At 60.6% G+C, this 56447-nt stretch carries 58 protein-coding genes, 1 tRNA gene and 1 pseudogene (2 of these 60 running past the window's edge); 37 read left to right on the top strand and 23 right to left on the bottom strand.

The genetic code is table 11. From position 1 onward, the window contains the following. Positions 1-158, top strand: the 3' end of a protein-coding gene (locus HU806_RS12720; RefSeq protein ID WP_186611696.1) for an Ig-like domain-containing protein. It extends 532 nt beyond the left edge of the window; the window shows 158 of its 690 coding nt (coding positions 533-690); its start codon lies beyond the left edge, outside the window; the stop codon is at positions 156-158. Between the two features lie 69 nt (positions 159-227). Here HU806_RS12720 and HU806_RS12715 read toward each other — a convergent pair whose 3' ends face one another. The 7 genes from HU806_RS12715 to HU806_RS12685 form a co-directional block, all read right to left on the bottom strand. Further along, entirely contained in the window at positions 228-1559 is a 1332-nt protein-coding gene (locus tag HU806_RS12715; protein WP_186611695.1) for a DUF58 domain-containing protein, read from the bottom strand. Between the two features lie 163 nt (positions 1560-1722). Further along, positions 1723-2730, bottom strand: coding sequence for an AAA family ATPase (locus HU806_RS12710; RefSeq protein WP_186611694.1), 1008 nt, complete (start codon positions 2728-2730; stop codon positions 1723-1725). Positions 2731-2825: 95 nt separating this feature from the next. Continuing rightward, positions 2826-4013: a Fic family protein gene (locus tag HU806_RS12705; protein ID WP_186611693.1), complete on the bottom strand. Its 1188-nt coding sequence runs from the start codon at positions 4011-4013 to the stop codon at positions 2826-2828. A 158-nt stretch (positions 4014-4171) separates the two neighbouring features. Beyond that, positions 4172-5335, bottom strand: coding sequence for a DUF4350 domain-containing protein (locus HU806_RS12700; RefSeq protein WP_186611692.1), 1164 nt, complete (start codon positions 5333-5335; stop codon positions 4172-4174). Beyond that, the gene (locus tag HU806_RS12695) at positions 5332-6870 is read right to left on the bottom strand and encodes a DUF4129 domain-containing protein (protein WP_186611691.1); all 1539 of its coding nucleotides are present in this window, start codon (positions 6868-6870) and stop codon (positions 5332-5334) included. Before HU806_RS12695 ends, HU806_RS12700 begins: the two co-directional genes overlap by 4 nt. After that, entirely contained in the window at positions 6857-7831 is a 975-nt protein-coding gene (locus HU806_RS12690; protein WP_186611690.1) for a stage II sporulation protein M, read from the bottom strand. The genes HU806_RS12695 and HU806_RS12690 overlap by 14 nt, the downstream gene beginning before the upstream one ends. Then, positions 7828-8553, bottom strand: a complete 726-nt coding sequence (locus tag HU806_RS12685; RefSeq protein ID WP_186611689.1) for an RDD family protein — start codon at positions 8551-8553, stop codon at positions 7828-7830. Before HU806_RS12685 ends, HU806_RS12690 begins: the two co-directional genes overlap by 4 nt. Positions 8554-8738: 185 nt before the next feature. Here HU806_RS12685 and sbcB point away from each other — a divergent pair, with 185 nt between their 5' ends. Then, positions 8739-10166, top strand: coding sequence for an exodeoxyribonuclease I (gene sbcB / locus HU806_RS12680; protein ID WP_186611688.1), 1428 nt, complete (start codon positions 8739-8741; stop codon positions 10164-10166). 121 nt (positions 10167-10287) lie between these two features. On the opposite strand, the gene mvaT is transcribed toward sbcB, so the two are convergent. Next, positions 10288-10665 carry a histone-like nucleoid-structuring protein MvaT gene (gene mvaT, locus HU806_RS12675; protein ID WP_186611687.1) on the bottom strand — a complete coding sequence of 126 codons (378 nt, stop codon included), beginning with the start codon at positions 10663-10665 and terminating at the stop codon, positions 10288-10290. A 300-nt stretch (positions 10666-10965) separates the two neighbouring features. On the opposite strand from mvaT, the gene purU reads away from it, so the two are divergent. After that, positions 10966-11814 (top strand): formyltetrahydrofolate deformylase, encoded by an 849-nt coding sequence (gene purU, locus HU806_RS12670; RefSeq protein WP_039591673.1) that lies wholly within the window; start codon positions 10966-10968, stop codon positions 11812-11814. A 78-nt stretch (positions 11815-11892) separates the two neighbouring features. Next, complete coding sequence (locus tag HU806_RS12665; protein WP_186611686.1) at positions 11893-12075, top strand: hypothetical protein; 183 nt, start codon at positions 11893-11895, stop codon at positions 12073-12075. Positions 12076-12079: 4 nt separating this feature from the next. Here HU806_RS12665 and gpgF read toward each other — a convergent pair whose 3' ends face one another. The 3 genes from gpgF to gpgS are packed head-to-tail and all read right to left on the bottom strand — an operon-like array spanning position 12080 to position 14968. Further along, positions 12080-13075: a glucosaminyl phosphatidylglycerol flippase gene (gpgF, locus tag HU806_RS12660; protein ID WP_186611685.1), complete on the bottom strand. Its 996-nt coding sequence runs from the start codon at positions 13073-13075 to the stop codon at positions 12080-12082. Then, on the bottom strand, positions 13072-13845 hold the full coding sequence (gene gpgD, locus HU806_RS12655) for an N-acetylglucosaminyl phosphatidylglycerol deacetylase (protein ID WP_527251148.1): 774 nt from the start codon (positions 13843-13845) through the stop codon (positions 13072-13074). Before gpgD ends, gpgF begins: the two co-directional genes overlap by 4 nt. A 10-nt stretch (positions 13846-13855) precedes the next feature. Next, on the bottom strand, positions 13856-14968 hold the full coding sequence (gene gpgS / locus HU806_RS12650; RefSeq protein WP_496197670.1) for an N-acetylglucosaminyl phosphatidylglycerol synthase: 1113 nt from the start codon (positions 14966-14968) through the stop codon (positions 13856-13858). Between the two features lie 199 nt (positions 14969-15167). Between gpgS and HU806_RS12645 the strand changes: the two genes are divergently transcribed. Continuing rightward, positions 15168-16655: a helicase HerA-like domain-containing protein gene (locus HU806_RS12645; RefSeq protein WP_186611683.1), complete on the top strand. Its 1488-nt coding sequence runs from the start codon at positions 15168-15170 to the stop codon at positions 16653-16655. Between the two features lie 36 nt (positions 16656-16691). On the opposite strand, the gene HU806_RS12640 is transcribed toward HU806_RS12645, so the two are convergent. Continuing rightward, positions 16692-17147 carry a DUF721 domain-containing protein gene (locus HU806_RS12640; RefSeq protein ID WP_186611682.1) on the bottom strand — a complete coding sequence of 152 codons (456 nt, stop codon included), beginning with the start codon at positions 17145-17147 and terminating at the stop codon, positions 16692-16694. 309 nt (positions 17148-17456) lie between these two features. On the opposite strand from HU806_RS12640, the gene secA reads away from it, so the two are divergent. The 4 genes and pseudogenes from secA to HU806_RS12620 all read left to right on the top strand — a co-directional run bounded on the left by secA (position 17457) and on the right by HU806_RS12620 (position 22689). Beyond that, positions 17457-20198, top strand: coding sequence for a preprotein translocase subunit SecA (gene secA, locus HU806_RS12635; protein ID WP_186611681.1), 2742 nt, complete (start codon positions 17457-17459; stop codon positions 20196-20198). A 124-nt stretch (positions 20199-20322) separates the two neighbouring features. Then, entirely contained in the window at positions 20323-21540 is a 1218-nt protein-coding gene (gene argJ, locus HU806_RS12630) for a bifunctional glutamate N-acetyltransferase/amino-acid acetyltransferase ArgJ (RefSeq protein ID WP_186611680.1), read from the top strand. 91 nt (positions 21541-21631) lie between these two features. Next, positions 21632-21748, top strand: a pseudogene (locus HU806_RS12625) (glutathione S-transferase); the annotation flags it as partial. After that, entirely contained in the window at positions 21745-22689 is a 945-nt protein-coding gene (locus HU806_RS12620) for a Nudix family hydrolase (protein ID WP_186611679.1), read from the top strand. The pseudogene HU806_RS12625 and the gene HU806_RS12620, both read left to right, overlap by 4 nt. A 4-nt stretch (positions 22690-22693) precedes the next feature. On the opposite strand, the gene HU806_RS12615 is transcribed toward HU806_RS12620, so the two are convergent. The 3 genes from HU806_RS12615 to HU806_RS12605 are packed head-to-tail and all read right to left on the bottom strand — an operon-like array spanning position 22694 to position 26278. Continuing rightward, positions 22694-23275: a cob(I)yrinic acid a,c-diamide adenosyltransferase gene (locus HU806_RS12615; RefSeq protein WP_186611678.1), complete on the bottom strand. Its 582-nt coding sequence runs from the start codon at positions 23273-23275 to the stop codon at positions 22694-22696. A 2-nt stretch (positions 23276-23277) separates the two neighbouring features. Beyond that, positions 23278-25314: a sensor histidine kinase gene (locus HU806_RS12610; RefSeq protein WP_186611677.1), complete on the bottom strand. Its 2037-nt coding sequence runs from the start codon at positions 25312-25314 to the stop codon at positions 23278-23280. A gap of 46 nt (positions 25315-25360) precedes the next feature. Further along, positions 25361-26278, bottom strand: coding sequence for a putative 2-dehydropantoate 2-reductase (locus HU806_RS12605; RefSeq protein ID WP_186611676.1), 918 nt, complete (start codon positions 26276-26278; stop codon positions 25361-25363). 143 nt (positions 26279-26421) lie between these two features. Between HU806_RS12605 and HU806_RS12600 the strand changes: the two genes are divergently transcribed. After that, positions 26422-26907: a YajQ family cyclic di-GMP-binding protein gene (locus tag HU806_RS12600; RefSeq protein ID WP_186611675.1), complete on the top strand. Its 486-nt coding sequence runs from the start codon at positions 26422-26424 to the stop codon at positions 26905-26907. A 140-nt stretch (positions 26908-27047) separates the two neighbouring features. Then, entirely contained in the window at positions 27048-27890 is an 843-nt protein-coding gene (locus HU806_RS12595) for a mechanosensitive ion channel family protein (RefSeq protein WP_186611674.1), read from the top strand. 93 nt (positions 27891-27983) lie between these two features. Here the strand turns inward: HU806_RS12595 and HU806_RS12590 are convergent, their stop codons facing one another. After that, positions 27984-29315, bottom strand: a complete 1332-nt coding sequence (locus HU806_RS12590; RefSeq protein WP_186611673.1) for an OprD family porin — start codon at positions 29313-29315, stop codon at positions 27984-27986. A gap of 803 nt (positions 29316-30118) precedes the next feature. Here HU806_RS12590 and HU806_RS12585 point away from each other — a divergent pair. Both HU806_RS12585 and HU806_RS12580 read left to right on the top strand, forming a co-directional pair. Further along, positions 30119-30544 carry an HIT domain-containing protein gene (locus tag HU806_RS12585; RefSeq protein ID WP_186611672.1) on the top strand — a complete coding sequence of 142 codons (426 nt, stop codon included), beginning with the start codon at positions 30119-30121 and terminating at the stop codon, positions 30542-30544. 4 nt (positions 30545-30548) lie between these two features. After that, on the top strand, positions 30549-30755 hold the full coding sequence (locus HU806_RS12580) for a SlyX family protein (protein ID WP_186611671.1): 207 nt from the start codon (positions 30549-30551) through the stop codon (positions 30753-30755). 69 nt (positions 30756-30824) lie between these two features. On the opposite strand, the gene HU806_RS26660 is transcribed toward HU806_RS12580, so the two are convergent. Beyond that, positions 30825-31430 carry a cold-shock protein gene (locus HU806_RS26660; RefSeq protein ID WP_186611670.1) on the bottom strand — a complete coding sequence of 202 codons (606 nt, stop codon included), beginning with the start codon at positions 31428-31430 and terminating at the stop codon, positions 30825-30827. 398 nt (positions 31431-31828) lie between these two features. Here HU806_RS26660 and HU806_RS12570 point away from each other — a divergent pair, with 398 nt between their 5' ends. From HU806_RS12570 to HU806_RS12485, 18 genes are all read left to right on the top strand, one after another. Beyond that, complete coding sequence (locus tag HU806_RS12570; protein WP_186611669.1) at positions 31829-32302, top strand: Dps family protein; 474 nt, start codon at positions 31829-31831, stop codon at positions 32300-32302. 203 nt (positions 32303-32505) lie between these two features. Next, positions 32506-32847, top strand: coding sequence for a ribbon-helix-helix domain-containing protein (locus HU806_RS12565; RefSeq protein WP_186611668.1), 342 nt, complete (start codon positions 32506-32508; stop codon positions 32845-32847). A gap of 159 nt (positions 32848-33006) precedes the next feature. Then, the gene (locus HU806_RS12560; protein WP_003178589.1) at positions 33007-33228 is read left to right on the top strand and encodes an FmdB family zinc ribbon protein; all 222 of its coding nucleotides are present in this window, start codon (positions 33007-33009) and stop codon (positions 33226-33228) included. Between the two features lie 75 nt (positions 33229-33303). Then, entirely contained in the window at positions 33304-35079 is a 1776-nt protein-coding gene (aspS, locus tag HU806_RS12555; protein WP_186611667.1) for an aspartate--tRNA ligase, read from the top strand. 120 nt (positions 35080-35199) lie between these two features. Then, positions 35200-35946, top strand: coding sequence for a YebC/PmpR family DNA-binding transcriptional regulator (locus HU806_RS12550; protein WP_186611666.1), 747 nt, complete (start codon positions 35200-35202; stop codon positions 35944-35946). Between the two features lie 186 nt (positions 35947-36132). Then, positions 36133-36657 carry a crossover junction endodeoxyribonuclease RuvC gene (gene ruvC / locus HU806_RS12545; protein ID WP_014339919.1) on the top strand — a complete coding sequence of 175 codons (525 nt, stop codon included), beginning with the start codon at positions 36133-36135 and terminating at the stop codon, positions 36655-36657. 114 nt (positions 36658-36771) lie between these two features. Next, positions 36772-37380: a Holliday junction branch migration protein RuvA gene (gene ruvA, locus HU806_RS12540; RefSeq protein ID WP_058542614.1), complete on the top strand. Its 609-nt coding sequence runs from the start codon at positions 36772-36774 to the stop codon at positions 37378-37380. Beyond that, positions 37381-38442 (top strand): Holliday junction branch migration DNA helicase RuvB, encoded by a 1062-nt coding sequence (gene ruvB, locus HU806_RS12535; protein WP_003178599.1) that lies wholly within the window; start codon positions 37381-37383, stop codon positions 38440-38442. 128 nt (positions 38443-38570) lie between these two features. After that, entirely contained in the window at positions 38571-39038 is a 468-nt protein-coding gene (gene ybgC, locus HU806_RS12530; RefSeq protein WP_186611665.1) for a tol-pal system-associated acyl-CoA thioesterase, read from the top strand. After that, positions 39028-39723, top strand: a complete 696-nt coding sequence (gene tolQ / locus HU806_RS12525) for a protein TolQ (RefSeq protein ID WP_039591698.1) — start codon at positions 39028-39030, stop codon at positions 39721-39723. Before ybgC ends, tolQ begins: the two co-directional genes overlap by 11 nt. Before the next feature lie 23 nt (positions 39724-39746). Continuing rightward, on the top strand, positions 39747-40199 hold the full coding sequence (tolR, locus tag HU806_RS12520) for a protein TolR (RefSeq protein WP_162277330.1): 453 nt from the start codon (positions 39747-39749) through the stop codon (positions 40197-40199). Beyond that, positions 40199-41278 (top strand): cell envelope integrity protein TolA, encoded by a 1080-nt coding sequence (tolA, locus tag HU806_RS12515; protein ID WP_186611664.1) that lies wholly within the window; start codon positions 40199-40201, stop codon positions 41276-41278. The genes tolR and tolA overlap by 1 nt, the downstream gene beginning before the upstream one ends. Further along, positions 41275-42576, top strand: coding sequence for a Tol-Pal system beta propeller repeat protein TolB (tolB, locus tag HU806_RS12510; RefSeq protein ID WP_527251147.1), 1302 nt, complete (start codon positions 41275-41277; stop codon positions 42574-42576). The genes tolA and tolB overlap by 4 nt, the downstream gene beginning before the upstream one ends. 52 nt (positions 42577-42628) lie before the next feature. Next, complete coding sequence (gene pal / locus HU806_RS12505) at positions 42629-43126, top strand: peptidoglycan-associated lipoprotein Pal (RefSeq protein ID WP_003178634.1); 498 nt, start codon at positions 42629-42631, stop codon at positions 43124-43126. Positions 43127-43132: 6 nt separating this feature from the next. After that, positions 43133-43966 carry a tol-pal system protein YbgF gene (gene ybgF / locus HU806_RS12500; RefSeq protein ID WP_186611662.1) on the top strand — a complete coding sequence of 278 codons (834 nt, stop codon included), beginning with the start codon at positions 43133-43135 and terminating at the stop codon, positions 43964-43966. Between the two features lie 166 nt (positions 43967-44132). Further along, complete coding sequence (gene queE, locus HU806_RS12495; RefSeq protein ID WP_186611661.1) at positions 44133-44780, top strand: 7-carboxy-7-deazaguanine synthase QueE; 648 nt, start codon at positions 44133-44135, stop codon at positions 44778-44780. Between the two features lie 19 nt (positions 44781-44799). After that, positions 44800-45474, top strand: coding sequence for a 7-cyano-7-deazaguanine synthase QueC (gene queC, locus HU806_RS12490; RefSeq protein ID WP_186611740.1), 675 nt, complete (start codon positions 44800-44802; stop codon positions 45472-45474). 63 nt (positions 45475-45537) lie between these two features. After that, positions 45538-45613 (top strand) — tRNA-Lys (locus HU806_RS12485). Between the two features lie 116 nt (positions 45614-45729). On the opposite strand, the gene HU806_RS12480 is transcribed toward HU806_RS12485, so the two are convergent. After that, the gene (locus tag HU806_RS12480) at positions 45730-46665 is read right to left on the bottom strand and encodes a LysR family transcriptional regulator (protein WP_186611739.1); all 936 of its coding nucleotides are present in this window, start codon (positions 46663-46665) and stop codon (positions 45730-45732) included. Positions 46666-46835: 170 nt separating this feature from the next. On the opposite strand from HU806_RS12480, the gene HU806_RS12475 reads away from it, so the two are divergent. The 6 genes from HU806_RS12475 to HU806_RS12450 are packed head-to-tail and all read left to right on the top strand — an operon-like array spanning position 46836 to position 52489. Further along, positions 46836-47453: a thermostable hemolysin gene (locus HU806_RS12475; RefSeq protein WP_186611660.1), complete on the top strand. Its 618-nt coding sequence runs from the start codon at positions 46836-46838 to the stop codon at positions 47451-47453. Beyond that, complete coding sequence (locus HU806_RS12470; protein WP_186611659.1) at positions 47450-49015, top strand: AMP-binding protein; 1566 nt, start codon at positions 47450-47452, stop codon at positions 49013-49015. Before HU806_RS12475 ends, HU806_RS12470 begins: the two co-directional genes overlap by 4 nt. Then, positions 48990-49871 (top strand): TauD/TfdA family dioxygenase, encoded by an 882-nt coding sequence (locus tag HU806_RS12465; RefSeq protein WP_186611658.1) that lies wholly within the window; start codon positions 48990-48992, stop codon positions 49869-49871. The genes HU806_RS12470 and HU806_RS12465 overlap by 26 nt, the downstream gene beginning before the upstream one ends. 8 nt (positions 49872-49879) lie before the next feature. Beyond that, positions 49880-51004: an aminotransferase class III-fold pyridoxal phosphate-dependent enzyme gene (locus tag HU806_RS12460; protein WP_186611657.1), complete on the top strand. Its 1125-nt coding sequence runs from the start codon at positions 49880-49882 to the stop codon at positions 51002-51004. Continuing rightward, positions 50982-52322: an aspartate aminotransferase family protein gene (locus tag HU806_RS12455; RefSeq protein WP_186611656.1), complete on the top strand. Its 1341-nt coding sequence runs from the start codon at positions 50982-50984 to the stop codon at positions 52320-52322. The genes HU806_RS12460 and HU806_RS12455 overlap by 23 nt, the downstream gene beginning before the upstream one ends. After that, the gene (locus HU806_RS12450; protein ID WP_238350160.1) at positions 52319-52489 is read left to right on the top strand and encodes a hypothetical protein; all 171 of its coding nucleotides are present in this window, start codon (positions 52319-52321) and stop codon (positions 52487-52489) included. The genes HU806_RS12455 and HU806_RS12450 overlap by 4 nt, the downstream gene beginning before the upstream one ends. Here the strand turns inward: HU806_RS12450 and HU806_RS12445 are convergent. From HU806_RS12445 to HU806_RS12425, 5 genes are all read right to left on the bottom strand, one after another. Continuing rightward, complete coding sequence (locus HU806_RS12445; protein WP_186611738.1) at positions 52479-53390, bottom strand: DMT family transporter; 912 nt, start codon at positions 53388-53390, stop codon at positions 52479-52481. The genes HU806_RS12450 and HU806_RS12445 overlap by 11 nt on opposite strands. 123 nt (positions 53391-53513) lie before the next feature. After that, positions 53514-54701, bottom strand: a complete 1188-nt coding sequence (locus tag HU806_RS12440) for a cyanate transporter (RefSeq protein WP_186611655.1) — start codon at positions 54699-54701, stop codon at positions 53514-53516. Positions 54702-54964: 263 nt separating this feature from the next. Then, complete coding sequence (gene copD, locus HU806_RS12435) at positions 54965-55876, bottom strand: copper homeostasis membrane protein CopD (RefSeq protein ID WP_186611654.1); 912 nt, start codon at positions 55874-55876, stop codon at positions 54965-54967. 4 nt (positions 55877-55880) lie between these two features. Then, positions 55881-56258, bottom strand: coding sequence for a copper homeostasis periplasmic binding protein CopC (gene copC, locus HU806_RS12430; RefSeq protein WP_186611653.1), 378 nt, complete (start codon positions 56256-56258; stop codon positions 55881-55883). A gap of 51 nt (positions 56259-56309) precedes the next feature. Next, positions 56310-56447: the 3' end of a copper resistance protein B gene (locus HU806_RS12425; RefSeq protein ID WP_186611652.1), read on the bottom strand. It continues 765 nt past the right edge of the window; only the last 138 of its 903 coding nucleotides appear in the window; its start codon lies off the right edge, out of view; its stop codon occupies positions 56310-56312.

Raw genomic sequence — 56447 nt, 5'->3', positions numbered from 1 at the left:
TTCCTACCAATGGCGAGCTAAGGTGGGATTTCAGCTATACCGGCTCGAAGGGCGGCGCCTATGGATTGAAATTGGCGTCTCCGTTGATACTCAAACACTCACCCATGAACGTAATGTCGCTAGCACCTGAAGGGAGTCGAATCGAGGGCGAAGAGTGAGGCGCCAATGAATGTCATTGGAGCAGACCTGGGTCAGCGGCCGAGCGATACGACCTGTTATCTGATCGCTTACAAATCCCCCGCCTTCTTCCACCCCAGATACAACGTCACCAGCTCGGCCCCCAACTCCCCGGGCCGGGCTTGCAATACCACGATCCCATGGGCGCTCAGCCGTTCATGCAGCGTGGCCCGCGCATTCAAATAATCCACTGTTCCACAATACGCCAACGCTTCCGGCAAGGTCTGCACCGGCGCCTGGCGCAACCGGTCCAGCGCCTCTTCCCGCAGGCTGGCGACCAGCACGCGATGGCGCTGGCCCAGTCGTTTGACCGCGGTCAGCAGTTCTTCGTCGTCTTCATCCCGCAGGTTGGTCACCAACACCACCAAGGCCCGGCGTTTCTGCCGGGCCAGCAGTTGCGTGACGGCGGCCTGGTAGTCGGCGGGGTGTTGGCTGCTGTCGAGGTCGTAGACGGTGTTGAGCAATACATTGAGTTGGCCGGTGCCTTTGACCGGCGCGAGATAGCGCGGCTGTTCGCTGGCAAAGGTGCTCAGGCCCACGGCATCGCCCTGGCGCAGCGCGGTGTAGCTGAGCAGCAGGCAGGCGTTGAGGGCGTGATCGAAATGCGCCAGCTCGCCGTCCTGGCTGCGCATGCGCCGGCCGCAGTCGAGCATGAATATGATCTGCTGGTCGCGTTCGTCTTCGTACTCTCGGGCAATGGGCGTGCGGTGGCGTGCGGTGGCTTTCCAGTCGATCTGGCGCAGGCTGTCGCCTTCACGAAATTCCCGTAGCTGATGGAATTCCTGGCCCTGTCCGCGACGTTGGCGCTGGCGGATGCCGAGTTGGCTGAGCCAGTTGTCCACGGCCAATAGTTGGCCGTCGTAGAGCCGGGCGAAATCCGGGTAGACGCGGGTGTCGTCAAGCGCTTCGATCAGGCGTTTGTCGCTCCACAGGCCCAGCGGGCTGGGGAGGTTGATTTCGCAGTGCTCGAAGGCGAAGTGACCGCGCTTGAGCGGACGCACGCGGTAGCCGAGTTGGGTGAGCTGGCCCGGTTGTAGCTCAGCTGACAGCGGCAGGTGTTCGAAGCTGAGGCCGTCGGGCACGTGATCGAAAATCACCGTTTGCAGCGGCTGGGTAAAGTCGTGGCTGATCGCCAGGCGCACTTCGCTCCAGCGGCCCAGCGCCAGGCTGCCAGGCATCTGCCGTTGTACGCGTGGCGAGGGCAAGCGTCGCAGCCGCACCGCGTCGAGTATCGCCAAGGCCAGCAACGCCAGCAACAAGCCCCAATTGATCGACAGCAGGGTGACGGGCAGCGCGACGCCCAACGCCCGTAGGGTGCCCAGCACGATGCCGACGGCCAGCAAAACAGCGAGCCAGGTCAGCAGCAGGCGCGAGGGTTTCATCGCAATATCTCGGTTGCGCAAATCCCCGTGGCGAGGGAGCTTGCTCCCGCTGGAGGCGTAGCCTCCCCTTGCGGTGTGTCAGTCAAACCCAGGGGGCTGCTGCACAGCCCAGCGGGAGCAAGCTCCCTCGCCACAAAAGGCGCGTTGGTCAGGGTAAGCCTCATCACAACCGTGGCGCCGGCACTTGGTCGAGCAGTTGCCCCAGCACCTGGTCCACCGTCAGCCCTTCGATGTCCAGCTCCGGCGCCAGCCGAACGCGGTGACGCAGCACGGCCAGGGCGCAGCCCTTGATGTCGTCTGGCACCACGAATTCACCCCCACGCAACAACGCCCGGGCGCGGGCGCAACGCACCAGTGCGATCGAGGCGCGAGGCCCTGCGCCGAGCGTCAGGCCTGGCCAGGTGCGGGTGGCGCGGGCCAGGCGCACGGCGTAGTCGAGCACTTGGTCGTCCATCGGCAGGTCGCTGGCGATGCGTTGCAGCGCTTGCACGTCCTTGGCCTGCAACACCGTGCGCAACGGTTGCACGTCGAGCATGTCGGCGCGGGTCGAGCGACTGACCTGGCGCACCATGTTCAATTCCTGGTCGGCGTCGGGGTAATCCATGCGCACCTTGAGCATGAAGCGGTCGAGCTCCGCCTCCGGCAGCGGGTAGGTGCCTTCCTGTTCGATGGGGTTCTGGGTGGCGAGCACCATGAACGGCTGGCTGATGGGCAGGGCCCGGCCTTCGAGGGTGACCTGGCGTTCCTGCATGGCTTCGAGCAGCGCGGCCTGGGTCTTGGCCGGCGCGCGGTTGATCTCATCGGCCAGCAACAGGTTGGTGAACACCGGCCCCTTGCGCAACTTGAACTGCTCGGTCTGCAAGTCATACACCGCGTGGCCGGTGACGTCGCTGGGCATCAGGTCCGGGGTGAACTGGATGCGCGCGAACTCGCCGCCAAAACAGCGAGCCAGGGCCCGCACCAGCAAGGTCTTGCCCAGGCCGGGAACGCCTTCGAGCAGGACATGACCTCCGGCGATCAGCGCCGTGAGCACATCGTCGATCACCGCGGCCTGGCCGACCACCGCCTTGTGCAATTCGGTGCGGATGGCCTGGGCCAACTGACTGGCACGCTGGCGCTGTTGGGCGGCGTGGGTCTGGCCGCCGGCAGGTTCGTTCTGTTCAGTCGTCAATTCTTACGTTCTCCTAACGGTTAAACCCTATTACCCATGATCTAACGCTTTCATCCTTCGGTGCCGGACGGTGACAACTGCATCGCCGGCACACCTTAGCCCATTTGCAAATGCAGGTTTGGAAAGATCAACCCGGCGAAGCGTGCCGGCAAGCCCGCTTCCACCGTGCGGGATCTGGGGGTGCCGCTGACCACGATCCCCGCTTCGATCAGGCGCCCCAGTTCTTCCGTTGCCAGCCGGTCCTTCAAGCCTGTGAACACCTTGAACTCCGCACGCGGCATCGCCCCTTGGGTGAGTAGCGCCAGCACGGCAGCAGCACTGGTGGGCCGGATGCCGGCACGGCGAAGCTCGGGATCCGTTGAGAACACATGAACAACCTGCTCGCGCAACCTGGCTGGGTTTAGCGAGGTGGTCATGTATTCAATCTGGTCGTGGCAGACATCGAGCATGAACTCGATGAAATTGAAGTAATGACGCTGTGAAAGTTGGCCGCGCCCGTCGTAATCACCTTCACGAGGGCGATCAGCCAAGGCCAGGAAGCGATAGTAGTCTCCTTGCCTGCGAGCCAGTCCGCGAGACAGTGACCAGAGGAAAGGTTTTAGCCCGAGGTGAACCAGTTGCAGGTGGGTGAGCATCCGAATCACTCGCCCATTGCCGTCCAGGAAGGGGTGAACAAGCGCCACCCGGTGATGGCCGGCCAGGGCTGCGATCAATTGGCGCCGCGGATCCCTGATTTGTCCGTAGTGCAACTGCAGATGCTCGAGCATGGGCAATACAACGGCCGCCGCTGGAGCGACATGCGCGCCGACCTGGACCTGTTCATTCTCTTCGGCCCGCAGCCTGCCGGGCTCCATCATGCGCCCATCGCCCAGGGTCAGTTCCTGCGCGCAAGCGTCCTTGAACAGTCGACGATGGATGGCCGCGATCAACTTGGGATCGAACACGGCAGAGAAACTGTCCGTTGGCCGCATGCGAAGCAGTCGCTCCATCACCTCCTGCTGCGTCATGTGTTGCACGGCCAGCTCTTTGAGTTCCTTTCTTTGCCGTTTCGGAGTCGTGCGAGCAGCCTGCAGGTCGGCAATCTCGGTGCGATGCCCTTCGATCAGGTTCGAATAGTAGGTATTGGTGATGCGCAACAGGCCCGCCAATTGCCTGGATGTCTCATCGGCCAGCCGTCCGGCAAGAAATTCTGCCTTGCGTGGCAACTGATCTGCGGCCCGAATGATCGAGTCGGGCAGATTTTCTGGCAGTACGGGGTCAAGGTACGTTTTCGAGGTGATCATCGTTTTGTTTCCAGCGAACACAAACGGCTATTTTTTGGGTAATGCCTGCGGAAATTTTTGCGGAAAATAAAACGGCCTTAATGCCTGTTATTACTGCCTGTAGCGATACCGTACGATAGGTTATCTCCAGTGTTTTTGCGGATTTTTCTGCGGAAAATCTATAACGCATTCCTAAGGGTTTGCAAAAGGGCGACCTGGCGGCAGAACTCGGCGCTGGACAGGCGCTGTTTCGGCCGGGGGCTAAGGGCCTGGCTGATGGTTCGGGTGGGTTGCCGGGTCAGGCGTGCGAGCACTTGCCACTGATCGGACACGACCAGTTGCTCGAAGCCCGGATGAAGCTGGCGAGCCCGACGCAGCACGTCCTGCTGCAAGGTCTGCAGCAGCTGTTGTTGACCGTTATGACGCAGATGGAACGCGGCGCTGGCTTGCAGGTGTTCTTGCAGTTGGCGGCGCGCCTTGGGCGCCGGTTGTTGCAGCGGACCATGGCGCACCGCCGAACGCCAGAACCACAGGGCAACCAGGGCCAGCAGCGCCACCAAGGCCTGGGGGAAATAGCGCAGCAGCAAGGTCAGCAGATTGTCATGGTCGGTATTGAACAGCAGCGTGACGTCCGTGTCGGCGCTCAGGTACCAGAGCAGCCAGGCGTTGTCGTATTGGTCGATCTGGTCGTTCTTCCACAGCTCGGCGTCGGTGAGCACGGTGATCGTGCCTTGGCCGTGGTTCAGTTGCATCAAGTGGGTCGCCTGCGCACTGTTGGCCCAGGCCTGGACAAGGTTCAGCGGGTCTTCAAGGTGGAAGTCGGTGTCGAAGCCGAGATAGGCCGGCGCCTCTTCGTCCTCCAGGTACAGCTTGGTCAGTTTCGGATAGGGGTCCTTGATGAGCTCGGGATCGGGCTCCTTGAGGTCCTTGCTCAGCAACTGGCGCAGGCGCACGCGGTCCAGCAGTAGATCGCCGCTGCTGCCGGTGCTGTCATCCCATATCGCTTCGGCTACAAACAGCAAACGCCCTCCGGCGCGGGTCCAATTCATCAACTGGTCGACGTCCCGTGGGGTCATGTTGCTGCGTTCGCCCAGCAGCAACAGGCTGCGCTGGTGCGGCTCCAGGGTCGGCAGGACGTCCAGGCTGTTGGCATGCTCGACGTTGATGCCCTGCTTGCGCAAGAAGTGTTCGGCGGCCAGGTAGGGATTGGCCTGAGCCTCGGGGGAGGGGCCATGCTCGATGACTTCCTGATAAGGCACGGCCTTGAGGTACAGGTAAATGGCCAAGGCACCGGTCAACGCGGCGACCCCGACCCCGATCAGCAACCCTGTGCGCCGGCTCATCGGGACGCCCCCGGGCCGAACAGCTGACGCCATCCATCGCACAGTTCCTGTTGCAGATGGGGCGGCGGGGCACGGTGTCCATAGGCAATGTCCTGCCAGTGCAGCGTCAGGTTCTTGCTGAAGGCCAACAGGTGCTCGTGCTGGAGCTGTTCGACACGTTGCAACACTTGGCCTTCGGTATCGGCGGGTTTCAGAGGAACGTCGAATTCATGATGCAAACGGCTGAGCAATGCTCGATACAGCAAGCCCAGCGCCTCTCGGGGAGCACCGGACCATAGCTGCTCGGCACTGGCCGCGACATCGTCCGGCAGGCTTTCCTCACGAATATCCAGGCCGAACATTCGGGCGGGCGTGGGCCGCTCTGCGCCCAGGCGCTTCGTCGGGCGCAGGTTCACCAGGGCCTTGAGTCGCTCGCGGTAATGCCAGCCCAGCCAGGCGACCGCGCCCACCAGCGCGGCCCAGAGCACTACTTGGATCAGCGTGGCGATGGTGTCGAAGCGTTTGGCGCTCCATTCGAACATCGACCTGAGCCAGCCCGGGGCTTCGCCAGCCTCGGCTGATTCGCTGGTTTGCTCTTCACCGAAACGATAACGGGTGACTGTTTCCGGATTCTTGAAAGGCGGGGCTTCGAGGATCGTCTTGATGCTGTCCCGGGAGGCCTCGCTGGTAAGCGGTTGGTTGAGCAGTCGGGGACTGTCGGGCGCGTTGCGGTCTTCGGCGGCCCAGGCTGGTGGCGCCAGCGGCAGCAGGGTCAATGCCAGCAGTATCAGCATCGGCGCTACGGCGCTCAGGCGCTGGCGCAGTCGGCGGAATACCAATTCGATGTCCCAGGCCTCGAGCATGGTGCGCCGGTTCAGGTAGAGGCTGAAGCCGCAGGCGACGTACACCGGCTCCCAGAGAATCAGCAGCAGCGGATAGAGCAAGTTGATCAGGTGTTCGAGCCATAACCAGTCGTGCTCGGCGACGGCGATCAGCGTCTGCCAATCCCATTCCAGCTCGACCTGCTGCGGTATGAACAAATAGAACAACGCCATCAGGCCGAACCACAGGGCCATTTCCAGGTGCACGCCAATGATGGTCAGCCATTGCGCCGCACCGCCGTTGCGTTGAAGCAACACCCGCAAACGCTGCTCCCGCGCCTCGCCGGCAAGCCCTTCGAGTTGCACGACGGGCATCAGGAAGCTGCGGCTCGGGCTCAGCCGGCGCCAGGTCAGGCTGGCCAGCAATTGGGGCTTGAGCAAGGTCGGCCATTGGCGCAAGGCCTGTTTCAAGGTGGGCGTCTCGCCAAACAGCGCCTTGGACAAGATGTACAAGGGCAGCCGGTCGAAGGCTGGTTTCAGCCACCAGAATATGAACATTACCAGGGACGGCGAATCCCACAGCAACAGTGCCAGCAGCGCATAAACCGGCAGCGTGACAAGCGCCCAACTGGTCATCAATAGCCACCGATGCCGCTGGCTCATCAGCACACCCAGGTCCATGGCTTCCCAAGTGGTGCGTGGACGGATGACGACGGTGGCGTCACTCAGGCGCATGCTGGCCTCGTCCGGCAAACAGCAGGTAACCGGGCACCAGCAGCCACAACAATGCGCCGACGGTGTATTTGGTGGCGGGCGTCACCGCGCTGGAGGACCAGTAGGCCTCGACGAATGCGGCGATCAGCAACAGCAGTATCACGCCGCCGATCATCAGCACGCTTTTGCCCGCGGCGAGCCGCAAGGCTTCACTGCGGGTGAGGCGCCCCGGCGCGATCAACGCCCAGCCCAAATGCAGGCCCGCGGCGCCGGCCAGCACGATGGCGGTGAGTTCGAAGGCGCCGTGGCCGATCACGAAGGACCAGAACGTTGCGCCGGAGCCGATCTGGGTGAGGTGCCCGGCCACCGCCCCGATTGTCAGGCCGTTGAAGAACAGGAAAAACGCGCTGCCCAGGCCAAACAGCAAGCCACTGGCAAAGGTCTGAAAGGCGATGCCGATGTTGTGCATGATGTAATAACCGAACATGGCCCAATCCTCGCTGGCGGCTCGCTCGATCGAGCGTCCCAGGTGCCCCGCCGCCGGATCGTACATGGCGCGCATCCCGCTGATTTCCTCGACGCTCAGGAGGCTATAGACCAGTTCGGGAAACAGATAGACCAGTATCCCGATGCCGATCAGGCTACCCAGGAACATCAGGCCAGCCGCCAGGACGAACCGCCATTGTTCGCGCACCAGTTGGGGGAAACCGGCCAGGATAAAGGCCGACAGGCTGGTCGAGGGGCGGCTGCGATCCCGATAGAGTTGCTGGTGGCCGCGCAGCGCCAGTTGCTGTAACGCATCCACCAGCAGGCTGCTATAACCGCGCGCCTGCGCCAGCGCCAGATGATGGCAGAGCCGACGATAAACGTGGGGGAAGTCGCTGCTCTGGGCGACGCTACGGCTGCGTTCCAACTGGTCGAGCAGCCGGGACAACTGGTCCCATTGCGCCTGGTGGCGACTTTCGAACAGGCTTTGCTTCATATTGGCCCCAGCAGGCCGCGGGCAATGCCGTTGAGTTCGGCCACGGCGCCTGTCGGATGCACGTTGAGCGGCGTGGCGAGGATCGTTGCCAGTTCGGTGACTCGTGCCTCGGACAGTTCTGCCTGGCGCTCGGCGAAACCCAGCACGGCGCGTTGTTCAGCCAGGCCCAGGGCAAAAGGCGACCGTATCGATCGGGCGCAAGGCAGTACGGGGCGTTTGACCGGTTGCTCGCGATAGACCACCAAAGTGCCGGCCGCCAAGTCCCCCAGGCGTTTGAAGGTAGGGTTTTGCAGGCAACAGATTGCCCCGAAGGTGTAGCCCAAGGGCAGCATGTCGACGAAGCGCAGCAGGTTGCGAATCAGCGATGCGGACCAGCCGATCGGCCTGCCGTCGTCCTGCACAACGCGCAACCCCATTATTTGCTTGCCGGGAGAACGGCCTTGGTTCAGTACTTCGAACAGCACCATGTACCACCAGCTGACGACAAACAGCAGGATCGAACCCAGGCCGATCCCCAGTTCACCGAAGAACGCCAGGACGATAAAGAAAAGGCCCAGCACCAGCGCGCGTATGCCCAGGTCGATGGCGAAGGCCAGCGCGCGAGGCATCAGCCCCGCCGGGCGCAGCGGCAGGTCAATGCCTTCGGGCGTTTCTACCTGGTAGCGCGTGTCCAGTGGCGGCGGCAGCGGCGCGTTCCTTTGCAGTGCTGGTGTCTCGGGCATGGGCTACCTGTGATGGACCGGTTCGGACGTTCGATCTCGGCCCAGATGCTAGCAGTCTTCTGGCGGGCACACGATACAGTGTGTGGGTCATTTAATGGCCTGCAACATGATTCAACGACGGCAATGCTGGCGGGCGCCGGGTTCGAACGCCTAGACTTCGCCAGTCCTCAGCTCAGGAACCCGCCGTGACTTCCATCTTCTGGTACGACTACGAAACCACCGGCATCAATCCGCGTTGCGACCGACCCTTGCAGGTGGCGGGGATCCGTACCGATTTCGAACTCAATGAAATCGACGAACCGGTAAACCTCTATTGCCGGCCCAGCGACGACATCCTGCCTCATCCGGCGGCCTGCGCGATTACCGGCATCACCCCGGCATGCCTGGCGGAAAAGGGCTTGAGCGAAGCCGATTTCATGACCCGTGTCCACGCGCAACTGGCTGCTCCCGGAACCTGTGGCGCCGGCTACAACACCTTGCGCTTCGACGATGAGATGACGCGCTACAGCCTGTATCGGAATTTTTTCGACCCGTATGCGCGGGAGTGGCAGGGCGGCAACAGTCGCTGGGACTTGATCGACCTGGTGCGCGCTGCCTACGCGTTGCGACCCGATGGCATTATCTGGCCGCAGGAGGAGGGTCGCGTCACCCTCAAGCTGGAACGCCTGACCGCCGCCAACGGCATCGACCATGGCCAGGCGCATGACGCGCTGTCGGACGTGCGCGCGACGATTGCCCTGGCCCGGTTGATCCGCCAGAAGCAACCACGGCTTTATGACTGGCTGTTCCAGTTGCGCAGTAAACAGAAGGTGCTGGACCAGATCCGCCTGTTGCAGCCGATGGTGCATATATCCGGGCGTTTCTCGGCGGCGCGCAACTACATCGGTGTGGTGCTGCCGCTGGCCTGGCATCCGAAGAACCGCAACGCCTTGATCGTCTGCGACCTGCACCTCGATCCCCAGGGGTTGCTGGACCATGATGCGCAGCTACTGCGTCAACGCCTGTATACCCGTCGCGAAGAACTGCTCGATGGGGAACTCCCGGTACCGCTCAAGCTGATTCATATCAACAAGTGCCCGGTCATCGCACCGTTGACCGTCTTGCGCGCCGAAGACCAGCATCGGTTGCAGCTGGACATGGACGGCTTTCAGGAGCGGGCGCTGCGGCTAAGTGACGCACAGCAGGTCTGGCAAGATAAACTCCAGCACATTTATGGGCAGGAAGACTTCGCTGCCAGCGAAGATCCCGAGCAGCAGTTATACGCAGGCTTCCTGGGTGATCGTGATCGTCGATTATGTGAACAAGTACGCATGGCCGATCCCGCTCAACTGGCGCAAGAGCATTGGCCGTTCGACGACGAACGCCTGCCGGAATTATTGTTTCGATACCGTGCGCGCAACTTCCCGGACACCTTGGATCCGAACGAACAGGAACGCTGGAAACTATTTTGCCAGCAACGTCTGTCGTCCCCTGAATGGGGGGCGCCTAATACCCTGGAAAGTTTTGATGAAGCAATGGCTGAGTGGATGGGGCTCTCCACGCCGTTGCAGCAAGAGATACTCATGCAATGGCAGGGTTATAGCCAACAATTGCGTAAACGTTTAAGCCTTTGAGCGGCCCTGCAGCGCTTGAAGTCAGGACTTGAAAAACGAGGGCATAAAAAAACGCCAGTAATGACTGGCGTTTTCGGGTACGTAAGCGTCGCCCGCAAAGAGCAGCGCTGATCGGCGAGGCTTAGCCCAGCAGGGTTGCCCAGCCTTCAACGACGTCACCGCCCCACTTGGCTTTCCACTCTTTCAGAGTCTTGTGGTTGCCGCCTTTGGTTTCGATGACTTCGCCGTTGTGCGGGTTTTTGTACTGCTTAACTTTGCGAGCGCGTTTGGTGCCGGTGGTTTTTACCGCGCCACGGGGTGCTTTGCTCGACTTGGCTTCTGGGTCCAGCAGGGCAATGATGTCGCGCAGGGACTTGGAGTACTCGCCCATCAGCGTGCGCAGCTTGCCTTCGAATTCCAGTTCTTTTTGCAGTTTGTCGTCTTTAGACAGGTCGGCCAGACGTTGTTGCAGTTCTTCAATTGCTTGTTTTGTGGCGTTGTATTCGGTGATCAGGGACATTTGGACTACCTTATGTAGGACGCTGGTGACAAGGAGACAGTGAGGCAATAGTAATCAGACAGTTTCATCAAGTAAACATTTAAGCCGTGTTTATTTAATTAAATAGTGCAATGCCACAAAAACGAGCATTGCGAATTAATATGTGAGGCGGTCTGTGCATCTGTTCACACAAATAGCCTTCGGCGATGGGGCAGGCTGCACGCCGTTGGCGTCAAGAACGGCTCGGCGCCTCATGGGTACTGCAGTTTTGCGGCGCAATGGCTAGAATGGCCGCCTTTTGCGAAGTTCTGGAGTTTCCTCATGCGCACTTTTCGGCTGGTGATCGCTTGCCCGGACCGCGTCGGCATCGTTGCTAAAGTCAGTAACTTTCTGGCGTCCCATAACGGCTGGATCACTGAAGCAAGCCACCATTCGGACAATCAAAGTGGCTGGTTCTTCATGCGCCACGAGATCCGCGCCGACTCGCTGCCCTTCGGCATCGAAGCGTTTCGCGAGGCGTTTGCCCCGATTGCCGAAGAGTTTTCGATGGACTGGCGTATCACCGATACCGCGCAGAAAAAACGCGTGGTGCTGATGGCCAGCCGTGAGTCCCATTGCCTGGCTGACCTGTTGCACCGCTGGCACAGCGATGAGCTTGATTGCGACATCGCCTGTGTGATTTCCAACCATGACGACTTGCGCAGCATGGTGGAGTGGCACGGCATTCCTTATTACCACGTACCGGTCAATCCGCAGGATAAGCAGCCGGCGTTCGCCGAAGTCTCGCGGCTGGTCAAGCAGCATGATGCCGAGGTGGTGGTGCTGGCGCGCTACATGCAAATCCTGCCGCCGTCGCTGTGCAGCGAATACGCCCATAAGGTCATCAATATCCACCACAGTTTCCTGCCGTCATTCGTCGGTGCCAAGCCCTACCACCAGGCTTCGATGCGCGGTGTGAAGCTGATCGGCGCGACGTGCCACTATGTGACCGAAGAGCTCGACGCCGGCCCGATCATCGAGCAGGACGTGGTGCGTGTCAGCCATAGCGACAGCATCGAAGACATGGTTCGATTCGGTCGTGACGTGGAAAAAATGGTGCTGGCGCGTGGCTTGCGTTATCACTTGGAAGACCGCGTGTTGGTTCACGGCAACAAGACCGTCGTATTCTGATTCAATGCAGAACCCAGTGGCGAGGGAGCTTGCTCCCTCGCCACAATGGTCCATGAGGACTTCGAGGGAGCCATAGCCATGACCGATCCCTTGGACAAAGCCACCGCCAAGGCCCCGCCTACGGTGGGCGAGGGCTGCTTGAGTCGCTACGATCCCGAAGCGTTGGGGCCGGAGGACGGCACGGAGTTTCCCAACGCTGCCCAGCTGTGGGAAACACTGCAAAAGCAGTCGCCGCCAGACGATCCCGAACGCAAGCGTTGAGCGCTCAGGCTTGCCGGGCCCTGATCAGCTTCTTGATCAAGGGGCGTCCGACCATCAGAAAGAACACCGGACCGCCGGCCACCAGATAAAAGTAATAGGTCACTGCTCGCCAGATCAGGATCGCCGCCGCCGCGGTGGATTTGCCCACCATGGGCGCCAGCAACGCCGCTGAGGTCAGCTCTGCCGCCCCGGCGCCGCCTGGTAGCAGGCTGAACTGTCCGGCGCTGAGGGAGAGCATCTGGATGAGAAAACTCCAGGCCCACTGCAAGTCCGCTCCCAGCCCTCTCAATGCCAGGTACAACACGCTGTAGCGCAAGGCCCAGTGCAGGCAAGTCAGGCCGAACACCTGGAAAAGCGTCTGCCGGGGCAATTTCAGGGTGTCGGTAAAAGCCGCCAGGAAATTCAGGATCTTGCGAGCCCAGCGCCGACGGGTCGTGGATTTCACCCTTAAGTGACGCAGCAACCGCGCGCCCAGCAGAATCAGCCGGCGATGATAGCGGGCTACCAGCACGCAGCAGAGAAGCCCGCCGAACAATGAAATCGCGCTCAGGGCGAGCATCCATTCCATGCGCTGGCTGAGATTCTGGAAGAGGGCGTAGAACAGAATGCCCAGCAAGGCGCAGAGGAAGAACAGCAAGTCGCTCAACTGATCCATCGCAAACACCGCGCTGCCATGGGCCGGACGCACGCCGTTGCGCGCCAGCAGCGCCATCAGCGTCAACGGGCCGCCACTGCCACCGGGTGTCGCGCACATGGCGAATTCGGTGGACATCACCACGCCAATGCTCTTGAGCCCACCAATGCGTCCTCGATGTTCACCCAGCAATAAGCGCAGGCGCACCGAGTTCAGGCCCCAGCAGAGCACGATCATGCCGAGCATGATCAGCAACAACGACAGCGGAAAGCGCTGCACGCGTGACCACATCTCGCCGCCGCCCAACAACATCGGAACCAGCAACGCCGTGAGCAGGGCGGCGCCCAGCCATAACAAGCGTTTCATGCGGCGCTGCTGACCCGCAGGCGCTGGGTTGCCAGCCAGCCGGCCTTGGTCATCGGCACGCGGCCATCCTCAAGCAGACGCTCCAGGGTCTGCAGCCAATAGTCGCGGGAAAAGTCGTGGCGCATATCCACCGGGTGCAGCCCCAGCCGAATTACCGGTGCCTGGCGCCAACGCTGTTGGCGCTGATCGCTGATGATTTTCGACAGGCCCCGGCGCCAGGCACTTCGGGCGCTCCAGACCAGGCCGGGGGCATCGACCTTGGTGAAGTCCGGCAAGTGGTAAAGGTGCTGGGTGTCGCTGGTATAACTCAGGGGCAATTGGCGCAAGGCTCGGCGGGTGCCCTCGCTCATCAACCAGGCCGGCGCGACAAAGCCTTCCAGCGGCCATCGATAGCGCTGGAAGAGTTCAACGCCTGCGTGCAGGCGGGTGAGGGCGGCTTCCTCGGACAAGTGGTAGAACTCGCCTTCATGGGTATAGACCCGGCGCATGAACCAGTCCTTGGGATGAACGGCGGGCGGGCCGTCGTCGCAATGGTAGTAACCATGCAGGACCAGTTCGTCGCCGCGTTCGACACGGCTGTCGAGCAAGCGCCTGAAGTCCGGATGATTGTCCAGAGCGCTGGCATGGTGAAAATCCGGCACCACCAGCCAGGTCATCGGCACTTGGCCGAGGGCGTCGACGGCTGCGACGAAGGGCTGGTAGTCGGGCCAGGTCTGCGGCGCGACGTCATGAAGCACCACCAGCAGGCTGGGTGAAGGGTTCATCGCCATGGGGTTCGCCTCAACCATTGGCCAGCAGCGGCATCTCTGCGCCCAGCACGCTGTAATAGTGGCCCAACAGGCTGTTGACCACCGAATCCCAGGCGTAATGACGTTCCACGTGGCGGCGTGCCCTTGCGCCGCGCTGCTGACAGCCCTCGGCGAACAGTTGGCGCACCGCATTGGCCATGGCCTGCGGGTTGTTGGGCGTGCATAACAGGCCGCACTCTTCCTGGACGATTTCGCTGAACGCGCCCGCTGCGACCGCCACCACCGGAATGCCGCTGGCCATGGCTTCGAGGATGACCAGGCCGAACGTCTCCTGGTCGCCGGCATGCAGCAGCGCGTCAGCGCTGGCCATCAGCCGGGCGACTTGCGGCGCCGGGCAGAACTCGTCGATCACGGTGACATTGTCCGGCACCAGGGCTGGCATCGAAGAGCCCACCAGCAACAGGTGATAGCGCTCGCCCAGGCGTTGCATGCACTTGAGCAGCACCGGCAGGTTCTTTTCCTTGGAGCCGCGACCGGCGAAAATCAACAGTCGCGCGTCTTCGGCGATGCCCAGCTCGGCCCGCAGCTCCGGGTCTCGAGCGGCGGGGTTGAAGGTTTGCAGGTCCACACCCAGAGGCTGCACATGGACATTCCTGACGCCCAGCCCGGTCAACTTATCGGCCATGACCTGGCTCGGCGCCAATACCCGGTCGAAGTTGCCGTACAACTTGCTGACATAGGCTTCGATGTTGGGCGTGAACCAGTTCCCCATGCGGTTGCTCACCAGCAGGGGCAGGTCGGAGTGATAGAAACCGATCACGGGGACGTCAAGCTGCCGCCGGGCATCCAGGGCAGCCCAGGCGGTGAGATAGGGGTCGCCGACTTCAATCAGATCCGGTTGCAGATCGCGCAGGACATTACGCCAGGGGGCCAGGCGAAGCGGGAAGCGGTAGCCCTTGCCGAACGGCAGGGGAGGCGCTGGAACCTTGTAGATGCCGTCCTGCTCGCTCAAATGCGCGCCGGGAATCAAGAGGCTGTGGCGTATGCCGGGCCGATTGCCCAGGCGCCGGTGCTTGGCATCCAGATAAGTGCGCACGCCGCCGCTGGCGGGGGCGTAGAACATGGTGATGTCCGCTATATGCACGATGAACGTCCCTCCGGTCTGTGTTCTCCCTTGTTGACCTTTAGTAAGAATAGATGTTCGGTTGGGTTGTGGTGACGTAGCGATACGGCATGAGACCTGGCGAAGTTTTTGTTTCCAGCGCCAGGGTCGTAATGTCCCAGGCATGCTTTTATATAAGCGTGCAATATGGCGTCATATCGCAAACATCACGGGTGACCAAATGCCTGACTCATCGCAACTCATCATCGGGGCCGACCTCGCCGGCCAACCAGTGGCCCAGGCCATGCGTCTGGCGAACCGACATGGCTTGGTGGCGGGTGCCACCGGCACGGGCAAGACCGTCACCTTGCAACGCCTGGCCGAGATGTTCAGCGATGCCGGCGTGGCGGTATTCGCGGCGGACATCAAGGGCGATCTATGTGGCCTTGGTGCCGCCGGCAATCCCCAGGGCAAGATCGCCGAGCGCATCGCTGGCATGCCCTGGCTTGGCCACACGCCCCAGGCCTACCCGGTTACCTTGTGGGATATTCACGGCCAATCCGGTCATCCGTTGCGCACGACCTTGAGTGAAATGGGGCCGTTGCTGCTCGGTAGCCTGCTGGAGCTGACGGACAGCCAGCAATCGGCGTTGTACGCGGCGTTCAAGGTGGCCGACCGTGAGGGGCTATTGCTGCTGGACCTCAAGGATTTGAAGGCGCTGCTCAACCACCTCAAGGACAATCCCGAGTTGCTGGGGGACGATGCGGCCTTGATGACCACCGGCTCCAGCCAGGCCTTGATGCGACGCTTGTCGACACTGGAGCAGCAAGGCGCAGATGCGCTGTTCGGCGAGCCGGCGTTGCAACTCGAAGACATCCTGCAACCGGCCAGTGATGGCCGCGGCCGGATTCATCTGCTGGACGCCAGTCGCCTGGTCCATGAGGCACCCAAGGTCTACGCGACGTTCCTGTTGTGGCTGTTGGCCGAGCTGTTCGAGCAACTGCCCGAGCGCGGCGACGCGGATAAACCCCTGCTGGCGCTGTTTTTCGACGAGGCGCATTTGTTATTTGCCGGTACGCCCAAGGCGTTGCAGGAGCGGCTGGAGCAAGTGGTGCGGCTGATTCGCTCCAAGGGTGTCGGGGTGTATTTCGTGACCCAGTCGCCGGGCGACTTGCCAGACGATGTGCTGGCGCAGTTGGGGTTGCGCATCCAGCACGGCTTGCGGGCGTTTACCGCCAAGGAGCAGAAATCCCTGCGGGCGGTCGCGGACGGTTTTCGACCGAACCCGCAATTCGATGCCTTGTCGGTGCTGACCGAGCTGGGCATCGGCGAGGCCCTGGTGGGCACCTTGCAAGAAAAAGGCACGCCGGAAATGGTCCAGCGCGTGCTGGTGGCGCCGCCGCAGTCGCGCATCGGGCCGCTGACCGAGGCCGAGCGCGCCGCACTGATCGCCGGCTCGGCGTTGCAGGGGCGCTATGACAAACCCATCGACCGCGAGTCTGCCTATGAAGTGCTGATGGGGCGCAAGGGGTTGGAGCCGCAGGCCGAAGCAGCGCCGGGAAAACCGACCGCGCAAGAGCCGAGCTTTACTGAAAAGGCCGGTGAGTTCCTCGGCACCGCGGCCGGCCAGGCGTTGAAATCGGCGATGCGCCAGGCGGCCAACCAACTGGGGCGGCAATTGGTACGTGGGTTGATGGGGTCGTTGCTGGGAGGCAGCAAGCGCCGCTAATCGCGGCGCAAGCTGAGGGACAGGCGCCCAAAGTACTTAGTCCTTGGGTTTGGCGTGCGCCGCCAATCGCTCCAGCGCCGCCCGCAGCTTGGGATCGCTGATGCCTTCGGCCGTGGCCTGGATAGTCGCGGCCGCATCGGTGGACAGGTCCAGCGTATGGCCCTTGACGGCGGCCTGTACGGTGGGCGGCTGAACCTTGAACAGGATCCGCGTCAGGTTGGCGAACTCATCGAAAACCTGCAATTGACGCAGCAGGCGCTTTTGCTGGTAGCGCAAGCGCGTGGCCCAATGGCCGTCGGTGACAATCAGCAGCAAACTGCCTTCGCGCCATGACGCCACGTGGCAATGCTCGCGTGCGGCCGGCTGCAACTGACTGTCCAGCAGCCGTTGCAAGTGGCCCAGGCGCTTGGCGTGGCCGAAGATCGCTTTCAGCGGTTTGGCTTCGCGCAGAAGCACGGCAGGCGCCTTGGCTGGAAGAGGGCGGAAGGCCATGAATGAATACCGCAAGTGACAGAGGCGCCATGGTAGCAGAAAGCATCCGATGCGCTCTTTGCACAGCTGCCAAGCGGCATTTTACCTGCACAATCAATCAGTAACTTCTGCGTTTTGTGGGTTGAAGTTCGCGCAAAAGCCCTTATTTTAGGGAAGCCCCGTCACAGCGCTGTGCCAGCATCGTGGAATAACGCCACTTTCCTCACCATCGTTTCCGGGTAGAATGCTCGTTCGCATGCGGCCATGAGGGCTGCACGGGCGACTCATGGGGCCGCCCTCCATCCCTTTAGTGTGGAAGATCCTGCCGATATGTTTGCGCCTTTGTTAAAGAAACTTTTTGGAAGCAAGAACGAGCGTGAAGTCAAACGCATGCTCAAGACGGTACAGACTGTCAATGCCTTCGAAGAGCAAATGGTGGCCCTTTCGGACGATCAGTTACGCGCCAAGACTGCCGAATTCAAGGACCGCTTCGCCAAGGGCGAGACCCTTGACCAACTCCTGCCCGAAGCCTTTGCGGTCTGCCGCGAAGCCGGCAAGCGGGTCATGGGCATGCGTCACTTCGACGTCCAGTTGATCGGCGGCATGACCTTGCACGAAGGCAAGATCGCCGAAATGCGCACCGGTGAAGGCAAGACCCTCGTGGCCACCTTGGCGGTGTACCTCAACGCATTGTCCGGCAAGGGCGTGCACGTGGTGACGGTCAACGACTACCTGGCCCGCCGCGACGCCAACTGGATGCGCCCGCTCTACGAATTCCTCGGCCTGACCGTTGGCGTGGTCACACCGTTCCAGCCGCCAGAAGAGAAGCGTGCCGCCTACGCCTCGGACATCACCTACGGCACCAACAACGAATTCGGTTTCGACTACCTGCGCGACAACATGGCGTTCAGCATGGATGAAAAATTCCAGCGTGAACTCAACTTTGCCGTGATCGATGAAGTCGACTCCATCCTCATCGACGAAGCCCGTACCCCGCTGATCATTTCCGGTCAGGCCGAGGACAGCTCGAAGCTGTACATCGAGATCAACAAGCTGATCCCGCAGCTCACCTTGCACGTCGAGGAAGTCGAAGGCGAAGTGACCAAGGCCGGGCACTACACCGTCGACGAGAAGACCCGTCAGGTCGAGCTCAACGAAGCCGGTCACCAGTTCGTCGAGGAAATGCTGACCCGCGTCGGCCTGCTGGCCGAAGGCGAGAGCCTGTATTCGGCACACAACCTGGGCCTGCTGACCCACGTCTACGCCGGCCTGCGTGCCCACAAGCTGTTCAATCGCAATGTCGAGTACATCGTGCAGGACGGCCAGGTCGTGCTGGTGGATGAACACACCGGTCGCACCATGCCGGGCCGTCGCTTGTCCGAAGGCTTGCACCAGGCCATCGAAGCCAAGGAAGGCCTGAACATCCAGGCTGAAAGCCAGACCCTGGCCTCGACCACCTTCCAGAACTACTTCCGCCTGTACAACAAGCTGTCCGGCATGACCGGTACCGCTGACACCGAAGCGTTCGAATTCCATCAGATCTACGGCCTGCAAGTGGTGGTGATTCCGCCGAACAAGCCGCTGGCGCGTAAAGACTACAACGACCTGGTGTTCCTGACCGCCGAAGAGAAATACGCGGCGATCATCAATGACATCAAGGAAGGCATGGCCCAGGGCCGTCCGATCCTGGTGGGTACCGCCACCATCGAGACCTCCGAGCACATGTCTGCCCTGCTCGACAAGGAAGGCATCGAGCACAAGGTCCTCAACGCCAAGTTCCACGAGAAGGAAGCCGAGATCATCGCCCAGGCCGGTCGCCCGGGTGCGTTGACCATCGCTACCAACATGGCCGGCCGTGGTACCGACATCCTGCTGGGCGGCAACTGGGAAGTGGAAGTGGCTTCCCTGGAAAACCCGACCCCCGAGCAAATCGCGCAAATCAAGGCCGACTGGCAGAAGCGCCACCAACAGGTGCTCGAATCCGGCGGTTTGCAGGTGATTGCTTCCGAGCGCCACGAATCGCGCCGTATCGACAACCAGTTGCGTGGTCGTGCCGGTCGCCAGGGTGACGCCGGCTCCAGCCGTTTCTACCTGTCGCTGGAAGACAGCCTGATGCGCATATTCGCCTCTGACCGGGTGAAGAATTTCATGAAGGCCTTGGGCATGCAGCCGGGCGAGGCGATCGAACACCGCATGGTGACCAACGCCATCGAGAAGGCGCAGCGCAAGGTTGAAGGCCGTAACTTCGATATCCGCAAGCAATTGCTGGAGTTCGACGACGTCAACAACGAGCAGCGCAAAGTGATCTATCACATGCGCAATAGCCTGCTGGCCGCCGACGACATTGGCGAAACCATCGCCGATTTCCGCCGCGAAGTGCTCGACGCTACCGTCAGTGCGCACATTCCACCGCAATCGTTGCCGGAACAGTGGGACGTCGCGGGCCTGGAAGCCTCCTTGCGCAGCGATTTTGGCGTGTCGTTGCCGATCCAGCAGTGGCTCGATGAAGACGACAAGCTGTACGAAGAAACCCTGCGCGAGAAGTTGCTTGCCGAGCTGATCGTTGCGTACAACGAAAAAGAAGACCAGGCCGGCGCCGAGGCACTGCGTTCCTTCGAGAAGCAGATTGTGCTGCGCGTCCTCGACGACCTGTGGAAAGACCACCTGTCGACCATGGACCACCTGCGTCACGGTATTCACTTGCGCGGCTACGCCCAGAAGAATCCGAAGCAGGAGTACAAGCGCGAGTCCTTCACGCTGTTCTCCGAGCTGCTGGATTCGATCAAGCGCGACTCGATCCGGGTCCTGTCCCACGTCCAGGTTCGTCGCGAAGACCCGGTCGAAGAAGAAGCCCGCCTGCGCCAGGAAGCCGAAGCCCTGGCCGCGCGCATGCAGTTCGAACACGCCGAAGCCCCAGGCCTGGAAGTCGTCCAGGCGATGGAAGAGGGTGTCGATGTGGATGTCGCCTTGGCAACCACGCCGGTACGCAACGAACAGAAGTTGGGCCGCAACGAACTGTGCTATTGCGGTTCGGGCAAGAAATACAAGCATTGCCACGGGCAGATCCAGTAACCCCGTTCCAACGCTGAACGACCCCGCGCCGCGACCGGACTCTATCCGTCGCGGCGTTTTGCCATTTTGAATCGCCGTCTCGATGAAGACGGCGTCGATAGACATCTCATTTAGGAGCGCATTCATGGCTGTTGGTCTTGGTCCGTTGCCAACGTTGCACCCGGTTGCCGGTTTTGAACTCGGCATTGCCTCGGCGGGCATCAAGCGCCCCGGGCGCAAGGATGTCGTGGTCATGCGTTGTGCCGAAGGCTCGACGGTGGCTGGCGTGTTCACGCTCAATGCCTTTTGCGCCGCGCCGGTCATCCTGGCCAAGCAGCGCGTGCAAGGATCGGTGCGTTATCTGCTGACCAACACCGGCAACGCCAACGCCGGCACGGGCGCGCCAGGCCTGGCCGCCGCCGAGCGCACCTGCGCCAGGCTGGCGGAACTGACCGGCGTCGACGCCAGCCAGGTGCTGCCGTATTCCACCGGCGTGATTGGCGAGCCGCTGCCAGTCGAGAAGATCGAAGGCGCGTTGCAGGCTGCCCTCGATGATCTCTCGGAAAACAATTGGGCTGCGGCCGCCACCGGCATCATGACCACCGACACCCTGCCCAAGGGTGCGAGCCGCCAGTTCCAGCACGACGGCGTGACCGTTACCGTGACTGGCATCAGCAAAGGCGCGGGCATGATCCGCCCGAACATGGCGACCATGCTCGGCTACATCGCCACCGACGCCAAGGTCTCCCGCCAAGTGCTGCAAGACCTGATGCTCGACGGCGCGAACAAGTCGTTCAACCGCATCACCATCGACGGCGACACCTCCACCAATGACTGCTGCATGCTGATTGCCACGGGCAAGGCCAACCTGCCGGAGATCACCGAAGCCAGCGGTTCGCTGTTCGCCGCTCTCAAGCAGGCCGTGTTCGAGGTGTGCATGGAAGTGGCCCAGGCCATCGTCCGTGACGGCGAAGGCGCGACCAAATTCGTGACCGTGCAGGTCAACGGCGGTGGCAATCACCAGGAATGCCTGGACGTCGGCTACACCGTCGCGCACTCGCCGCTGATCAAGACCGCATTGTTCGCCTCCGACCCGAACTGGGGCCGGATCCTTGCCGCCGTCGGCCGGGCCGGCGTGCCGGACTTGGACGTGAGCAAGATCGACGTGTTCCTCGGCGACGTCTGCATCGCCAGCCAAGGCGCCCGCGCTGCGACCTATACCGAAGCCCAAGGCGCGGCGGTAATGCAGCAGGAAGAAATCACCATCCGCATCGAACTGGGACGGGGTGATTGCAGCGAAACGATCTGGACCACCGACCTGTCCCACGAGTACGTGAAGATCAACGCTGAGTATCGGACTTGAACCGCTCGGGACCGAACTGCTCCCATCGCGATTAAGGAATCACATGAGCCTGCACCTGATCATTGGCGACAAGCGCACCTCCTCCTGGTCCCTGCGCACGTATCAAGTGCAGTTGCCGGAAGTCGACGCGGCCTATGTCGAAACCCTTTATCAATGGCCGGCGTTCAAGGCCTGGCAACAGGCTGGCCTGGAGGAAATTTCGCGGTGAAACGAGTACACGTAGCGGCGGCGGTCATTCGTGACGCCACCGGCAAGATCCTCATCGCCCGACGGGCCGATTCCCAGCATCAAGGTGGCCTGTGGGAATTTCCTGGCGGCAAGGTCGAGGCGGATGAATCCGTTGAAACTGCCCTGGCCCGCGAACTGCATGAAGAACTGGGCATTGTCGTAGGCACTGCCCGACCGCTGATCAAGGTGCGCCACGATTATCCTGACAAACAGGTGTTGCTGGATGTCTGGGAAGTCTCGACCTTCACCGGCGAGCCCCATGGTGCCGAAGGACAACCGCTGGCCTGGGTGACCACTCGGGAGCTTGCGAACTACGAGTTTCCGGCGGCCAATCAGCCAATCGTCGCGGCGGCCCGATTGCCCGGCGAGTACCTGATTACCCCTGAAGGCCTGGAAACCCCGGCTCTGCTGCGGGGGATGCAGAAAGCTATCGCCGGCGGGATCAAGCTGATCCAGCTGCGCGCCCCTAACGGCTATGACCCGAAATACCGCGATCTGGCGGTGGATGCCGCCGGGCTTTGTGCGGGCAAGGCCCAGTTGATGCTCAAGGGGCCGTTTGAATGGTTGGGCGATTTCCCTTCCGCGGGCTGGCACATCACCGCCGCGCAACTGCGCAAGCACGCAGCGGCCGGCCGACCGTTCGGCAAGGATCGCTGGCTGGCGGCTTCTTGTCACAACGCCGAGGAATTGTCCCTGGCGCAGCAGATGGACGTGGACTTCGTGACACTGTCGCCCGTACAGCCGACCCAGACCCATCCGGATGCACAGCCGTTGGGGTGGGAAGAAGCGGCGCGGTTGATCGACGGCTTCGATAAGCCCGTTTATTTGCTGGGCGGGGTCGGGCCTGGCGAGCAGCAGAAAGCCTGGGCGGCCGGGGCCCAGGGCGTGGCGGGGATTAGGGCGTTCTGGCCTGAGGCTTGAGTGATCACTGCGCAGGCTTGGCTGCCGCCTGCCAAAGCACTTCTGCAATTGCCTGGCGACGGGCAATGATCCGCGCCGCTACGAACAGCAGGTCCGATAACCGATTGATATAGGCAAGCCCCGGCCCTGCCAACGGCTCCACGGCGTTCAACTGTTGGCAACGGCGCTCGGCGCCGCGGGCCAGGCTCCGGCACACATGGGCCTGGGCTATCAAGGTCGAGCCACCGGGCAGGATGAAATTCTCCAACGGCCCCAGTTCTTCGTTCCATACGTCGATGGCCGCTTCCAGGCGTTCGACTTCCGCCATGTTCAGTGCCTGATAAGCCGGCATCGCCAGCTCGCCACCCAGGTCGAACAACCGGTGCTGACAGGGCGCCAGCACCTCGACGACTTCCTCCAGTGCCGGATACTGGCCCATTTCATTGGCCAGCCCGGCCAGCAGCAATCCCAACTGGCTGTTCAACGTATCCACTTCGCCGATCGCCTCGACCCGTGGATGGTCCTTCGCTACGCGGCGGCCATCACCCAAGCCGGTTTCACCTTTGTCACCGGTGCGGGTGTAAATCTTCGACAGGCGAAAACCCATGTTCAGCGCTCCACTTGCTTATGTTCTTGCGCCACCATCGAAGTGCCCGCCAGGGGCAGGCGCAAGGTGAAGCAAGTGCCTTGGCCCGGCGCTGATTGCACTTCCATCTGGCCCTTGTGGTTGTTGGTAATGATGAAATACGACACCGACAGCCCGAGCCCCGTACCCTGGCCGATTTCCTTGGTGGTGAAGAACGGTTCGAAGGTGCGCTTGCGCACGTTTTCGCTCATGCCGATGCCATTGTCCTCGACCTGGATTTCCGCCCACGGCGGGTTCAGCCGGGTACGCAAGATGATGCGGCCGGGCTCGCCGTCGTCCTGGCGCTGGTGAATGGCCTGGGCGGCGTTCTTCAACAGATTCAGCAGAACCTGTTCCAATTCGTTGGCCGTGCCGGGGACCGGGCCCAGGTTCGGGTCGAATTGGCGAATGATCGCCTGGCCCTTGAAGTCGAAACCAATCGCCAGGTCGAAGTCGTTGCCGGCGATCTCCACCGCCTGGTCGATCAGCGCCGGCAGGTCGCAGGGCGCCATCTGCCGGGTACTGCGTCGGCTGAAGCTGAGCATGTGGGTGACGATTTTGGCGGCGCGAGCGCCGGCCTGCTGGATGCCGTCGAGTAATTGCGGGATCTCCCGGCTTTCCAGGTAGCGATTGACCACCGGCAACTCGATCCCCAATTGCTCGGCCTGATCGAGGTTCTTGGGCAGTTCCGCTGACAGGCGCCGGCGAATGTTCTGCACGTTGTGCAGGATCGCCCCCAGCGGGTTGTTGATCTCATGGGCCATGCCCGCTGCGAGGCCACCCACCGAGAGCATTTTTTCCGACTGCACCATCATTTCCTCCAGCGACAGGCGCTGGGTGATGTCGTCGATGCGGATCACCACGCCCCGTCCGGCGCCGCCCATCAACGGATAGAAAGTCAGGGCGTAGTGCTTGGCTTCATCGTCCTTGGTCCAGGTGACGCGTTCGATCTTGGCGACCGTGTGTTGTTCGACCGTCTGCTTGAGCTGTGGCAGATAGGGCTTGAGCGGTTCGAAGGCGAGGAAGATCGGCTGGTTCAACGCCTCATCCAGCCGAGTGCCGGAAAGGGCGCTGGCTTCCTGGTTCCATTGGGTGACATAGAGTTGTTCGTCGAGGGCGATCAGCGCCGACGGCATGGAGTCGATGATGCTGTTGAGGTAGTTCTGGAAGCCCGTGAGCTTTTTCTCGATCTTGCTGCGCACCTGGACTTCCAGCTCCAGCTTGCGGTTGGTGTGGCGGGTTTCTTCCGCCAGGCCCTGGGCCTGGTCGTAGGCCGCCTGGGAATCGTCCCGCGCGCGCTTGAGCTGCTGCTCCCGCGCTTCGATCCGCGACAGCATGGTGTTGAACGCCTCGGCCAGGCTGCCGATCTCGTCATGGTTGCCTCGGCCGGCACGCAGGGAATAGTTTTCCTCGCGGGTAACCTGGCGCGACAGTTCTTCGAGTTGGTGAATCGGCTGGGTAATCAGTCGCTTGATCTGCTGGGCAATGATCAACCACAGCAGCACGCTGAAAATCAGTATGCCGAGGCTGGCAGTCAGCGTGCCGGTGTAGAAGGCGGTGGGCAATTCGCTGCTGGCGACCAGCAACAAATGGCCGGGTTGGGTACCGGGACGGGGCAGGGTGATGACTTGGTTGCTGCGAAACTCCCCGGCCTGCCAGGTTTGCATATGGCGAAAGTGCTCCGGCAACCTGAGCTTTTCACCCTGTTGCAACTCGGCCAGGCGTTCACCGCGACCGTCATACAGCGCCGCTGCCCGCAGGGGCGCATAGCTGTTGAGTTCATCGAGCAGGCGCTGGGCGCTTTGCGGCGACTGCAGCGCGTCGGAGATCAGGCTCGGGTTGGCCACCAGCCGGCCGATGGTCTGCAAGGCCTGCGGGGCCATGCTTTCCTGGGAAATGTAGTAGGCCGCGCTGATGAAGGTCAGGTTCGCCACCAGCAAAACGGTGGTCAACAATACCAACAGGGCCGCCAGCAGTTTCTGGCCGACCGGGAGGTTTTCAAGGCGCTGGCGCAATGGCATCTGACTCGTCGCTAAAAAGGAACACGTGGGCCAGCGTAGCCGCTGCTCAGTCGCTGGGCAATCCGAGGTTGTCCAAGTGGACAATCAGGCGTTGGCGCATTTGTTCAAGATGCGGCACGGCCACGCCATGACGTTGTGCGACCGCGCAGGCATGGCCGAGCAAATAGCTGATTTCGGTGCGGCGCAGCTTGGCGACATCCTGGTACATCGACGAATAGTTGTGAGCGGTGGCCTGGATGACCCGTTCGACTTCGGCCGGTAAGTCTTCGGCTGCCGCGGGCTGGCCGCAGCGCTCAAGCAGGTCGCTGAGTTCCGCGCACAAGGTCGCCACTTCGCAGCGGTGCTCCTGCAAGCCGCCGTTCTTGCAATGGTGCAGCACGGTGAGGGGATTGATCGCACAGTTGAGGGCCAGTTTGCGCCACAGGCGAGTGAGAATATCGGCGCTCCATTCGTGTGGGATGCCGGCAGCGCTCAGGTCATCCAGCCAGACTGGCGCCACCGGGTGCGCGGGGTCGCCCAGCCAAGTGTAGCCATGGCCGGCGAACACCACGCGCCAATCACCGTCGCGGAACGCGCCTTCGGTGCTGGAGGCGCAGATGCAGCGGGCCAGGGGGACGCGGTTCGCCACCGCATCCTGGCTGCCGAGGCCGTTCTGCAGCAGGATCAGTTCCGTCTCGGCACTCAGTCGATGGGCGACCGAAGCCACCGCCGCTTCCGCGTCATAGGCCTTGCAAGCCAGCAGCAAGCGCTGGATGGGTTCGGGGCTTTGCGCGGTTTCGCCGGGCACCGGGTAACACTGCGCCTGGCCCTGTTCCACCAGCGTCAGGCCACCACTTGCCCGGTAAGCCTGCAACCGCTGCTCATTGCGCAGCACCAGTCGCACCGGCAGGCCGGCCCGGGCCAGGCGCGTCGCCCACAGCGTGCCGAGGCTGCCGGCTCCCAGGACATGCCAGGTGGTGGACATCAGTTTTTTACTCGCTTTGACGCTGGCATCTGAGGGGCTCGCGGTAACGACGGGAAAAGACCCGTTATAATGAGCCCGATTTTAACCACAAGCCAAGTGCGCGCCTTTGTCATGAGCGCGCCTTTTTATTTGGAGAACACTACATGCCGTCATTCGACGTGGTATCCGAACTGGACAAACACGAAGTCACCAACGCCGTTGAAAACGCCGTCAAGGAACTCGACCGTCGGTATGACCTCAAGGGCAAGGGCAGTTTCGAGTTCAAGGAAAAGGACTTGACCGTCAACCTGACCGCCGAGGCCGAGTTCCAGCTCGAGGCGATGATCGAGATCCTCAAGCTGGCGCTGGTCAAGCGCAAGATCGATGTGCAATGCCTCGAGGTCAAGGAAGCCTACGCCTCGGGCAAGCTGATGAAGCAGGAAGCCGTGCTCAAGGAAGGCATCGACAAGGAACTGGCGAAGAAGATCGTCGCCCACATCAAGGACGCCAAGCTCAAGGTCCAGGCCGCCATCCAGGGTGAGCAGGTGCGTGTGACCGGCAAGAAGCGTGACGACTTGCAGGAAGCCATTGCCGCGCTGCGCGGCAAGGAGTTTGGTATGCCGCTACAGTTCAATAACTTCCGCGACTGACACTCGGTTGTGTAGAAACACTGTGGCGAGGGAGCTTGCTCCCGCTGGCTGCGCAGCAGCCCCTCTGTTGGGCGCTACGCAGCCCAGTGGGAGCAAGCGCCCTCGCCACAATTGCGTGTAACGGGAACAAGGAGAACACGATGGACTTGAACGCTGAAGTGGACCACCTGGTCAAGGCTTCCCAGGCCTGGATACCGATGATCATGGAGTACGGCAGCCGCGTGCTGCTGGCGATCATTACCCTGGCGATCGGCTGGTGGCTGATCAACAAGGTGACGCAAAAGCTCGGGGCGCTGCTGGCCCTGCGTAACGCCGACCTGGCACTGCAAGGGTTCATCAGCACCCTGGCCAACATCATCCTGAAGGTATTACTGATCGTCAGCGTCGCCTCGATGATCGGCGTGGAAACCACGTCGTTCGTTGCGGCCATCGGCGCGGCCGGCCTGGCGATCGGCCTGGCATTGCAGGGCAGCCTGGCGAATTTCGCCGGCGGCGTGCTCATCCTGCTGTTCCGTCCGTTTCGCATCGGTGACTGGATCGAAGCCCAAGGCGTGGCGGGTACGGTCGACAGCATCCAGATCTTCCACACAGTCCTGCGCACCGGCGACAACAAGACGGTCATCGTGCCCAACGGCAATCTGTCGAACGGCATCATCACCAACACCAATCGCCAGCCGACCCGCAAAGTGGTATTTGATGTGGGCGTGGATTACCAGGCCGACCTGCAAAAAGCCCGGGAAGTATTACTGGAGTTGGCCAAGGATGAACGCGTATTGGCCGATCCTGCACCAGAAGCGGTGATTTCCACCTTGGGCGACAGCTCGATCACGGTGTCGCTGCGTATCTGGGTGAAGACCGCAGACTACTGGAACGTGATGTTCATGCTCAACGAGCAGGCGCGGGACCGCTTGAAGGATGCGGGCATTGATATTCCGTTTCCGCAACGGGTCATTCGGGTTGTTCAGGAGTCACCTGCCGCCTGAGGTGTTTGATCTTCGGATCAAGCTTCAGCGTAATAAAAAAGGCCCATCCGAAGATGGGCCTTTTTTTGATTACTGTGTACTGACTTTCGGCAATTACAGAACCGAAATCGGGTAGTCGACGATCAGGCGGAACTCTTTGACGTCGCCTTCAGTCTCGTCGGCGTTAGCGTAGTGCCAAGCTTGACGAATGCGGAAGGAAAGATCTTTGGCCGGGCCAGACTGAACAACGTACTTGGCTTCGAAGTTGGTTTCGTTATGTTTGCCATTGTCGCCATAACCCAAAGCGGCGTATGGGCTGGTGGCGTCCACTTTGGAACCGTCGATGTCCCAACCTTTGACGTAGCGGGTCATGAAGCTCAGACCAGGAACGCCGTACTCAGCCATCTTCAGGTCATAACGGATCTGGGCAGATTTCTCGTTAGGCGCGTTGAAGTCGGAGTACTGGATGGAGTTGGCCAGGAAGATCGAGTCGCCGCCGCGGTTGTTCTTGCCCACGCCGATGTAGTCGAACGGCGTATCACCGTTGATTTTCTGGAAGGCGAGGGTGACGGTGTGCGCTTTCAGGAACGAGAACGCCGCTGCCAGGGAGTACGCGGTGTTGCTGATGTCACCAGCCTTGGCGCTGCCGGTGTCGGTGGTGCGGTAGATGTTACCGTCCAGGTTCAGCGACTGATCGCCACCCATTGGGATGGTGTAGTTCAGGTTGCCGTAGTACTGGTTCCAGATGTCTTCCAGCTGGGCGCCGTATACCGATGCGCTCAGGTTGTCGGTGAAGGAGTACTTACCGCCGGCGTAGTCGATGGAGTTGGCTTCTACGCCAGCGTAGGTTGCGAACAGGCCGCCGTCACGGGCGTTGCGGTCTTGGCTGGTGGCCGAGTAGAAGTGACCGGCTTCGAGGTCAAGGTCTTTGATCTCGCTGCTCTGCAGTTGGAAACCGCTGGCAGTTTGAGGCAGGACGCGGGAACCACCGACAGCGAACACTGGAGCAGTGCTTGGCTGTTGGTCGCCGATTTTCAGCTCGGTCTTGGAGACGCGGAATTTGACCGCTGCGCCAGCTTTGCCTTGGCTGTCGTTGACGTCGCCATCGCCATCGACGCTCATGTTGCCGGTGCCGCGAGTGCCGTCACCGCCGTCCAGTTTCACGGCCAGGTAACCGAATGCATCAATGCCGACGCCTACGGTGCCTTGGGTGTAACCGGAGTTGAAGTTGCCCCAGATGCCCTGAGTCCAGTCTTTCTGGTCAGTAGAGCCATCTTTGCGGTCACGGTTGAAGTAGTAGTTGCGCAGCAGCAGTTTGGCGCTGGCGTCTTCAACGAAGCCTTTGGCTTCAGCCTGGTCACTTACGAAAGGTGCGGCCGAGGCCATTTGAGTACTGGCTGCTGCAGCAACGGCCAGTGCGATCATGCTCCACTTCATCACGCGCATCGTGATTTGCTCCTTTGGTTTTAAGAGTACTGCCGTCCCACCTGTTTTATTATCTGGGCGGCTCTTTCTTTTTGTGTCGGCGCAAACTTATATCACGTCGACATTCTTTGGCGATACTTGCCCATTCATCCTTTTAGCTTCTTTACGACCCTGTCGCCAATGGCTCGATCCATGTCGCATTTCAGCTGATCCGAGGTGTGCGGAATGACAACTTCAAGTTGTTCTTTGATTGCACGCTTCGGTGTAAAGAGTCCGTAAGTCCAACCTTGTAGCTCCTGAGGGCAGCCTTGCCACTTTAATTCTCGGGCCTGCAGGTTTCGCTTCCGCGATACCCTGTAGGCGATACGGGCATGAATGCAACAAGCATGCACAAACCCGGAATTCGTTGACATTTTTTTCACATTTTAGCTGCGGATGCGGTGAAACCTCATGAAACCGGGCTCCAAAGGCCTTGTTTTAAATGGGGTTGACTGCCAGGCAGCTGCCATGTTTGAAACCACTAAACCGCGCACGACAACTAAAAACGTTACCGGTTCACCCCTTCGGTGGGTAAAACACGGATGCTATGAGCACAGAGCGTAGACGCATTGTGCAGTTTTGGTGCAAAAAATCTTCACGCTGTACGAAAAGCGGACAGTCCCTGTGGCAGCTCTGCGCGTCATGCGCTTTTGCGGTTCGTGGTGCCCGGTACTGGTGCGCAGTGAACGTTGCGCCGTTCACAGGTATGCTGGCGGCCTGCGTCCGGATGCAGCCCCTGGGCCGCCAAATCGGACGCCGTCGATTAACGAGCGAGGAGTACGCCGGTGTTTGCCTTAGATCCACGATTGCAACAAGACACATTGCCCATCGGCGATTTCCCGCTGTGCCGCTTGCTCTTGTCCAACGACTCGAACTACCCGTGGTTCATCCTCGTGCCGCGACGGGAAAATATCAGCGAATTGTTTCAATTGGATGACGCTGATCAATTGCAGCTGTGGAAGGAAACCACGGCACTGGCCGAAACGCTCAAGGACTCGTTCGACGCCGACAAGCTGAATGTTGCAACCTTGGGTAACGTTGTCAGTCAATTGCACATGCATGTGATCGTACGCAAGCGGGAAGATGCCGCCTGGCCCGCACCGGTCTGGGGAAAGCATCCTGCCAAGCCGTATGAGACCGGGCAGATAGCGGCCATTCGCGAACGGTTGCGAGCCGTGTTGACCGATGATTTCAAGTTCCTGGAGGGCTGAAGCCATGAACCTTGAAGACCGTGTAACCGACCTTGAAAGCCGCCTGGCGTTTCAGGATGACACTATCCAGGCGTTGAATGACGTGCTGGTGGCGCAGCAACGAATTGTCGAGCGCCTGCAGCTGCAGATGGCGGCGTTGCTCAAGCGCCAGGAGGAAATGGCCGGCCAGTTCGAATCCTTTGAAGAAGAAGCGCCGCCACCGCATTACTGACCGGGCCGAACGGCAGGCAATAAAAAACCGCGAGCAGCCAGGCTGCATCGCGGTTTTTTTACGCCTGGATCAGCGGCGCGGGAGTGCGGCGATCACGTCTTCGGCCTGCAGGCCCTTGTCGCGGTGCATGACCGAGAACTCGACACGCTGACCTTCAACCAGGACGCGGTGGCCTTCGCCACGGATGGCCCGGAAATGCACGAAAATATCATCACCGGAATCGCGAGAAATGAAACCGAACCCTTTGGAGGTGTTGAACCACTTCACGGTGCCGGTATCACGGTTGGACATGTCGTAGTTCTGCGGTGCGGCGGCCGGCGACGACTTCTTGTAGAAGCTGACGGCCAGGTGCAGCAACACAGCGAGCAATGCCGCGGCCAGGCTGGACAGAATGGCGGGTTGGCCGCCGATTTCCGGCATGGGCGCCAGCAGGGTCAGGGTTTGCAGCGCAACAGCCAGCACCAGCAGCGCACTGACAAGGTTTTGCAGTTGATGACGTGGACCTTTGTTCCAGTAGGGAATTACGGGTGCCAGGGTCAGGTTGAGCAGGCCGAAAAAGGCCAGGTACAGCGCGTCGGGATGTTGCAGGTAAGGTGTGGCTTCGGAACCCAGGCTAGGGATGAAGGACAGCAGCAGGGCAGCTGCGCCCATTAGCAAGTGGACGATTTTCAACATTTTGATTGGCTCACGGTTAAGACAGATCACAAGGAAGAGCTGGTCCGGGGGCGGTTCGCTCCAGAACAATGAGAGGCGTAGGAACACGTACCCGAATCAGCCTATGCGCCGCGCCCGGGAAAAGAGGCGTAGCGACACACTGCCTATTTAACAGCAAAGCCCGGGCCTTCTCAAACGCGTTACGGGCGCGCGGGACGCTGTTCGTCGGCGGGAGGGACGGCGGGGCTCTTGAACGTGCCAGGCGATGGGTGTTGAATTTTCCAGGTTTGTCGGAACCCCTCGGCGTCCCGGCTTGTCGGTTCAGGACGGCTGGCGATTTGTCGCAGGCTACAGGGAGAGAGGCCCGCTAGAGTGCAATGGCCGCTGTCGAATTCATCACCGTCAGGAGATCAACCCACATGGCAATTGATATCGGTATCAGCGAAGAAGATCGCAAATCCATCGTCGACGGGCTTTCGCGCCTGTTGTCGGACACCTACGTGCTGTACCTCAAGACCCACAACTTCCACTGGAACGTCACCGGGCCGATGTTTCGGACCCTGCACCTGATGTTCGAGGAGCAATACAACGAACTGGCGTTGGCGGTGGACCTGATCGCCGAAAGAATCCGTGCGCTCGGCTTTCCGGCACCCGGCGCTTATTCGGTGTACGCACGCTTGTCTTCTATTAAGGAAGAAGAGGGCGTGCCTGGGGCCGAGGACATGATTCGACAATTGGTCGAGGGCCAGGAGGCGGTGACGCGTACAGCCCGTGGCATCTTTCCTTTGCTGGACAAGGTCAGCGACGAACCTACCGCCGACCTTTTGACCCAGCGTATGCAGGTCCACGAAAAAACCGCCTGGATGCTGCGTTCGCTGCTGGAAGATCAATAAGTCTGTACGGGTGATGGCGCTGCCGTTGGCGCCATCGCTTGCCGTCCCGTGTAGGAAGACATGATTTGTCGCCAGCTCCCCGTTGGCTTGTCCTACGTTGATGGTCAAAAAGTCATCTGGAACTGGCGATCCAGTTGGGCTTCCATAGGGCCACAGGTCGGTTGTTCCGACTGAGGTTCGTATGGCAAAGGAGTGTCAACGGTATGATTCAAGGAAAAGAACCCAGGGGAAGTGCGCGCGGACGTTTGCTGTCCGTAAGCACCGACCCGTTCGTCAGTGGGTTTGACATGCAACTGGCCCGGCCCTTGGCCCGCTCTATCCGGCTAAACGGGTTCGCCACCTGTCTGCGGCTGGAACAAATCTATTGGGATATCCTCGGCGACATGGCCCAGCTCAACAGCTGCTCCGTCAGCACCTTGCTGTCTCATGTGGATCGGGAAGTGCATCTGCGTCACGGCGGCGTGCGCAATTTCAGCGGCTTGGTGCGAGTTGTCTGCGTTGTGCACAGCTTGAAGGAAGCTGAAATTGGATCAGTGTGTGTCTAGTCCCCTCGCCAAAGTGGGGTACGCATGCCTGGAATGAACGACATTGCCGGCAATGTCTGTGCGGTCTTACGGCTGCACAGGCTGCATTTAATGGATATAATCCCGCTCTTTGCCGCAAAGCCGCGCTTTGCGTAATAACCTGATCGCCGAGACAACCCCATGCCGATGTACGACTATCAATGTGCTTCCTGTGGTCATCAGATGGAAGCCATTCAAAAGATCAGCGCGGCACCGCTGGTCGACTGCCCTGCCTGCCAGGCGCCGGAGTTGAAGAAGATGCTGTCCATGCCAGGTTTCCGCCTCGGTGGTACCGGCTGGTATGAAACCGACTTCAAGACCGGCGCCAAGAAAAACCTGGCCGGTGGCGACAAAGCCGATTGAACTGAATACGCGCGAGTTCTTGCACAGGCAGGGCCTCCAACCGAATGTCGAATTACGAGAAGTGAAACCACTACCATGATGCGCAGCCATTATTGCGGCCAACTGAACGAAAGCCTGGAAGGTCAGGAAGTTACTCTTTGCGGATGGGTCCATCGTCGCCGTGACCATGGCGGGGTGATTTTCCTCGATATCCGTGATCGTGAAGGCCTGGCCCAGGTGGTGTTCGATCCGGACCGCGCTGAAACCTTCGCCACCGCCGACCGCGTGCGCAGCGAATACGTCGTCAAGATCACCGGCAAGGTGCGCCTGCGTCCGGCCGGTGCCGGTAACGCCAACATGGCGTCGGGCATGATCGAAGTGCTGGGCTATGAGCTGGAAGTGCTCAACGAGTCGGAAACCCCGCCGTTCCCGCTCAACGAATACTCCGACGTGGGCGAGGAAACCCGTCTGCGCTACCGCTTCATCGACCTGCGTCGTCCGGAAATGGCCGAGAAGTTGCGCCTGCGCTCGCGCATGACCACCAGCATCCGTCGTTACCTGGACGAAAATGGCTTCCTCGACGTCGAGACGCCGATCCTCACCCGCGCCACGCCGGAAGGCGCCCGCGACTACCTGGTGCCGAGCCGTACCCACCCCGGCAGCTTCTTCGCCCTGCCGCAATCGCCACAGTTGTTCAAGCAACTGTTGATGGTGGCCGGGTTCGACCGCTACTACCAGATCGCCAAGTGTTTCCGCGACGAAGACCTGCGTGCCGACCGTCAGCCTGAGTTCACTCAGATCGACATCGAGACCAGCTTCCTCGACGAAAAAGACATCATGGGCCTGACCGAAGGCATGATCCGCAACCTGTTCAAGGAAGTGCTGGGCCTGGAATTCGGTGAGTTCCCGCACATGACCTTCGAAGAGGCCATGCGCCGCTACGGTTCCGACAAGCCAGACCTGCGTAACCCGCTGGAACTGGTGGACGTGGCCGACCAGCTCAAGGACGTCGATTTCAAGGTGTTCAGCGGCCCGGCCAACGACCCGAAATGCCGTATCGCGGCCCTGCGTGTTCCAGGCGGGGCGAGCATGCCGCGCAAGCAGATCGACGACTACACCAAGTTCGTCGGCATCTACGGTGCCAAGGGCCTGGCATACATCAAGGTCAACGAGCGCGCCGCGGGTATTGAAGGCCTGCAATCGCCGATCGTGAAGAACATTCCTGAAGCCAACCTCAATGTGATCCTCGATCGCGTGGGCGCGGTTGATGGCGACATCGTGTTCTTCGGCGCCGACAAGGCCAAGATCGTCAGCGAAGCCCTGGGCGCGTTGCGCATCAAGCTGGGCCACGACCTGAAGCTGCTGACCTGCGAATGGGCACCGATGTGGGTCGTCGACTTCCCGATGTTCGAAGAAAACGACGACGGCAGCTTCTCCGCGCTGCACCACCCGTTCACCGCGCCGAAGTGCTCGCCTGAAGAATTGGAGGCCAATCCGGCCACCGCTTTGTCGCGTGCCTACGACATGGTCCTGAACGGTACCGAGTTGGGTGGCGGTTCGATCCGTATCCATCGCAAGGAAATGCAACAGGCGGTGTTCCGCCTGCTGGGCATCAACGAAGCCGAGCAGGAAGAGAAGTTCGGCTTCCTGCTGGACGCCCTGAAGTATGGCGCACCGCCCCACGGTGGCCTGGCCTTCGGTCTGGACCGCCTGGTGATGCTGATGACCGGCGCCCAGTCGATCCGTGAAGTGATCGCGTTCCCGAAAACCCAGAGCGCGGCCGATGTCATGACCCAGGCGCCGGGTGTCGTGGATGCCAAGGCACTGCGTGAGTTGCACATTCGTCTGCGTGAACAGCCAAAGGCTGAGTAAGGCTGGCACCTGAGAGGGCGCATCTTCGGATGCGCCTTTTCATTGGGGTCGATATTTATGATTGTCGGCGACTGCGCACGCGCAGGGCGGGCAATGTTCCAAAGAGAAACGGAGCGAGTTATGGCAGGTCATTCCAAGTGGGCGAACATCAAGCACCGCAAAGAACGTCAGGATGCCAAGAGAGGCAAGATCTTCACCAAGTGGATCCGTGAGCTGACGGTCGCGGCCCGCCAGGGTGGCGGCGATCCGGGTTCCAATCCGCGCCTGCGCCTAGCCCTGGACAAGGCGCTCGGCGCGAACATGAGCCGCGACATCATCGACCGGGCCATCGCCCGTGGCGCCGGTGCGACCGAGGCCGACAACGTCGAAGAGTTGACCTACGAAGGTTATGGCCCGGGCGGCGTGGCGGTGATGGTCGAATGCATGACCGACAACCGCAACCGCACCGCGGCGGCCGTGCGTCATGCGTTCAGCAAATGCGGTGGCAACCTGGGCACCGATGGCTCGGTGGCTTACCTGTTCGAGCGCAAGGGCCAGATCAGCTTCGCGCCGGGCATCGATGAGGATGCGTTGACAGAAGCGGCCCTGGAAGCCGACGCCGATGACGTGGTCAGTCATGAAGACGGCTCGTTCGACGTGTTTACCTCGTTCGCCAGTTTCTATGCCGTACGCAACGCCTTGGAAGTTGCGGGTTTTGCACCTGCCGACGCGGAAATCGTCATGCAGCCGACCACCAGTGCCGAATTGGATCTGGAAGGCGCCGAGAAAGTGATCAAGCTGATCGACATGCTGGAAGACCTGGACGACGTGCAGAACGTCTACTCCAACGCCGACATCCCGGAGTCGGTGGCTGAACAGCTGGGCTGACAGGCTCAATGCCGGGTTTGATTTGAAATCATTGTGGCGAGGGAGCTTGCTCCCGCTGGAGTGCGAAGCGCTCCCAAAAAAGGTCTGCTGCGCAGCCCAGCGGGAGCAAGCTCCCTCGCCACGGATTCACTGCAAGCCTTCGGTGAGCTGTATTCTCTTGCAACCGCATTACCTTTCGCAGGCGTTATGACTCTAATCCTTGGTATCGACCCCGGTTCGCGCATCACCGGCTACGGTGTCGTTCGCGATACCGGGCGCGGCTGCGTGTACGTTGCGTCTGGCTGCATCCGCACCGGGGCGGGCGAACTGCACGAGCGCTTGCAGATTGTTTATCGCGGCGTGCGCGAAGTCATCCAGACCTACGGCCCGGTGACCATGGGCATCGAGCGGGTCTTCATGGCGCGCAACGCCGATTCGGCCCTGAAGCTGGGGCAGGCCCGGGGTGCGGCCATTGTGGCGGGTGCCGAGGAAAACCTGGAGATCGCCGAGTACACCGCGACCCAGGTCAAGCAGGCGGTCGTCGGCACCGGGGCGGCGAACAAGGAACAGGTGCAGATGATGGTGATGCACCTGCTGAAACTGGTCAGCAAGCCGCAGATCGACGCCTCCGACGCCCTGGCCATCGCCATTTGCCATGCGCACACCCGTTCCAGCCTGTTGCCCCATGGTCTGGGAACCGCACGCAGTCGTGGCGGGCGCCTGCGTCTCTGATAGCATCAGCGCATTCATTCATGAGCCCGAGCAAATTGCGCCTGTATCGTCGGCCTTAATGCTCGTGTTGTTACTCGCCAGCCAGCGGCTGGCCAACGCCCAAGGATCTGAAACGTGATTGGACGCTTGCGCGGCACCCTGGCTGAAAAACAGCCGCCGCACCTGATTCTGGATGTAAACGGCCTGGGTTATGAGCTCGAAGTGCCCATGACCACGTTGTATCGCTTGCCGTCGGTCGGTGAGCCGCTGACCCTGCATACTCATTTGGTCGTGCGCGAAGATGCCCAGTTACTCTATGGCTTTGTCGGCAAACGCGAGCGGGATTTTTTCCGCGAGCTGATCCGGCTCAATGGCGTCGGCCCGAAACTGGCCCTGGCCTTGATGTCGAGCCTGGAAGTCGATGAGCTGGTGCGCTGCGTGCAGTCCCAGGACACCTCGGCCCTGACCAAGGTGCCGGGCGTGGGCAAGAAAACCGCCGAGCGCCTGCTGGTCGAACTCAAGGACCGCTTCAAAGCCTGGGAAGCCGTGCCGGCGATGTTCGCCCTCGTTCCAAACCAGCCGGACGCGCCTGCACCTGCCGTCAGCGCTGAAAACGATGCGGTCACTGCACTGATCTCCCTGGGCTACAAGCCGCAGGAAGCCAGCAAGGCGATTTCCGCCATCAAGGAAAAAGGCCTGAGCACTGAAGATATGATTCGCCGTGCCCTGAAGGGAATGATTTAAGTGATTGAAGCTGACCGTCTCATTGCCGCCACGGGCGCGCCCCGTGACCGCGAGGAAATCCAGGACCGCGCGATCCGCCCCGTCAGCCTGGCCGACTACATCGGCCAGCCGACCGTGCGCGAGCAGATGGAGCTCTTCATCCAGGCCGCCCGTGGGCGCAGCGAATCGCTGGATCACACGTTGATCTTCGGTCCGCCAGGCCTGGGCAAGACTACCTTGGCCAATATCATTGCCCAGGAAATGGGCGTCTCGATCAAGAGCACGTCCGGGCCAGTCCTTGAGCGGCCGGGTGACCTGGCGGCGCTGCTGACCAATCTAGAACCTCACGACGTGCTGTTCATCGACGAAATACATAGGCTGTCGCCGATCGTCGAAGAAGTGCTGTACCCGGCCATGGAAGACTTCCAGCTCGACATCATGATCGGCGAAGGGCCGGCGGCGCGCTCCATCAAGCTCGACCTGCCGCCGTTCACCCTGGTGGGCGCCACTACCCGCGCCGGCATGCTGACCAACCCGCTGCGGGACCGTTTCGGTATCGTCCAGCGCCTGGAGTTCTATAACAACGCCGACCTGGCGACGATCGTCAGCCGCTCGGCGGGCATCCTCGGGTTACCACTGGACCCGGACGGTGCCTACGAGATCGCCCGTCGGGCCCGGGGCACGCCGCGGATTGCCAACCGACTGTTGCGCCGCGTCCGCGACTTTGCCGAAGTCCGCGCCAAGGGCCACATCACCAAGCCGATTGCCGACCTGGCGTTGAACCTGCTGGACATCGACGAGCGGGGTTTCGACCACCAGGACCGGCGCCTGCTGCTGACCATGATCGAGAAGTTCGACGGCGGCCCGGTGGGCGTCGACAGCCTGGCCGCGGCCATCAGCGAAGAGCGCCATACCATCGAAGATGTGCTGGAGCCGTACCTGATCCAACAGGGCTATATCATGCGCACCCCTCGCGGGCGCGTGGTGACGCGTCACGCCTATCTGCACTTTGGCTTAAACATCCCGACACGAATGGGTGAGATGCCAGTGGTAGACGAATTCCTCGATGCGGTGGACGATTGAACGCGCTCCTTATCCCGACTTTTTTCCGGTTCGTGCTGTCCCAGACGACGCCTGGAGCGTCAATGCATTCGAGAATGAAAAAACAGTTGCCTGGCCGGATTGGCAACCCGAGGAGTAAGCACTAGAGTATGCGCGCGCAAAACGGGCTGGAGTCGTTCGCACATCGCTGTCGCGTTTATTACGAGGACACCGATGCCGGCGGCATCGTTTACTACGTCAATTACCTCAAGTTTATGGAACGGGCTCGAACCGAACGGCTGCGGGAACTGGGTTTCGCCCAATCCGCGCTGGCAGGGGAGGACCTGTTATTCGTCGTGCATTCCAGCGAAGCGCGCTACCACGCGCCGGCGCGACTGGACGACGAGCTGCTGGTAAGTGCCGATGTCATCGAATTGAACCGCGTCAGCCTGCGCTTCAAGCAGCAGGTCAGGCGGGCTGCGGATAATGTGCTGCTCTGCGAAGGGCAGTTTTTGGTGGCCTGTGTGCGCACCCATAGTTTGAAACCCCGGGCCATTCCCGAAGCTCTACGCGCGGCCTTTGCCGGCGTGAGCGGCGCGGGTACACACTCAGAGCAGGAGATAAAGCGTGGAAGCTAACGTCGTCGACCATTCCTCCATGTGGAGCCTGGTCAGCAATGCCAGTGTCGTGGTGCAACTGGTAATGCTGATCCTGGTAGCCGCATCGGTGACCTCATGGATCATGATCTTTCAGCGCAGCAACATGCTGCGCGCCGGTCGCCGTGCCCTGGAGAGCTTCGAGGAGCGCTTCTGGTCCGGCATCGACCTGTCCAAGCTATATCGCCAGGCCGGCAGCAACCCGGACCCTGATTCGGGTGTCGAGCAGATCTTCCGTGCCGGCTTCAAGGAATTCTCCCGCCTGCGCCAGCAGCCGGGCGTCGACCCTGAAGCCGTGATGGAAGGTGTGGCCCGTGCCATGCGCGTCGCCATTTCCCGCGAGGAAGAAAAACTCGAACAGGGCCTGCCATTCCTGGCAACCGTCGGTTCGGTCAGCCCGTACATCGGTCTGTTCGGCACCGTGTGGGGGATCATGAACTCCTTCCGTGGCCTGGCATCCGCCCAACAGGCAACCCTGGCCACCGTGGCCCCAGGCATCGCCGAGGCGCTGATCGCCACGGCCATCGGCCTGTTCGCGGCGATCCCGGCCGTTATTGCCTACAACCGCTTCGCTGCCCGCAGTGAAACGCTGACCAGCCGCTACTACACCTTCGCCGATGAATTCCAGGCGATCCTGCACCGCAAAGTGCACACCAGCGAAGAATAAGCAGGTATTTCCCAATGGCTTTAATCGCTCGAGCCCGAAAAAAGCGCAAGCCGGTCGCCGAGATGAACGTAGTGCCCTACATCGACGTGATGTTGGTGCTGCTGGTCATCTTCATGGTGACCGCGCCGATGCTCAATCAGGGCGTGAAGGTTGATCTGCCCAAGGTTTCCAGCGAAGCCTTGCCGCAGGACAACAACACTCAGGTACTGACCATTTCGATCAAGGCTGACAAGACCTATTACTGGAACCTTGGCAGCGAAGTCGATACCGAGAAGCAGCAGGACCGCGCCATGACCTTGCCGCAGATGACCGATGCGGTGACAAAGATCATCAACGCCGGTAACAGTAACGGCAAACGCACCCAGGTTTTCATTCGCGGCGACAAGACCGTCGACTACGGTGCCGTCATGGGTGCCATGGGCGGTTTGCAGAAAGCCGGGGTCGGTAATGTTGGCTTGATCACCGAGGCCCCCTGATGCAGCAACAGCGAGAGCCGTCCGCCTCGGAAAGCTACTTCTGGCCCAGTGTCCTGGCCATCGGCCTGCATGTGCTGGTGTTCGGCATGCTGTTCGTCAGTTTTGCCATGACCCCGGAGCTGCCGCCGGCCAAGCCTATCGTGCAGGCGACCCTGTACCAGCTCAAGTCGAAAAGCCAGGCGACTACGCAGACCAACCAGAAGCTGGCTGGGGAGGCGAAGAAATCCGCCGCGCGCCAGACCGAAGTCGAGCAGATGGAGCAGAAAAAGGTCGAGCAGGAAGCGGTGAGAGCAGCGGAACAAAAGAAAGAGGAAGCTGCTCAAAAGGCCGAAGAAGCCAAGAAGGCCGATGAGGCGAAAAAAGCGGACGAGGCGAAAAAGGCAGACGAAGCCAAGAAAGCCGACGAAGCGAAGAAAACCGCCGAGGCCAAGAAGGCAGAAGAGAAACAATTGGCTGATATAGCCAAGAAGAAAGCCGAAGAAGAAGCCAAGAAAGCCGCTGAAGAAGAGGCCAAGAAAGCGGCCGCTGAAGAAGCGAAGAAAAAGATTGTCGAGGACGCGAAGAAAAAAGCGGCCGAAGACGCCAAGAAGAAAGCTGAAGCTGAAGAGGCGAAAAAGAAAGTCGCCGAAGACGCGAAGAAGAAAGCCGCCGCCGACGCCGCCAAGAAAAAGGCCCAGGACGCAGCGCGTAAATCCGCCGAAGAGAAAAAGGCCCAGGCCCTGGCAGATTTGCTTTCCGACACGCCGGAGCGCCAGCAGGCATTGGCCGATGAGCAGGGCGATGAAGTCGCCGGCAGCTTCGATGATCTGATTCGCGCACGAGCGGCGGAAGGCTGGGCTCGTCCACCTTCGGCGCGCAAAGGCATGACGGTAGTATTGCAAATCGGCATGTTGCCCGACGGTACGGTTACCTCGGTCAGCGTGGCCAAGTCCAGTGGCGATGGTCCGTTCGACGCTTCGGCGGTCGCGGCGGTCAAGAACATTGGGCGATTGACGGAAATGCAAGGAATGAAGCCGAGCGATTTTGCTCCCTATCGTTCGTTCAAGATGACATTCACACCTGAGGATCTAGCCTTGTGAGAAACCTTCTTCGATCAATGCTTGTCGTTATCTGCTGCCTGGCAGGGATAGCGGTAGCAGAGGAAAAGAACATCCTGGTCACCAGCGGCAGCGACCGGGCGACCCCTATCGCCGTCGTTCCGTTCGGTTGGCAGGGCGGCAGCGTCCTGCCGGACGACATGGCTGAAATCATCGGCAACGACCTGCGCAACTCGGGTTACTACGCGCCGATTCCGAAGCAGAACATGATCAGCCTGCCGACCCAGGCCAGCGAGGTCATCTACCGTGACTGGAAGGCCCTGGGCGCCCAGTACATCATGGTCGGCAGCATCGTGCCGGCCGGCGGTCGCCTGCAGGTGCAATACGCCCTGTTCAACGTCGCCACCGAGCAGCAAGTGCTGACCGGCAGCGTGTCGGGCAGCGTCGACCAGCTGCGCGACATGGCGCACTACATCTCCGACCAGTCGTTCGAGAAACTCACCGGTATCAAGGGTGCGTTCTCTACCCGCATGCTCTACGTGACAGCCGAACGCTTCTCCGAGAAGAACACCCGCTACACGCTCCAGCGCTCCGACTATGACGGTGCCCGTGCAGTGACCCTGCTGCAGTCGCGCGAGCCTATCCTGTCGCCGCGTTTCGCCCCCGATGGCAAGCGTATCGCCTATGTATCGTTCGAGCAGAAGCGTCCGCGCATCTTCATGCAGCACATCGACACCGGTCGTCGCGAGCAGATTACCAACTTCGAAGGCTTGAACGGCGCGCCAGCCTGGTCGCCGGACGGTACCCGCCTGGCGTTCGTGCTGTCCAAGGACGGTAACCCGGACGTCTACGTGATGAACCTGGCGTCGCGTTCGATTTCCCGTGTCACCAATGGCCCGGGCATCAACACCGAACCGTTCTGGGGCAAGGACGGCTCGACCATCTACTTCACCTCCGACCGTGGCGGCAAGCCGCAGATCTACAAGACCAGTGCCGGTGGCGGCGGTGCCGAGCGCGTGACGTTCGTGGGTAACTACAATGCCAACCCTAAACTGTCGGCGGACGAAAAGACCCTGGTGATGATCCATCGCCAGGATGGATTCACCAATTTCAAGGTGGCGGCCCAGGATTTGCAGCGCGGTAGCGTAAAAATCCTCACTGATAGCACTCTGGACGAGTCACCTACTGTTGCGCCCAACGGCACCATGGTAATCTACGCCACCCGCCAGCAGGGCCGGGGAGTCTTGATGCTCGTGTCCATTAATGGACGCGTGAGGCTCCCGCTTCCTACCGCTCAAGGCGAAGTCAGAGAACCGTCCTGGTCCCCTTACCTGAACTGACGCGGCGCAATACGTTTTACTTAACACACTGGGGTTCATTAGGAGTTTCACGATGGAAATGCTGAAGTTTGGTAAATTTGCTGCGCTGGCTCTGGCCATGGCTGTAGCTGTAGGTTGCTCGTCCAAAGGCGGCGACAACGCCGGTGAAGGCGCTGTTGATCCAAACGCTGGTTACGGCGCTAACACTGGTGCAGTTGACGGCTCCCTGAGCGAAGAAGCTGCTCTGCGCGCAATCACCACCTTCTACTTCGAATACGACAGCTCGGACCTGAAGCCAGAAGCCATGCGCGCTCTGGACGTTCACGCCAAAGACCTGAAAGCAAACGGCGCTCGCGTTGTTCTGGAAGGCAACACCGACGAACGTGGTACTCGTGAGTACAACATGGCACTGGGCGAGCGTCGTGCGAAAGCCGTTCAACGCTACCTGGTACTGCAAGGTGTTTCCCCAGCTCAGCTGGAACTGGTTTCCTACGGCGAAGAGCGTCCAGTTGCTACCGGCAACGACGAGCAGTCCTGGGCTCAAAACCGTCGCGTCGAACTGCGTAAGTAATTCGTCATGCGAACGTGCCGTCGTGCTGTAACTGTCCTGGCTCTCAGCCTCGCGCCGCTTGCGGCGTGGGCTGCGGTTCCTGTGGTCGATAACCAGACCGGCTATGAAAATAGCGGGAGCAGTTATCCGCCTGCAGGTTACGGTACGAACGGCGCCTATGCCGGGGGAGGGGTTTCGGCCCCTGTCTCGGCACAGGGCCAGCTGTTCAACCAACTGCAGCAAATGCAGGATCAGATCTCGCGCCAACAGGGTGTGATCGAAGAACTGCAAAATGATATTTCGCGCATGAAGCAAGAAAACCTGGAGCGATACCAGGATCTTGATCGGCGCATAGGAACCGGCGTTGCACCTGCCGCGACTCCTGAGAATTCTCCAGCCGGTGGCGACTTGAACGCCCCCGGTGCAGCCGCAGGCGCCGGAGCAGCCGCTCCAACAGCCCCTGCAGCCGGTGGTGAGCCGGCTGATCCGGCGAAGGAAAAGCTTTATTACGATGCTGCCTTCGACCTGATCAAGGCCAAGGATTTCGATAAGGCCAGCCAGGCCTTTTCCGCTTTCCTGCGCAAATACCCAAACAGCCAGTACTCGGGTAACGCGCAATACTGGTTGGGTGAAGTGAACCTGGCCAAAGGTGACCTGCAAGGTGCCGGCCAGGCATTTGCCAAGGTCTCGCAGCTGTACCCCAAGCACGCCAAGGTGCCGGATTCGTTGTACAAGCTGGCTGACGTGGAACGCCGCCTCGGTCACACCGACAAGGTAAAAGGCATTTTGCAGCAGGTGGTGGCCCAGTATCCGGGTACGTCCGCTGCCCAGTTGGCCCAGCGCGATCTGCAGCGCATGTAAGGCTGTTTGACCCGCTTGGAAGAAACCCGCGCTTGTCGCGGGTTTTTTCGTTAGAATTCACGCCCTTTTTCTGAAACACGCTTCTTGGGATCTACGCGTTGGCGGGGTTGCTTGAAGTGCCTGACGGAGGCGGACAGCCTGTTTAGCTGTTACGCCCGTGGCGACTATGCAAGACACATTGAGAATTACCGAAGTTTTTTACTCGTTGCAGGGTGAAACGCGGACGGCCGGGCTGCCCACTGTATTTGTGCGCCTCACCGGTTGCCCGTTGCGTTGCCAGTACTGCGACAGTGCCTATGCCTTCAGCGGCGGCACTTTGCGAACCCTCGACGATCTCCTCGAACAAGTGGCCGGCTTTCGCCCCCGCTATGTTTGCGTGACCGGCGGTGAGCCCTTGGCGCAACCCAACGTCATCCCCTTGCTCAAGCAGTTGTGCGATGCAGGCTATGAGGTCTCGCTGGAAACCAGCGGCGCCTTGGACATTTCGCCAGTCGACCCACGGGTCAGTCGCGTCGTGGACCTGAAAACCCCAGGTTCCAAGGAAGCGCATCGCAACCGTTATGAGAACATCGAGCTGTTGACCCCCAACGATCAAGTCAAGTTCGTCATTTGCTCGCAGGAAGACTACGACTGGGCCGTGTCCAAACTGATCCAGTATGGACTCGACCAGCGGGCCGGCGAGGTGTTGTTTTCACCGAGTCATCACGACCTCAATGCCCGGGAACTGGCCGATTGGGTCGTGGCGGACAATTTGCCGGTGCGCCTGCAATTGCAGCTGCATAAATATCTTTGGAACGATGAGCCGGGGCGCTGACATGATTGAACAAACCACGATTCCAGAAAAGCGCGCGGTCATCCTGTTGTCCGGTGGCCTGGACTCGGCAACTGTCGTGGCCATGGCCCGTGCAGACGGCTATAGCTGCTACACCATGAGTTTCGATTACGGCCAGCGTCACCGCGCCGAGCTTCATGCCGCCGAGCGGGTAGCCCGTGACCTCGGCGTAGTCGAGCACAAGGTGATCGGCCTGAACCTCAATGGCATCGGTGGTTCGGCCCTGACCGACAGCTCCATTGACGTGCCCGAGGCGCCGAGCGAAGGCATTCCGGTGACCTACGTGCCGGCGCGCAACACCGTGTTCCTGTCGCTGGCGCTGGGCTGGGCCGAAGTGCTGCAGGCGCGAGATATCTTTATTGGCGTCAACGCCGTGGATTATTCCGGTTACCCGGACTGCCGCCCGGAGTTCGTCGAGTCATTCGAGCGCATGGCCAACCTGGCGACCAAGGCCGGCGTAGAAGGACAGGGCTTTCGCATCCAGGCGCCGCTGCAAAATCTCAGCAAGGCCGACATCATCAAGGCGGGAGTGAAGCTGGGCGTGGACTATGGCCTGACCGTTTCGTGTTACCAGGCCGATGATCAGGGCCGCGCTTGCGGCAAGTGCGACAGCTGCCGACTGCGTGCGGAAGGCTTCTCAGCGGCGGGCGTAAGCGATCCAACCCCTTATTTTTGATTTATTTCAAATTAAGTGTTGAATAGTCCTTAGAAATCAGTATTATACGCGCCACCACACAGAGGGTCGTTAGCTCAGTTGGTAGAGCAGTTGGCTTTTAACCAATTGGTCGTAGGTTCGAATCCCACACGACCCACCATTTTCTGTAATTTTAAAAGTCTGGAAGGCCCACGCAAGTGAGGATTTCCGGATTTTTTTTTGCCTGATAAAAGTCAGAACCTGAACCGCTCGACGACTCGAGCGGTTCTCGGCTGATTAGAGCAGGCCGTCCTCGGCACAGACTTTGATGATCTGTTCGCGAAACCAGCTGTTGGCGCTATCCTGGCTCGGTTTTTCGCTCCACATCATGTCCAGCGTGAAGTTCGGTAAACCTGCCGGTGGTCGACGATGGCTGAACGTGTCCTCGTCGCAGGTTAGCGCTTGAATGCGTCGAGGCAAGGTCAGGATGAAGTCGGTACCGGTGATCATGTTCAATGCCGCTACATAGCTGTTGGCCCGAGCGACAATCTGTCGGTTATAGCCTTGCCGGGTGAGCCATCCATCGATCATGTTGGTGTCGGATGTCCAGGGTGTCGGAAAAACATGCTGGCATGCCACAAACGATTCCAGGCTGAACGCCTCTTCCGGCAGTATGAAGTTCTTATCGACCACGCAAACCAATTCATCTTCCAGTAATACTTGCGAGCGCAATCCCTTGACGCCGCTATGGAAGTTAGGGCCGAAGCAAATAACCAGGTCGAAGCGACCCTCCATCAACTCGTTGGCTGGAATATCCTTGTGGAATTTAGTGATATTAATGATGACCGGGAAACGGCCGCCAATAAAACGCTTGACTAATTTAGGCAGGATGAGTAGTTCGAAATATTCGGGTGCGCAGACATTGAAGGTTATCTCTTTCTGATTCGGATCGAATGCCGGGATGCCAGAATGACATGTGTTTATTATTTTAAGGATGTTAAGTATGTGCGGGTACATCGCCGTGGCTTTGCTTGTCGGAAGCATGCCGCTGCGGGTATTAACAAATAGTTCATCTTCGAAGCACGTGCGCAGCTTCTTTAGGCAATAGCTTACGGTTGATTGGCTCACGCACAGGGCTTCGGACACCTCGGTGACGCTGTTCTGTTCGTGCACCGCGACAAACACCATCAGGTCCTGCATGTCCAGCTTTCTAAGCATATTACTATTGAGCATAAGATCCTTCTTGACGCCTTCCATTGACACGCATCCCCTGCCTTTATGACAGGAACGTTTATTTATATATTAGCGGAAGCAATTTATTTTTTAAATGGTCAGTAGGAAAATTCCCCAATATGCTCGCCTCGCTTTTATAGAAATCCTGCACAAGGACGGAGGAGGACGATATGCAAATACGTGTCGCAGAAACTAAGACAGCGTTATGGGTGCAAGCTACAGAAGTTGTAAAGGAGAAATTTCGCAGTTCTTATTCGGCCTCGGTTGAACCGAATCCGCAATACTTTGCGGTGACTCAGGATCCGGCTGATCGTATTCTTGCTTGCGCGGGTATTACCTTTGCGGATCACCGAACACTGTTTTCCGAGCAATACCTGACGCAACCCATCGACGAGATATTGTCCCTGCGATTCGAAAAGACGATCGAGCGCTCGAATATTGTCGAGATTGGAAACCTGATTTCCCATCACCTGACGGCCGGCATGATCTTGGTCAATATGATTCCATTGTTGGCCTGGTGCATGGGCGGACATTACTTGTTGTGCACGGTGACACCTCGCGTACGGCAAATGATGGAGAGTTGCCAGATCGATTTCGAGCCCCTGCTGACCGCGGACCCAACGCGCCTGACCGACGACGGCGGCAAGAACTGGGGGAGCTATTACGCCAAGTTGCCCGTCACGGGGTTCATCCGGGTCGACCCGCAACGTTCACGTTTCGCCGCCATGACGCTCAATACCTCATTCACTCAACTTCCCGGTAACGGCCTGGCGAGGGCGCAGCCGTGAGCGGCGGGTTTATCACTCAGCTACAACGGGCGTTGCGGGACAATCGCCAAGCCGTCTGCGCGGTTGACTGGTTGGACTCCGGCCAGGAATCGGTGGCACTGACCTATGGCGAGCTGGAGCACCGGGCCCTTAACCTGGCGGCCGAACTGCAGCGACGTTTCCCTGAGCCGGCCTATGGCGATCATGTGGTGTTGGGGATTGCCACGCGCAACAGCAGCGACTGGCTGGTCGCCGACCTGGCCTGTCTGTTCGCCGGGATCACCGCGCTGCCGCTGCCGCTGGCGTTCAGTCAATCCCAGGCCGAGCACCTGGCGTCGCGTTGCGATGGGTTTCTGGTGGATGCGGCAGGGCAGCGAACGCTGGCGCAGCGCTGGAAACTGAATTTTTCCGACAGTCGCCTGCGTCGCCTCAACGAGCCAGCGATCGAACAGGCTTTGCGGCACACGCCGGACGGCGAGGGAGAGTGGATCTGCAAGATCATCCATACCTCGGGCACCACCAGCCGGCCAAAGGGGGTGCGCCTGAGCAATCACGCGGTCGGCACGGTGCTGGCCTCGCTGCGCCAGAGCATGCCAGCCAATGCTCATCGCCGTTACCTGTCGCTGGTGCCGCTGAGTCTGCTGCTGGAGCAAGTCACCGCCGCTTACCTGCCACTGTTGGCGGGTGGGACCGTGCATTTCCTGCCGTCGGACGAACCGCTGCTCGGTGAACCAGGGGCGTCGGCACAGCGCCTGGTCGACTGGATCCTGCGGGTCCAGCCAACGGCTCTGACGGTGCCACCGGTCATGGTCAATCGGTTCCTGGAGCAGGTCAATGAAGGTGGCGAGCAGGGCGAGCAACTGGCGCGCTACCTGACATCGGGCGCGCATATCACCTGTGGCGGAGCGGCGGTGAGTATCGATGTCCTGCGCGGCTTGGCCGAGCAAGGAATCGAGGTGTACCAGGGCTACGGGCTTTCGGAGAACGCGTCGGTGGTCAGCGTGAACACTTGCGAACAGCAGCGTCTTGGCAGTGTCGGTAAGCCGTTGCCCCATGTCCAGGTGCGGATCGGCGCCGACCAGACCATCGAGGTCAAGAGCAGCTCGCTGTTCAGTGGCTATTCGGGAATTGACCCCAGCGCCTGCTCCATGTCGGACGACGGTTGGATGGACACCGGTGATCTGGGGGCGCTGGATGCCGATGGCTATCTCTACGTGCACGGGCGCAAGAAGAACGTGATCTGCCTGCCCAATGGCCGCAACGTCAGCCCCGAGCAGGTTGAGCTGGAGTACCGCAAATATCCCGGCGTGAACGACGCTGCGGTGTTTTTCGACGAGCAGCACGGTCTGGTGGCGTTGCTGTGCGTCGAGTCGACACCGCCGCGCGATGAATTACTCGCCTGGTCGGCGGGGCGTTTCTCCGACATCGAGCGACCGAACCGGCTCTGGTTGTTGACCTGGGACGATCCGTTGATCGAGCAGCTCTACACCGTTACCGGTCGGCCGAAACGCGCCGATATCGCCACTGCTTTTTCCACTCTGCAAAGGAATGCATCCAATGAGCACACCTGCCTTTCACTTTGAGAACCCGGACGTCGCCATCGTTGAGTCGCGCCACTTCGCCAGCCTGGGCAAGGCTGAGTTGTATGGGCTGCTGGGACATTATGGTGTCGTACTGTTTCGTAACTGTATTCACAACGCCGAGGACTTCAGTGCGTACGTGAAGCAAAACAGTTCGCGCTTGAGCCTGGATCCGGCCCGGGTCATGGTCGGCGGCGCGGCGCAGTTAGTGGATGCCGGACGCCAGGCGGTCGGACTGCACTGCGAAAATGGCAACTCACCGTTCTGGCCGGACATGACCTGGTTCTATTGCCAGGAAGCACCGCGCAAGGGTTCGCAAACCACCCTGTGTGACGGCGAACGGGTGCTGGAAAAACTGTCCCCGGGCTGTCGCACGTTCTTTGAAGAAAACCCGATTCGCTACAGCCGCACCGTGGCGGGGGATAAATGGCGCCGGCTGGTCTGTCATTACTCGCCGACGTTGTCGGATCCGGCGGCCGTCCGTATCGAGGATCTGTTGCAAATTATCGGTGGCGACCCGCAAACCCTGATTTCCTTCAATCCGGCCGATGATTCGATCCATTACGCCTTCAGCACATCGGCGATCCTGACGTCTCCCTTCAGCCGGCGTCCGGCCTTTGCCAACAGCATTCTGGGGCCTTCTTTCAACTACGAAGCACCGGTCATCGATACGCTGGCCGGGCAGCCGATTCCTGCCCAATTCCTGGCTGAAATCGCCAAGGTCTCCGCCGATTACACCTGCCCGGTTGGCTGGCGTGACCACGATGTGGTGATGATCGATAACCGTCGGGTCATGCACGGTCGGGAAACCATCGTCGACGAGCGTCGGCGCATTTTCAACGCGTTGAGCTATCGCTGAGAGATGTCATGAAAAACAACAAACAGATTATCGGCGGGCAGTATGAGACCTACCTCGACGGTGAGGGGCGGCAGGTCATTGACCTGACCGGCGGGTTTGGGTTCCAGGTGCCGTCCGTGATTGAGGCGGTCAACCGCCAGGCGCAGGTCATGGGCCTGTCCAATCGGGTGCTGATGTCCGAACCGCTGATTGCCTTGTGTCGGCGCCTGGCCGAGCTGTTGCCCGCGCCGCTGGCCAGTTCTTATGTGTGCAGCTCCGGCGACGAGGCTTTCGAGGGCGCCTTGAAGTTATGCAAAGGGCTCAAGCCCAAGGGCAACACCATCGTGTTTATCCAGGGCGGCGACTACGGCTCGCTGACGTACGGGCGCTGCCTCAATGCCACGCAAGGTGACCTGGGTGTCCAGGCCTTCCTCGGATTAAAACGGGTGGCGATCCGTCACCTGGCTGACCTGGACACGGTGGACTGGAGCGATTGCTTCGCGGTGTGCCATAGCAATACCCGCACGGATGCGAACGGCCGGCTACGGTTGTTCGACGCTGATTTGATCGAGCAATTGCATGCTCGCGCGGCAAAAGCGTCGGCACCGGTCATTGCGGTCGATACCCACAGCTGCCTCGGCGGTTTGGGTTCGCTGTTCGGCTTCCAGCGTTATCGTCCGATTCCGGACATCGTTGTACTCGGCGGGCCCCTGGGCGGCAGTGCCATTCCCATCGGCACCTATACCTGCAGCGAACACATGGCCTGGCAGGTCTACGGGCGCAGCAGCCCGGCCAAACACGGCAGCACCACCGCCGGTAATCCAATGGCCTGCGTGGCGGCCCTGGCCGCGCTGGATTACGTACAAACCCACGACTCGCCCCGGCGCTGCCAGGAAAACGGCGAGCACCTGGCACAAGCCCTTGCGTCATTGGGGGCTGTGGCCGTGGGCGCCTGGGTCAGCCTGCCGCTGGCCGATGGCCTGCAACCGGCCGTGTTGTGCGAGGCGCTTTACCAGCGGGGTGTCTACGTCAGTACGCCCCGCGGCCGCGAAATGATCTTGCGCTGCCCGATCACCGCGCGCCCCGAGCAGATCCAACGTGCCGCAGTCATCATCAAGGAGACGTTAAGCCATGTCCTTACTCAGGCCGCATGAACAACTGCTGGACGACTGCCAGCGCCACTGGAGCGCGTCGGCGGCCAAGCTGTATCGCCTTGGCAAGACCACTGTCGAGCAGCAGGCCGATGGCATCCACGTCACCGACCACACCGGCAAGCGCTTCATCGACTGCGCGTGCAGCTACGGGGTGTTTATCGTCGGGCATCGCAACCCGATGGTGCGTAAGCGGGTGCAGGCGCAGTTGAATCAACTGGCCTGGGTGCCGGAAGGCCGGCGCCATCCGTTGCAGGACACCTTGTCCGAGCGGCTGTGCCAGTTGGTGCCGGGGGAGTGGGGCGACGTGCAATTCATGGCCTCGGGTGCCGAGGCCGTCGAGCAGAGCCTGCGCTATGTGTTGCGGATCCAGCCCCAGCGGCGTGGCATCGTGGTGATGAGCGGTTCCTACCATGGCAAGACCCTGGCGGCGATGAGCATCCTCGGCCAGCGGCAGAACCATGGCAGCTATGGTATCGATCCTCCCGACGTGACCTGCGTGCCCTACGGTGATTTCGCCGCGTTGCAAAAGGCCGTGGGCGAGGGCGTGTGCGCGGTATACGTCGAGCCGATTCTGGGCGGGGCTCATTTGCAGGTGCCGCCGGTGGGCTACATGGCCAATATCCGGGCCCTGTGCGACGCCACCGGCACCCTGTTGGTGGCCGATGAAATCCAGACCGGTTTCGGTCGCTGCGGCAAATGGTTCGCCGTGCAATACGATGACGTGGTGCCCGATATCATGATCCTTTCCAAGGGCTTGACCGGTGGCTACACCTCGTTTGCCTGCGCCCTGTACAGCCAGCTCCTGGCCAGCCAGTACCCCCTCGGCGATATCGAGCCGGATATGCGTACCAACGGCGGGCATCCAGTCGCGTGCGCTTCGGCGCTCGCGGCCATCGATTACATTGAGCAAAACGGCCTGGTGGAGTTGGCCCGGGTCAACGGCGGCGTGTTGCGCCACGGCCTGCAACGGCTGGCACTGCGGTATCCGCACATTGTCGAGGACGTGCCGGGCGTCGGTTTGATGACGGGCCTGCGCCTGCGTGGCTCGGTCTATGAGGCCTTGATGAGCATGGAATTGGGCAAACGCGGTGTGCATGCCGGGCATTCAATGAATGAAAAGGCCAAACGTCCGGTGCTGCGCTTTTATCCGCCATTGAATATCGAACCCGAAGCGTTGCGGCATGTCCTGGCGATGATCGAAGAGGCTCTGGAAGCCATTGACCAACGTCCGGCACTGGCGGTGAAGGCGTTTTCGCTGGTGGTGCGCAATATGTACCAGTTGCCTAACAAATGGCTGCGCGGCAAGAGAGCGTCGTGAGCATGTTCAATCCTGACACGTTGACCCTACGGGAAATGGCCGGTCTGCTGCGCCGTGGCGTGCTGACCAGCGTGACGTTGCTGGAGTTCTACTTGCTGCGCATCAAGGAGCGTAATCGGCGGATCAATGCATTGATCCAACTGGCGCGGATGGGGCTCAAGCCGTAACGGTTCTGGCGTTGCGGCTGCTGATCACCATTGCCAGCATGCCGCCCCCCACCAGCGCCGCGCCGATGATCTCGATCATCATTGGCTGCTGCCCGAGCCAGAACCCATTCAGCAGGGTGACGAACAGGGTGTTGAGGTAGACGTAGGAAACCACCGTGGATGGCGCGATCACCCCGATTGCCCGGTGTAAGAGCCAGAACGTGGCGAGGGTTCCGAACAAGGCCAGGTACACCAGCCAGCCGATGTCCAGCGTCGACAGTTGCAGACCGCTGCGCCACCCGCCGCTGACCAGGCAGAACACCAGCAGGAACAGCGAACCGAACAGCATGTTCCAGAACGTCATCGCTACCGGATCACGGCCCTGCAACGCTGTCGCCTTGAAGCGTTGGCTCAACGGCGAATACAGTGCCATCGCCAGGCAACCGGTCCCGAACACCAGCACCGGATAGAGGTCCGGCATCTGTCCCGGGACCGAGCCTTTGAGCGTCAGCAACAACGCGCCGGATGCAGCGAGCAGCATGGGCGGCAAGCGCGTCTTGAGGTTCGAGCCGGGCAGCAGCAACGCCTCGAAAAGCAACGTCATCAAGGGCACCAACGTATACAGCGTCGCGGTGTTTACCGCTGAGGTGTAGCGCAGCGCTTCGAACAGCGAACCAAAGTAAGTCGCCAACAGCAGGCCGAGCACGGCGTGGGCCAGCAGCCCTTTGATGGAAATGTGCGAGGTGCTTTTCAGGAGCACCAGTGGTAGGAACATCAGTGCGCTAAACAGCAGCCGCAGGCCCGTGAGCAGGATCGGGTCGATGGTCTGGCTGACCTGGGCCGCTGCAAAGAACGATGAAGCGATCAGCATCGCCCAAATGAGCATGCCCCAGTGAGCGGCGGCAAAGCCGACGTGTTTCATCAAGGTCTTATTCCTATGTTGCGGACTGGAACGCCATGATCGACAAGACGGCCTGCCGTCATGGGTGAACTGTCAAAACCGGGGCTGTATTGGCGGCAATCCCGTAGGGATTGTCTTCGTCGACTAACTGATATACCGCGCGTATTGCTTGGGGTTGAAGCGCAGGAGCATCAGCATCATCAACGCCATGACGGCGGTGAGCGACCACCAGGCCCACTCGAAGCTGCCCAATTGATCGCGAATCATCCCGGCAATCAATGGCGAGAGCCCGGCGATCAGGTAGCCGATGCCTTGCACGAACGCCGTCAGGCCACCGGCCCTTCGGGGGGTGTCCAGGTGGTCGAGGGACACGATCAAGCTCATCGGGAACAGGCCGCCGATGCCCAGGCCCAACAAGCAAGGCCACAACAGGCTGAAGCGTTCCGGGCTAAGGATCAGGCCGCAGAACCCGCCCATGATCAGCGCCAGTAACACGGCGAGGACCACGCGTTTATCCTGGCTGCGATTGGCTATCGCCGGGGTGACGAGGCCGGACAGCACTTCCATGGCCGTGAGGAACCCCAGCAACAGGCCGGCGTGCTGTTCACTCCAACCCTTCTCCACGTAGTACGGGGCCAGCCAGGCCAGTACACAGGTGTAGGAGGCGGTGCCCAGGCCGAAAAAAATCGCCAGCAACCAAGCCCGGGAATTGCTAAAGAACGACGCTTGCCGACGGACGGGGGCTTCGGGCATCGGTGTCACGGCTGCGCGCAGGGCGTACCAGCAACCCAGGGCCACCAACGCCAACAGCGCCCAGATCGCCAGGCCGATGCGCCAACTGCCGGTCTGCGTCAGGACAAAAGGTGCAAACGACGCGGCAATGGCCGCTCCGCCCATGATCGACGTGACATACAGCCCCATGAACAGCGAGACGTTGCCGGCGAAGCGCGACTTGATCAGTGCCGGCATCACAGCCTGGATCAGGGCGATCCCGATTCCGGCCACGACCGCACTGGCGATCAATCCGGCGGCGCTGTCCAGATACAAGCGCGATGCCGTGGCGATGGCGATGATCAACAGCGACAGGACGACGGTGCGGTGTTCACCGATGCGCAGGGCGACGCGCATGCCCAGGAACATCGCCAGACCCATCGCCATGACCGGCAACATGGTCAGTAGCGATGCCATGCTGAAACTCAAGGGCACCTCACCGCGAATGGCCGATAACAACGGCCCGACCGCAGCCATCGAAGGCCGCAGATTCAGTGCCACCAGCACGATGCTGACCATCAGCCAGACGGCGTGGGTGCTTGAGGTTCGAATACTTTCCATGACAGGGCCTTGGCTAAAACAAAGCATCATTTAGTCTGGGGAGCGGTGATGGGGCAAATTGAAAACTGGCGGGGCTTATTGAATAATTAAATGCCGCCCACCCGGCCTTTGTGGCGAGGGAGCTTGCTCCCGCTGGGCTGCGAAGCAGACCCGAAAAGGATGGATACCATTTGCCTGGCATACCGAGTGCTCAGGTTTTGGGGGCGCTTCGCACCCCAGCGGGAGCAAGCTCCCTCGCCACGGACTCATGGGGCGCGAGACGGTTATTCCATCGCCGGGCTCAGCGTCCCAAGCCACGCCACCAATCCAAGAATCACGACGGCTAGGGAGAACTCCAAAGCCATGCTGCGCCGCAGCGCAGTTACCGCGATGCGGTGCTCGCCGGTCTGTCGGGCCTGTTCCAGCAGCGGAGTCAGGCGAAAACGGTTCAGCGCGGCGAACACCAGCATGGCCGAGAACAAGATGAGCTTGAAGGTCAGCAACTGACCATAAGTGCTGTCGAACAGCCCTGCGACACTTGGGCCGACGATGAACAGATAGTTGGCCACGCCTGTCACGCTGATGACTGCCACGATCACCGCCCCGACGATTTCAAACCCAACCAATGACCGGACCAGTATCGCCAGCTGAGGTTCAGCCTGGCGAAGCAGGAGGGTAAACGCGGCCAGGGCGCCGACCCAGCCACCCGCCGCCCACAGGTGCAGGAAGTCGGTGATGAACTGCCAGTTGCGACGTGAGCCTTCGTTCATGGCGCCGTGGCCTGCCCAGGCCAGCGTCGCCAGCGCCACAGCCCCGGCCAGGGTGACCAGGACCAGGCTGGCCGTCGGCCAAGGTTTATTGAGCGCCATGGCAAAACCGGCCAGCAGCAACGCCACGATGCGCAACGTGCAAGCCAAGCCGACCTCGGTTTCCAGCACCATCATTTCAATGTGCGGCCACAGTTCGGCCCACTCCGAAACACCGCTCATCGCCCAGGCCATGCACGCCATCGCAGCCAAGGAGAGCAACCCACCCAGCACCGCCGTGATCACCAACAGCGGCGCGAAAGGCAACTGCGCGCCGGACACCCGCTCCTGGCCTCGCAGGCTGTAGAGGCCAAACGCGGCCAGGCCGAACAGCAACATCAGGTCCAGGTACAGGGCAAAGCGTAGCGAGATGTTGATCGAGTCGCTCATCAACTCACTTCACCTTGAACGTGACGTTGCCGGTGATCGGGTGAGTGTCGGACGATACCGCGCGCCACTGGACTTGATAGGTGCCGGCGGTGAGTGGGGCATTCGGCGTGATAACCATGGTTTTCGGATCGTCGCTGCCGGAAACCCTGGCCGCCATGGGCATCGGCGCATGGGCCGACATGCCGGGCATCGCGGTCATCACCAGCTTGGCGCCGGAGAACTTGGTAATGAGATTTTCGGAAAAGTGCAGCTCGATCTTCGCCGGTGCCGCACCTTCGGCGCCTTCGGCCGGCGTGGAGGACAGCAGTTTCGGATGGGCCTGGGCCAAGCCACTGAACAACAGGCCGGCGGACAAGGCGACAGCGGTTTTGATGAATGACATGCAAGGACTCCTACAGCTCGTTTTTAGTTTTAAGTGAAGCAGGTCGGCGGATCAGAACCACAGGCGTACGCCTAGCACCAGGCGTGCTTCGCTGCGGTCTTCGCCTTCATCCCGGGCGTAGTCGGCGGTATTGCCGTAGACACGGTTCCAGGTGACGCCGATATAGGGGGCGAACTCGCGGCGGATTTC

Source organism: Pseudomonas sp. SWRI154 (assembly GCF_014268645.1).
Lineage (GTDB): Bacteria > Pseudomonadota > Gammaproteobacteria > Pseudomonadales > Pseudomonadaceae > Aquipseudomonas > Aquipseudomonas marvdashtae.
The sequence above is the reverse complement of the archived record's forward strand: the minus strand, read 5'-3'. Positions and strand labels throughout refer to the sequence as shown.

Coding starts and splice junctions, on each gene's coding strand:
- HU806_RS12715 (WP_186611695.1), bottom strand. CDS start 1,559: ATGAAACCCTCGCGCCTGCTGCTGACCTGGCTCGCTGTTTTGCTGGCC.
- HU806_RS12705 (WP_186611693.1), bottom strand. CDS start 4,013: ATGATCACCTCGAAAACGTACCTTGACCCCGTACTGCCAGAAAATCTG.
- HU806_RS12700 (WP_186611692.1), bottom strand. CDS start 5,335: ATGAGCCGGCGCACAGGGTTGCTGATCGGGGTCGGGGTCGCCGCGTTG.
- HU806_RS12695 (WP_186611691.1), bottom strand. CDS start 6,870: ATGCGCCTGAGTGACGCCACCGTCGTCATCCGTCCACGCACCACTTGG.
- HU806_RS12690 (WP_186611690.1), bottom strand. CDS start 7,831: ATGAAGCAAAGCCTGTTCGAAAGTCGCCACCAGGCGCAATGGGACCAG.
- HU806_RS12685 (WP_186611689.1), bottom strand. CDS start 8,553: ATGCCCGAGACACCAGCACTGCAAAGGAACGCGCCGCTGCCGCCGCCA.
- mvaT (WP_186611687.1), bottom strand. CDS start 10,665: ATGTCCCTGATCACCGAATACAACGCCACAAAACAAGCAATTGAAGAA.
- purU (WP_039591673.1), top strand. CDS start 10,966: ATGCGCACTTTTCGGCTGGTGATCGCTTGCCCGGACCGCGTCGGCATC.
- HU806_RS12665 (WP_186611686.1), top strand. CDS start 11,893: ATGACCGATCCCTTGGACAAAGCCACCGCCAAGGCCCCGCCTACGGTG.
- gpgF (WP_186611685.1), bottom strand. CDS start 13,075: ATGAAACGCTTGTTATGGCTGGGCGCCGCCCTGCTCACGGCGTTGCTG.
- gpgD (WP_527251148.1), bottom strand. CDS start 13,845: ATGGCGATGAACCCTTCACCCAGCCTGCTGGTGGTGCTTCATGACGTC.
- HU806_RS12645 (WP_186611683.1), top strand. CDS start 15,168: ATGCCTGACTCATCGCAACTCATCATCGGGGCCGACCTCGCCGGCCAA.
- HU806_RS12640 (WP_186611682.1), bottom strand. CDS start 17,147: ATGGCCTTCCGCCCTCTTCCAGCCAAGGCGCCTGCCGTGCTTCTGCGC.
- secA (WP_186611681.1), top strand. CDS start 17,457: ATGTTTGCGCCTTTGTTAAAGAAACTTTTTGGAAGCAAGAACGAGCGT.
- argJ (WP_186611680.1), top strand. CDS start 20,323: ATGGCTGTTGGTCTTGGTCCGTTGCCAACGTTGCACCCGGTTGCCGGT.
- HU806_RS12615 (WP_186611678.1), bottom strand. CDS start 23,275: ATGGGTTTTCGCCTGTCGAAGATTTACACCCGCACCGGTGACAAAGGT.
- HU806_RS12610 (WP_186611677.1), bottom strand. CDS start 25,314: ATGCCATTGCGCCAGCGCCTTGAAAACCTCCCGGTCGGCCAGAAACTG.
- HU806_RS12605 (WP_186611676.1), bottom strand. CDS start 26,278: ATGTCCACCACCTGGCATGTCCTGGGAGCCGGCAGCCTCGGCACGCTG.
- HU806_RS12600 (WP_186611675.1), top strand. CDS start 26,422: ATGCCGTCATTCGACGTGGTATCCGAACTGGACAAACACGAAGTCACC.
- HU806_RS12595 (WP_186611674.1), top strand. CDS start 27,048: ATGGACTTGAACGCTGAAGTGGACCACCTGGTCAAGGCTTCCCAGGCC.
- HU806_RS12590 (WP_186611673.1), bottom strand. CDS start 29,315: ATGCGCGTGATGAAGTGGAGCATGATCGCACTGGCCGTTGCTGCAGCA.
- HU806_RS12580 (WP_186611671.1), top strand. CDS start 30,549: ATGAACCTTGAAGACCGTGTAACCGACCTTGAAAGCCGCCTGGCGTTT.
- HU806_RS26660 (WP_186611670.1), bottom strand. CDS start 31,430: ATGTTGAAAATCGTCCACTTGCTAATGGGCGCAGCTGCCCTGCTGCTG.
- HU806_RS12570 (WP_186611669.1), top strand. CDS start 31,829: ATGGCAATTGATATCGGTATCAGCGAAGAAGATCGCAAATCCATCGTC.
- HU806_RS12565 (WP_186611668.1), top strand. CDS start 32,506: ATGATTCAAGGAAAAGAACCCAGGGGAAGTGCGCGCGGACGTTTGCTG.
- HU806_RS12560 (WP_003178589.1), top strand. CDS start 33,007: ATGCCGATGTACGACTATCAATGTGCTTCCTGTGGTCATCAGATGGAA.
- aspS (WP_186611667.1), top strand. CDS start 33,304: ATGATGCGCAGCCATTATTGCGGCCAACTGAACGAAAGCCTGGAAGGT.
- HU806_RS12550 (WP_186611666.1), top strand. CDS start 35,200: ATGGCAGGTCATTCCAAGTGGGCGAACATCAAGCACCGCAAAGAACGT.
- ruvC (WP_014339919.1), top strand. CDS start 36,133: ATGACTCTAATCCTTGGTATCGACCCCGGTTCGCGCATCACCGGCTAC.
- ybgC (WP_186611665.1), top strand. CDS start 38,571: ATGCGCGCGCAAAACGGGCTGGAGTCGTTCGCACATCGCTGTCGCGTT.
- tolA (WP_186611664.1), top strand. CDS start 40,199: ATGCAGCAACAGCGAGAGCCGTCCGCCTCGGAAAGCTACTTCTGGCCC.
- pal (WP_003178634.1), top strand. CDS start 42,629: ATGGAAATGCTGAAGTTTGGTAAATTTGCTGCGCTGGCTCTGGCCATG.
- ybgF (WP_186611662.1), top strand. CDS start 43,133: ATGCGAACGTGCCGTCGTGCTGTAACTGTCCTGGCTCTCAGCCTCGCG.
- queE (WP_186611661.1), top strand. CDS start 44,133: ATGCAAGACACATTGAGAATTACCGAAGTTTTTTACTCGTTGCAGGGT.
- HU806_RS12480 (WP_186611739.1), bottom strand. CDS start 46,665: ATGCTCAATAGTAATATGCTTAGAAAGCTGGACATGCAGGACCTGATG.
- HU806_RS12475 (WP_186611660.1), top strand. CDS start 46,836: ATGCAAATACGTGTCGCAGAAACTAAGACAGCGTTATGGGTGCAAGCT.
- HU806_RS12465 (WP_186611658.1), top strand. CDS start 48,990: ATGAGCACACCTGCCTTTCACTTTGAGAACCCGGACGTCGCCATCGTT.
- HU806_RS12460 (WP_186611657.1), top strand. CDS start 49,880: ATGAAAAACAACAAACAGATTATCGGCGGGCAGTATGAGACCTACCTC.
- HU806_RS12455 (WP_186611656.1), top strand. CDS start 50,982: ATGTCCTTACTCAGGCCGCATGAACAACTGCTGGACGACTGCCAGCGC.
- HU806_RS12445 (WP_186611738.1), bottom strand. CDS start 53,390: ATGAAACACGTCGGCTTTGCCGCCGCTCACTGGGGCATGCTCATTTGG.
- HU806_RS12440 (WP_186611655.1), bottom strand. CDS start 54,701: ATGGAAAGTATTCGAACCTCAAGCACCCACGCCGTCTGGCTGATGGTC.
- copD (WP_186611654.1), bottom strand. CDS start 55,876: ATGAGCGACTCGATCAACATCTCGCTACGCTTTGCCCTGTACCTGGAC.
- copC (WP_186611653.1), bottom strand. CDS start 56,258: ATGTCATTCATCAAAACCGCTGTCGCCTTGTCCGCCGGCCTGTTGTTC.